This window comes from Paenibacillus konkukensis, from assembly GCF_023523925.1.
In the GTDB taxonomy this organism is placed as follows: Bacteria; Bacillota; Bacilli; order Paenibacillales; family NBRC-103111; genus Paenibacillus_S; species Paenibacillus_S doosanensis.
On record NZ_CP027059.1, the window covers coordinates 6,022,571 to 6,080,241 of the forward strand.

Below are 57,671 nucleotides of genomic sequence, written 5' to 3' on the forward strand. Positions count from 1 at the left end.
GATGCACTTGCCTTTATCAATAAGCTTTTCAGCGAGGGGCTGATCGATCCGGACTATATGCTCAATAACAGGGAAAAGCAGGATGCCAAGGTAACCGGCGGTACATCCGGGGCTTTATTCGCGGTGCAGCCAAGTAATTTTATGAGAACTATGGTTGAATCCGGACGCGATCCGAAGTTCCGTGTGGAGGGTGTTTCCTGGCCGACAGGACCGGCCGGCAAGCCTTACTCGCTGAACAGCTCCTACACGTATGAAGTGTTGGCGCCTTGTGCGGCCGTAACCAAGAAAGCCAAACATCCGGAGGAAATTGTAGCCTGGCTGGATTATGCATACGGTCAAGAAGGAAACATGCTCTTTAACCTAGGCGTAGAGAATATGACTTATGTCATGAAAGACGGGAAGGCCGAGAATACCGATCTGATCAATAAAAATAAAGACGGCTTGTCGTCTTCCGCCGCTTTGGGCAAATATACGATGGCGCTGAACGGCTGGGCGATGGCGCAGGATGTCCAGTATCACCGGCAGCTTATGATGCCTTACGGTTATCCGGCGGCCGATCATTGGCGCACCGCCGATGTAAGCTTGATTGTGCCCCGCTTGACCTTCACGGCGGAGGAAACCCAGCAGGTAGCGCGCATTAAAACGGACATCGATACGTATGCTCAGGAAATGTTCGATAAGTTTACGACCGGCAAAGAGCCTCTCGACAACTACGACAAATTTACTCAGCGCCTGAAGGATATGGGAATCGAGCAGCTGACCAAGACCTACCAAGCGGCCTTTGACCGTTATCAGAAGCGGGGAAAATAGCCTCTAAGATTCCCTGAAAGGGATATTCAATAATATAAAAAAGAAAGCGAGTGAGAAAATGAATTATCGTCTACCCGATAAACCGATATTACCGGACCCTCTGATTGGAAATAGGGGAGAGCAGATTGTATCTCCCAAGCAGTGGCGCGAGCAGCGGCGATCCGAGATTGTCGAGTTGTTCCGGCAGCATGTCTATGGAAGATGCCCGATAGGCCGTCCGCGCAGCCAAAGTTTTGAAGTGGCGGATCAAAGCGGAGGATGGATGAACGGAACAGCGGTAAGGAAGAAAATAAACATCAGATTTGACGGACCCGGGGGAACGGGAGTCATCCATCTCTATCTTTTTGTACCCATCACCGAGGGGAAGAAGGTTCCGGCTTTTTTGCTGATATGCAATCGGGAACAGGAAAATATGGACCCGGATCGGAAGGTGCAAAGCCCCTTCTGGCCGGCGGAAGACATCGTGTCGCGGGGGTATGCTGCAGCTGTGTTCCATGTTCAGGATGCGGACCCGGACTTCGATGACGGGTTCCGCAATGGGGTACACGGCATATGGGAAGCGGCGGAGGCTCCGCGGCCGGCCGATGCCTGGGGCACGATCGGCGCGTGGGCGTGGGGCGCCAGCAGGGTCATGGATTATTTCGAGGCCGATCCGGATATCGATGAAGCGCGGGTTGCCGTCGTCGGGCACTCCCGCGGGGGGAAAACCGCTCTTTGGTGCGGGGCGCAGGACGAGCGCTTCGCATTGGTAGTGAGCAACGACTCCGGCTGCACCGGGGCTGCCATTACCCGCGGCAAACAAGGCGAAACCGTGCAAGATATTAACCAGCGGTTTCCTCACTGGTTTTGCGAAAATTACAAGGGCTTTAACGGCAGAGAGCATGATTTGCCGGTGGATCAGCATATGCTGCTTGCCCTCATCGCTCCGCGGCTGCTCTACGTTGCAAGCGCGACCGAAGACATATGGGCCGATCCCGCATCGGAATTCCTTGCTTGCATGCATGCGAATCCCGTTTATAAGCTGCTGGGTTTCCTCGGATTCGAAGCAGAGGGATCTCCGCTGCCGGAAGTGCCGATACACGAAGGCAGGATCGGGTATCATTTGAGAACGGGAAAGCATGATTTGACGCGGTACGACTGGAACTGCTTTATGGATTTCGCAGACCGTCATATGTAAGGGTAATCTAATCGTCAACGCCGATTTATGCTATAGTGAGAGAAAGCGTTTTTAGTACGAGCAGGGGGAAGTGATCGGGATGGGCGGCCTATGGAAATTCATGATCCATTTTCAAAAAAGAAAACTGTTCTTGCGGTTTTTTGTGTCCTATACCCTGATCCTGATCATTCCTCTCGGTATGATTTCTTTCATCGTTTACGGAAAGCTGTTGGGCACGTTGGAGGAGGAAACCGTCAGCTCCAGCATTACGAGCATCAATCAAGCCCGCGATACGATCGATATGAACTTGAAGCAGCTGGATCAAATCGCCTTTGAACTGTCGAATAACCCCAACGTCTACGAATTTACGTCGGATCGGGAGCCGGATATCGTGGAAGCCAATATTAAACTGAAGAGCATTATCCGCGAGCTTAATATTGCGAGTACCAATGCGATCAAGAGCTTCTCCGATGAGATTATGATGTATTCTTTAAAAAACGATATTATCGTCTCCAATGTAACGAAGTACGACCCGGATTTTTTTTACGAAACGTTTATGAGAAATGCGGCCATTCCGTTCTCCGATTGGATTTCACGGCTGCGAAGCGCCAAGGAGCGTCAGCTCTGGCCAGTCGTTAATACTATGGGAGCCAACAAGTCAGGGAAGAAGCTCATCACCTATTTGCAACCGCTTACCCAGTATGGAATGAGCAATCACGCCGTGTTGATTTCCTTGCTGCCGGAGGATAGGATGTGGGATTTCTTCGGCAGGGGAGAGATGGACGGCAGAAGCTACCGCGCCATTCTCGATAGGAACAACCAGGTGATTACTGCGGCACCGGGCTCCATTGAACCGGTTCCTGTGAATTACGACGAGATTTTCAATAGCGGACAGGACCATATGTTTTTCAATTACGATGGAAAAAAGTATATTGCAATTTCTACGATTTCCAGCGCCTACGGGTGGAAATATGTAACCATTCTGCCGGTCAGCGTATTGATGGAGAAAATTTCCTATCTCCACATCCTGTTTTCCGTCGCTCTGTTCATCTGCGTTGTGCTGGGGATCACCTTGGCTTATATCTTTTCCGTTCAACATTATAAGCCGATTCGCAATACGGTTCAGTGGATTTTGACGAACAGGAAAGACCGGACGGTAAAGCAAAAAGGAGAATATGAAACGATCCTCAGCAATATTCAGGGGATGCATACCGACAATCATCTGCTGGAGAGTCAGCTGCACAAGCAGCTCCCCGTGCTGAAGGTTCACTTCCTTTTAAGACTGTTGAAGAACAATACGATAGACTTCGATGAAGTAAATGAGCTGCTGGAATTTTACGGAATCCGATTTCCCTGCGGCTGCTATACGGTAGCTGTGCTGAATATCGACGATTTCAGCGGTTTTATGCAGCGTCATTCGTCGACGGGGAAAAGCCGGCCGCGCTTTGTCGTTTGCAACATCGGCGAGGAAATGATCCGAAGTATCGGGGACGGATTTGCACTGGAAATTGAGGAGGATAAAGTAGCGCTGCTGATCAATCACGATGCGGCTGCGGAGACGGCTGGAGCGCATCCTTTGGACCATTTGCTGCAGCAGCTCAAGGAATTTTTGAATAAAAAATTTAATATCGTAATCAGCATCGGGGTAGGAAGCGGCTGCCCGAGTCTGGAGATGGTCCATCAATCCTATAATGAGGCGATAATCGCATTGAATTACGGACTGATTCGAGGAAGAAGCCGGATCAACTACTTTGAACAAACCCGCAGTAATCCTAACCATTTCTACTATCCTCCGGAAAAGGAAAATCATCTTATTGTTTGCGTAAAGACAGGAGATTTTCCTTCCGTTCAAGGTTTGCTGGACCAAATTTATGAAGTCAATTTCAGGGAACGCAAGCTTTCTCCGGAGATGGCGAATTGTCTTTTCTACGGCATGGTGAGCACTTTCTTCCGAATTTTGGAGGAAATCCAATTGGATTATCGGGATATTTGCGATGACGATACGGACGTGTTCCGGGATATTAACCACAGCAAGGACGTCGAAGCGATCTTCCTCGCCATCTTGTCTCTGTTTGACAGGCTTTGCAGCGTCATCCATGAGAAGAAAGCGAAGGGAAACCATCATTTGCGGGATAGCTGCATTCAGTATATTGCCGGGCATCTGTCCGACAAAGAACTGTCCTTGAATAAGGTTGCGGATTATTTTCAATTATCCTCCCCGTACTTGAGCACTTTTTTCAAGCAGCAGACAGGAACTAATTTCTCCGATTATTTGAACCGACTGCGTATTCAACGCTCTAAGGAACTGCTGGCCAGCGAGGATGATCCGATTCAGGAGATTGCGGATCAGGTCGGTTATAATAGCGCCAACACATTTATAAGAATTTTCAAAAAATATGAATCGGTCACTCCGGGTCAATACAAGGAAAGCCTGCGCATCGGCAAGGTATCGGACATGATCGGGGAATAATGAAAAAGCCAAGACCGTCGTAATAACGGTCCTGGCTCTTTTATTGTCTATATTTGCCGGTGTCGAACTGTCCGATCTTCGCCGTCAAGCGCGGCCAGCTTACCGTCTACAGCTTCGCCAGCCACTGCTCCAGCTGCAGCACTTCGATGCCGGCCAGCAGGACGATGCCGATGCCGTGGGTGTCGTTCAGCAGCCAGGACAAGTCGTCCTTGTAGTAGCCGGTGCTGAAGGAGTAGCCGGAGCCTCTGCATACGCCGTATACGTTGCCGAACTTGTCGATGGATACTTTGGACATGCCGGTCCAGCCTTTGTCAATCGCTTCGATATAAGGCTCCGTATTCTTGATCCAGCCGAACCGGACGCCGCGCGCGAACGCATACAGAAACATCGAGGTGCAGGAGGTTTCCTCGTACGATTCGGGATCGGTCAGCACTTGATGCCATAGCCCGTTCACGCCTTGAAGACGCAGGTATCCTTCGCACAGCTGGCCGAAGAACGCAAGCAGCTCTTCCCGAGCCGCGTGAGTTTCCGGCAGCTCGCGGAGCAGCTCGGAGAGGGAGAACAGCACCCAGCCGTTGCCGCGTCCCCATGCGACCTTGGTCGGTTTGTCGAAGGTGAAGTCGTATACATGGGACATAATTTGCAGCTCGGGAATGTAGAGCAGCTTCTTGAACTGCGCGAACTGGTTCGCGGCGTCCTCCAGATAACGAATATCTCCCGTCCGGCGGTAGTACCGGCACAGGAACGGAACGCTCATGTACAGATCGTCGCACCATAAGGTGGCGTTCGGGAAGTCGACATGCTTCGGCTTGCGGTACAGCGCGCCTTCGGGCAGCCGGTCCTGCTTGTTGCTGATATAATCGGCGATGACCTCCGCGATAGGCTCCGCCCCCTGAATCGGCCGGTCCTGCAGCGCCAGCAGCATCGTCGCTCCGAACGAGCCGCAGTCATCCAAGCTGTCGAGCGTTGCGAGCGTGTTCAGCACGCCGGACGCTCCGAATTTGTCCCTGTCCCACAAAGCGTACGGATATAACGTCGTGCATGTTTCGATATGGCTGTACACATAATCGAGCAAGTCTTTCCGTTCGAGCAGCTTGCCGGTTTGCAGCAGCCCGTACAGCGTCACGCCGAGCGGATAGTTCCATTTGCCGAACAGCGCGTTTTCCGCGAACGCGCGGACCCAAGTGTTCGGCTGATCGAGCCGCCAGAACGTGCCGCCGCTGCCGGTCTGGATCAGCGAGCGAATGAAGCCCGAGGCGACGTCCGGCCCCGCGTCTTCTTCGGCAAGCGGCCCAAGGTACAGCCAAGCGTCCTTGCTGCCCTCGACGGGATAAGGAGCGGCGAAGCGCACTCCGGCCGGAAGCTCGTCCAGCCGGAAGCCCCAGCTGTCTTGAGCTCCCTCGCAGCGGATGACGAGATCGTGCAGGCCGCAGCTAAGCCGCAGTGGAATGCGGAACTCGCCGGGAGACTCCAGCGCAAGCCGCTTCTCGCCGTCCACGTAAATTTCCGTCCGTCCCATCGCGCTGCCTGTAAGCTCCACCTCGCGAGCTTCCTGCGCGAAGGAGCGGAGCTTCGTCCAGGCGAGGTAGAAGCGGCCCGGTTCGGGCTGATCGCCGAATATGCGTGCGAGCGCTCCTGCCGCCTGCTCCTCGGCGCTCCACTCCAGCTTGGGATACCATACCGCGCCGCTGCCTGCTTCGGTCGTTCCCGCGCCGGGCAGCTCAGGCCAAGGCTCGTTCTGAGGCTCGGAATATATCCAGCCTTCGTGGCCTTCTCTCTCCGGGGACGGAGCCAGCACATGGATCGGGTTGCTCTTGTACGAGCCCGGCCCGAAGGAGCCGCCGCAGCCGCCCTCGGTCTTCATAAACTCGAATACGAGATGATTCCAGCCTTTGTTCATCGGGATAGCGACGACAGTCCGGCGCCGGTCGTTCAGCTCGTCGGCGATGTTCGTCTTGTAGATCAATTCCCCGTTGGCATACAAACGAAACGGTCCGTAGCAGTACAGAATAAAGGATAACGGAGCGGCCAGATCGCTCCAATATTTCGACCAGGCGTAGACGAGCTGACCGCCCCGTATCGCGGGAAACCGCTCGGCAAAATTAAAATGATAGCTGTAATCGTGCTTCTTAGTTATTCCGTCGGCGCAAAAGGCGCGATAGGCGATCGGATGCGGCGGATGATTGCCGACATATCTGCCGGCGATAGTAGCCAGAATCTCTCCGACCTCGCCGCCGCATTTTTTGAAGATACTTTCATTCTCGTCGATGTAACGCTCTGTCATGGTTCATTCCTCCCCGGAAAAATGGAACGGACGGGAGTGAAGTCCCGCCCGCAAAGTTAATCTTATTTGCCTCCGGCGCGCTTCTGATAAGCTTCGGTCAATTCCTGGCTCATCTTGACGATATCCGGGTCGTTTTTCATTTTGGCTGTGAAGTCGTCCCAAGCGGTGATCGGCTCGCGGCCCAGGATGATTTTTGTTTTCAAATCCTGCGCTTTTTTCTCGAATTCCGGCAGCGCTCTGACGGCCGTCGGCGAATACAAGCCGGTGCTGATGTCCGCTACGCTGGTTTTGGCCCGCTCGTCTTGAATCGACTTGAACAAATCGTTGGCGTCTTTAGGGAAGTAGACTTTGGTCGAGCTCGCGTACGGATCGGCGACATAGACGATTTGGTTGAAATCCGGCCCGTTATCCGCGGCCAATTTCTCCGTGTTGATCACTTTTTGACCGTCTTGTACCGTATAATGAGTGCCCTCGAAGCCGTACTGCTGAATGGCGAACACGTCGTCGTTCATCCAGGTGTCGACGAGCTTAAGAATTTGCTTCATCTTGGCTTCAGGCACCGATTTCGGGATGGACAGCATACCGGAGAAGCCGGGGCCTTTCGGATTAAAGCCGTTGATGCTCGTGATCGGATAGAAGTCCGTCGGCTTGAAGTTCGGATCGACCTTTTTCAGCTTCTCGTAGTAATCGTTCATCGTACCGGCTTTCTCCACGATCATGCCGGCTTTGCCTGCCTTGAACAAGTCGGAAGCCTGCGACAGCTTCATCGAAGCGAAGTCCTCCGGAATGAGCTTGTCCTTGTACATGTTGGTCATGTATTCAATCGCCGTGCGGGTTTCCGGTAAAAACGCCGTATTGACGATTTTGCCGTCCTGCAGCTTCCATTTGTCGTTTTTCACGTTGGCGCCGGTGAAGCTGTTCTCGATGGCACCGAGCGAAGCCATGTCCGAAGGCGCGTTCAAATAGGCGGCGAACGGAATCGTATCGTTCTTGCCGTTTTTGTCCGGGTCCTTCTCGGCGAACGCCTTCATGACGGTATACAGTTCATCGGTTGTCGTCGGCACCTTCAGGCCGAGATTGTCCAGCCAGTCTTTGCGGATGACCAGGAACTGGTCGGCTTCGGCAGGACGCGGACGCGGAATGCCGTAGTTTTTGCCGTCCTGCATTTTGGTCAATTCCCAGGCGGTATCGGAAATTTTGGAGCCGAGATTCGGGTATTCCTTATAGTAAGGCGTCAAATCCCAGAACGCTCCTTGCGACACCGCATTGCGAAATACCGACGAGAACGGATCGTTGATGGTCACCAAATCCGGAATATCCCCCGAAGCCAAGGTCACATTCAGCTTATCCGTATAGTTGTTGCCGGACACCCATTGAATGTTCAGCTTGGAGTTCGTCGCTTCTTCAATCGCTTTCTTGATCGGATTGTCGGCGGCCGGCGGCGATGCGCTGAGCAGAATGGTCATGACGCTGACCTCCAGCGGCCCCGACGCGCCGGCCTGATCCTTTGAGCTATTTTTACCGCAAGCCGCGAGCAGCCCCGACATAGTCAGGATGAGCGCCAGCGATCCTGCGGCCATTCTGCGTCTGTTTTTGCTTTTCATGATGATCCTCCCTCATACAATCGATAATCTTTGTTTGCAAGCCTTCACGGCTCCTGGACTGAGAGTAGTACATCCGCCGCTGATCGACAATCGTATTTTTTTGTACCTTGCCGCGACCTTGTCGGGCCTTGTCCCAGCCCGAGTTTTTCGTTAAGGCTTGGACTATATTGCTCTTTGCACATTGCTGCCGGAAGGAGGCTGGAGAAGGGATTTAACGGTTCAATTCGCGGAATTGGCTCGGCGTAATCCCTTCGTATTTTTTGAAGATGCGGTTGAAGTAGCTGTGCTGATAACCGACGCTTTCCGCCACTTCGTTAATTTTCATTTCGGTTTCTTTGAGCAAGGCTTTGGCGTTTTGAATGCGGATGTTCGTCAAATAATCGATAAAGTTCACGCCGTTAATTTGCTTAAAGGCGCGGCTTAACGTGTAAGGGCTTGTCCCGAACAGGTCCGCGCATGATTCGAGCGATAAAGCGTTCATATAATTTTCCCGCAAATAGACGACGACCTTGTCGACGATCTGCTTCAAATGAATGTTTTGCCGGCTGATCATCTCCTGCACGAAGACGCCGATGACCTTGCGCTGGAACCAGCGGAGCATTTCGTCCGGCTCTTTGATCTGCGCCAGCTGATCGAATAAATTGACGCTGCCGAATAATTGCACGGGATTCATCCCGGATTGCATCGCCGCGTACCGGATACTGCCGAGCAGCTGAAGCATGCCCTGCTGAATGACAAATTCCGTCGAGCCGCCCGTAGACAGCTCGTCCATAAACTGCTTGATCAAATCGACCGCATCGGTTTCCTGTCCGTTCCGGATGGCGGCCACGATATCTTTGTCCAATGTGAACGGGTAGTAATTGCTGGCCTCGGAAAGGTTCGACCTGAGCGTTCGTTCCGTACGAATAATTTGATTGTCCTCGCCGAGCAAATCGCGATAGGCCAGCGCCTGCTTCGCTTCCTCGAACAGATGCGGAATTTGCTTGACATTATAAATCCATCTGCTGACGGCGATGGTGACCTGCATATTCAATATTTGATTGATGGTGTGCATCAGCTCCGCGCACAGCGCGTCCAAATCGTCTTCAAGCCATGACGATGGATGCTCGCCGGGCAGGGAGAGCAGCACGCCGATCGAAAAGTTGTGGAAGTTAATGACTTCCACCTGCTCGTACTGCTTTTTCGTAAGCTCGCTAATAATATTCGCCGCGGCGAAGGTGACCAAATCCTCGTCCCCGTGCAAAAACCGGCCCTCCAAATTGGAGAATCCGGTCAATTGGAACATTAAGGCGACGAATTTGCGGTCTTCCGTTTCCCAGCCGTAGTATTTCATCCGTTCCTGAATATCCTTCTCTTGCAGCGAGAGCAGATACCCCTGCGCCAGCTGGAGGAAGAACCCTTCCTGCAAGGCCGGAAGCTGCTCCTGCAGCTTATGCTTCAATGTCTCGCTTTCTTTGGACAGATGCTTCCACTGCTTCTCGATCAGGTCGAATTCGTCGCTCACTTCAACGGTTTTATCGCCGGTCAGCAGGCCGACGAGCCGTTCCACCGGCAAGGAAATGCGGCGCGACACGAACCAGGAGAGCAGAAGAGCGAGCATCAGCCCGGTCAAGCTGACGATCAGAATCCATTTGGAGACGGCGATGACGGGAGCGGTGATCGAAGTCAGCGGCGCCGCGGAAACGTAAATCCACTTCGTGCCGAGCCGGGAAATTTGCCCGTAAGACACGGAGTATGTCGTTTGATCGTACTCATACAGGAACGAATCCGTCGTGGCGCTGTGCTTGTCGTATTCTTGCAGCAGCGATTGCTCCATCTTGGATAACGTATTCCCGTTCGTCGACAAATGCCAGCTTCCGTCGCCGGTCATCAGCAGTGTAACGCCTTCCTCATACGGATTCAGCGTTTTCAATACTTGATTCAGCTTCTCTTTGTTGACGGTGGCGATAATGACGCCGAACGGCTGGCTGCTGCCTCCGGGTATTTTAGTGACTAGCGAAATTGTATCCGCAGCTTCTCCGGGAATGTCGTTCGTCCAGAACATCGATTTGTTATTGGCCAGGAACGAGTCGTAGCTCTCGATTTTCGCAGCATCGCTAAGATAGGCGTATCCGTCCTTGGTCATCGTAAGCGGCCGCGGCGCGTCCAGATACAACTGCACCTTCTCCAGCAGAGGATGCGCTCCTTCCATGACCAGCAGCGTCCGGTACAGCTCTTGAACCTGTTCGAATTGATACGAGAAGCTGATATGTTTCAGATTATCGTCGAATTTCGGATCGAACGCCCAATGGGAGAGCGTCATCTCCAAATATGCGAGCTGCTCGTCCAGGTTGGCCGCGCGGTTGCGGATTTGATTCTGATGCTGGCGCTGCAGCGCTTCCTCCAGATTGTTCGTCGCAATACCGTAAATGCTAACGCCGATAATCAATCCGGGAATACTGGCAATAAGCAGAATAAGAACGAGAATTTTGCGGAAAAACCGACTGTTATACTTATATTTGCGGATCATTTCCAGCCATGGTTTGACAATTCCAGACAAGATGCATTCGACCTCCAGTTGTATTTCTCCCTTTTTTCGACAAACTTGAGCTGGAATCCTCCCCATGGCCTGACGGCGGCAAGCTTATCCTTTGACGGAGCCGACCATGGCCCCTTTGGCGAAATGCTTCTGCAAGAACGGATAGACGAGCAAAATCGGCACGGTGGCGATAATGACCGCGGCCATCTTCAGCGTTTCGGACGGCGGGGCGACGGCGGTCGCATCGGTCATCAGATCGGAGTTATTGGCATTGAGCAAAATGTTCTGCAGCATCACCTGAAGCGGCCATTTCTCGGCGTCGTTAATGTAAATTAACGCATTGAAGAACTGATTCCAGTAACCCACGGCGTAGAAAAGTCCGAAAGCGGCGAGCGACGGCAGCGATAACGGCAAAATAATGCGGACCCAAATGCTGAGGTCGTTGCAGCCGTCGATCGAAGCGGATTCCTCCAGCTCGGCGGGAATGCTGTCGAAGAAGCCTTTCATCAAAATGACGTTCCACCCGCTCGCCAGCGCCGGGATAATGAGCGACCACAAGCTGTTGATCAGCCCCATCTCGCGGACGAGCATGTAGTTCGGAATCATGCCGGGGTTGAACAGGACGGTAATCAAGATGCCGAGCAAAATCAGCTGTCTGCCGCGCAGCCGTTTTCTGGACAGCGCGTAAGCGAGCGCAGCGGTAACGACAAGGCTGAGGGCGGTGCCGACCAGCGTAATATAGATGCTGACGCCGACAGAGCGGGGAAAAGCTCCGGTAGACAAAAGAAATTTATAAGAATCAAGCGACCACTGCTTCGGGAACAGCACGAAATTGCTCTTCAAATATTCCGTCGCATCCGTGAACGAAACGACGAATACGTAATACAGCGGGAAAAAAGTGACTACGGTGACCACGCCGAGCAAAATAATATTGACTATATCGAATAGACGGTCTCTTATACCTAGCTTCACTTCGATTCCTCCTTAATATACGCCATCTTCGCCCAATTTTTTGGCGATCCAGTTGGATACGACGACAAGCGCCAGGCCTACGACCGATTTGAACAAGCCGGCGGCCGTGCTGTAGCTGAACTGCGCCTGCTGAATCCCGACCCGGTAGACGTACGTATCGAACACTTCGGCCACTTCCGAGACGGCGCCGTTATACATGAGAAATACTTGCTCGAAGCCGACGTCCATCATATGGCCGAGGCGCAAAATAAGCAGAATGACAATGACGCTGCGGATCGCCGGGAGGGTGATGTTCCACATTTGGCGAATCCGTCCCGCGCCGTCGATTTTGGCCGCTTCGTACACCTGAGGATCGATTCCCGCCATGGCCGCAAGAAACAGAATTGTCCCCCAGCCGCATTCTTTCCAGATGGACTGCATGGTCAGCATGCCCCAGAACAAATTGGAGTTGGTCAGAAAGTCGATGCGGCTGAGCCCGATCGCTTCCAGCATCTTGTTGACCAAGCCTTCCCCTTTGGCGAACAGCAGGAACGTCAGGCCGGAAATAATAACCCATGACAAGAAGTGCGGCATATAGACGACCGATTGCACGACCCGTTTATATAAGACGCTGCGCAGCTCGTTGAGCATAAGCGACAGCACGATCGGCAGCGGAAAGAAAAAGATCAGGCTGAGCAAATTGATCGCCATCGTATTGCGGAACAGCAGCATAAATTCAGGATTGGAGAAAAATCGTTGGAAATGCTCGAATCCGACCCAGTCGCTGTGTATAATTCCGGCAAACGGAGAGTAGTTCTGAAACGCGATCACGACTCCCCACATCGGCACGTATTTGAAAATAAGAAAAAATAAAACTCCGGGCAAAGCCAGCAAATATAAATATTTGTCCCTGGACATATCTTTGATAAGTCTGCCCAGACGGCTCTCGCCGGAGCGGGCAGGCGAAGCGGGAGCCGCTTGCTGCTGCTGTCTTAACATGGTCATTTATCTTCTTCCCCTTCCTTATAGCCTAAGCTCTATCTCAACGTAAACGATATTGCCTTTGCAAACAATCGTACAGTTTTGCCGCAGCCGAGGCCGCAACCGGCAAACGGGGCTTCGATTATTTTGCCGATTGCGACTTTTATGCGGACGAAAGCGTCAATTACCGCGCCGGAACGGGCTTTAGCTCATGCTGCGCATAGTCGAAATATTTGCCCTCCAGCAGACCGATCAGCGTATTGGTGACACGGATTTCGATTCGGTTGCTGCCTTCTTGCAGCAGCTTGGCATCCCCTAGCCAGCGGTAAGGCGACCAGGCGCACACCCCGAGCGATTGCCCGTTGACGAGTACTTCCGCGCTGTCATGGAAGGCGTCGTCGCTATGGGTCAAGCTGAGCTCGAACGAACCTCCGGCCGGGATCGACGGGAGAACGAGCTCGCGCTCGAAGGAGAACGTTCCGGCATAATAAGGGTATCCGGGGTAAGGACCTGCCGTCAGCGGCAGCTGCTGCTCCGCCGGGGCCGCAATAACGGGGCGGCGCTCTTCGTCGAACCGGACGAGAAAGTCGCCCGTCAGGTATACCGCATCGACCAAACCGTCCCAGTCATGGCGAATTTCTACGGCGGCTTCAAGCTCGTTAACCCCTTCGCATAAATACGAGGCGATGTCGCAACCGATATTCATGGGATCGTACAAAAATACCGGCTTGAACGCGTCCGTATCGACCCGGTGCCCGTTGATCCGAAAATATCCGCTGCCGCTGAGCGCGCCCTTGTCCAAGACGAGCATGGCTCGCTGCGGAAGCTTATCGACGGTAAACGCGGCCGAGTATACGGCTTGCAGCGGGTAGGACATGGCGATCTTCATCGGCGTGCCGAACAGCTGGGACATCTGTACCGGCAGAGCGCTTGCTTCCGCCAAATCCGCGCATTGGTCGATAAACGTCTTCGCCGTAACGGCCGGAGCTTCCAACGGAGCGCGCTTCGCTTCCGAGCCGGCATCGCCGACGGCGAGCCGGAACGTGTCGAAGCGCACCGCGTTCGGCTGCAGGGCCGACAGCCGCCATGGAGCGGCTGCGTCCGCTTCCAGCTGCCAAGGCTGTGCGGCGGCGGGCAGAGCGGCGGGCTTGCCGCGCTTCAGCTGTACGAGCTTCGACTCGTACGGAGCCAGCGACAGCGGCAGCAGCCAGGCCGAGCCGTCGCGGGTTCCTTGGGCGGGCGCGGCATCGCCCCGGTCGAGCGACAGCAGCTGGAACTCGGCGTCGCAGCCTTCAAGGCGCGCGTCGCCCCAAAGCCGCTCGGACGCCCGCAGCGTGATGTCTCGCGGCGTTCCTTCTTGGTTGCTGATGAACACCAGCGCCGTATCTTCGGACAGCTTGCGCGTTTGCGTCAGCAAGCCCCAATCGCCGCATGCGGGCAAAAGCTGCACGGCTTGCGGCTGCAGCTCGCCGAGCAGGGCGCTCATCCGCTTCACGGCCTGCTGCGTCTCCGAAGCTGCCGTGCAAGGCAGGAAGTATACGCTGCCGGCTCCTTTCACCCAATCGGGTTCCGTATTGCCGCCGCTCCAGAATTGTTCGCGCACGGGCTCCGTCAAACCGAACAGCCGCCGGATCGATTCCGAATCCTGCTGCCGCTGTCCGGGCTCGATTGTCTCATAAGGCAGCTGCCCGAGACTGATCACGATACCGCCTTGCTCGGCGAACAGCTGGATTTTGCGCCAGGCGGCGGACTCCAGATTCGTCATCGGGGGCATAATCAGCACCGAATAGGAGGCTTTGCCGAGCGAGAGCTTGCCGCCGGCCGCGTCGGCCTCCGCCAGCAGCTCGGGATCGAGATGATCGAAATCTCTGCCGCTTTTCGTCAGCTCGCTGCAGACGCCGCTCCACCATCGCTTCAAATCTTCGAGCTTTTGCTGTTCCTCCGGGTTCTTGCCGCCGTACTGGAAGCCGTGGAACGGGTTGCCCATCTGCGTCCACAGCGATGTGGTCGGCTGCAGCACCGCGACGGAAATGTCGGCTTCACCCGAGCTCATCACGTAGCTGATCCGGCCGGTGTAATCACCGAGCTGCCGGAAATGCCGCCAATACGGGTTTTGCAGAAACTGGGACGGCGGCGCGTCATGCTTGGTAAGCCCGTCGAGCGTATAGAAGAAGGCATGGAAGTTGAATAAGTTCGTGCCCATCGCCGCCATCCGGTCGATCATCCATTTGGCGTCCTGCAAGGTCATGGACCAGCCGACGCTGTGAAAGCATTCGATCAGATTGCGCTCCCGGTTTAATTGGCGGGCGATGGAGCTGACCATTTTCGGATCGCTGCGGAAATTGCCCGCGTTTTGATCCAAAATCCAGTCGAGCGAGCGGCCGAGCTTTTCGTGCGCGGAATCGCCTCCCGGAATATGGCTGTACAACTGCGTTGTCATCCTCACGGATGGGACTTCGGTAATGTAGTCAAGCCCGTGACGCTCGCACCAATCATGGACCTGCTTATGATAGGCTCCGAGCAGGAGCAGGTGAACCGACTGGTAGTAGTCGTAACGGATTTGCGCCGCGTTGTCCGCATCCGCATAGAGCAGGGCGTGCAGATGGTCGCACAGATCGTAGCCGTTTTGCTGCTTGAAAAATGCGGCCAGCTGCGGAGACCACGGAATGCTGCCGAGCAGCCCGATTTCATCGGTGAACATCCCTTTGATCGTGCCGCCGAAATATTCGCCCAAATGCTGCGCGTACCGGTCATGCGTCAGACGGATGAAGGTAGCCATCGCTTCGCGGTTGCACGGGTCGACGAAGGTGCCGTAATATTTGAAATCCTCGATTTCCTTCTCCTGAACGATCAGCACTTCCCACTGGCCTTCCGGAGCCGTCCATTCGAGCTTTTGCACCGTACGGTAAGTGAAAAACCGTTTCTGGTTGTACGCGGTAAGCCCCGCTTTCTGGAATATCGGCTCCGTCTGAAAGTTACCGATCGACGAACGGATGTCGACGGCTTCGTCCCACAGCTTCCGGCCCGACGGCAGCACCGGAATCGCTTTGGCGTACAAGATGCGCGCCCACGGCAGCTCGACCGACAAGCGTTCGCCGCCCTCCGCTCTTTGCGCGTGATGAGCCAGCGTGTAGTGCTTCGCTTCCGGATGCTCCAGCGTTACCTCGCCGCCGGCGATGCCGCTCGGGTACGGGTATTCGTCGTACAGCCAAATGTACAGTCCTCGCGCTTGGGCCGCCTCCACTGCAACCTTGACTTTCCGGAACCAGACGTCCGATAAATAAGGGATGTTCAGCCCTTGTCTCGCGCATACGAAGGCGCCGCCCAAACCTTTGTCGGCCATCTCGTCGATTTGACGGCGAATTTCGTCATCTTCCATATCGCCGTTCCAAAACCAGAACGGATGAATCCGGTAATCAGCCGAAGGATTTTTAAATTGCTGCATATCGAACATGTGCACAGCCTCCCGAATTAAAAATGAATGGTTTTCACAACACTATAAGGGAGGCGTTTATGGTCAACAATCGCATTTTTTTGTAAGGGGGGCGGCATGCCGGTGGAGCGGATTTCCGACATTTTTGCAGACTTGTACATTATTGCGCGATCCTCCTCTTCCGTACGCGGTGCATCAACGGCGGCGGTTCAAGAGAGAAGCGGGCAGGAGAAGAAACTTTGCCATACAGGCTGAAGTACGGTACAATAAATCATTAATTCCTTTAATTAAGAGAAATGCGCAGGTGATTAACGATGATTGAGATCAAAACTTCCAAGCTAAGCGACGGAGAGTTCAACCGGGGAGTGTTCGCTACGCGAGACATCGCCAAAGGCGAGCTCATCCACGAGGCGCCGGTCATTCCTTATCCGAATGAGCAGCACGAGTTTTTAGAGAAAACGATTTTGGCGGATTACGCCTTTGAATACGGCGCCAACCATTCGGCGATTTTGCTCGGCTACGGCATGCTGTTTAACCACTCGTATACGCCTAACGCCGACTATGAACTCAATTTTGACAATCATACGGTCGATTTTTACGCTTATACCGATATTCGCGCCGGCGAAGAGATTCTCATTAATTACAATGGGGATATCGACTGCGACGATCCTCTATGGTTTGAACGCAAGGACGAGTCTTAACGAGGCGGCGGGCTGTTCGAAAACTTCATAGTTTCTTCATAAGGAAGGAATAGGAAAAGCCCGTCTCTTAAGTCAGAGACGGGCTTTGTTTGCCGGCTGTATTAGATCCAGGCGCGGCTTACGATAACAAGCAGAATGAACAGAACCAAAATAACGCCGGTGCTTGTGAAAGCTCCGCCAATTCCGCAACCTAATCCACCCATTCGAATCTCCTCCTCAGCTTAGCTTGCATTTCATTCAGGGGTGTTTTAGCCCCCAAGTTAAGTTATGCCGCTCAGGTGCAAACGGATTGGACGGATGTACTTGCGGGATACTGGAATCAGAAAACCCACGTATGGCTGATCGTGTAAATATATGGTAAGATCGAAGGGTGCCATTCGGCCGCTTTTGTACGGCTGCGCCTTGCTACAGGGGGCGCGAATGAAAGCGCAAGCCGATGAATTTATCGAAAATATGGTGATAAGTATGCAACCGGCCGCTACATCGAACGTGATTCAAGAATCGCTGCATCGAATCGTACAGTGCAGAGACCTGCTGAAGCTGCTTTCGTCCAAACGGAATCAGGACGGGGTGTGCCATCTGTCGCTTAAGGTGTTAAGCAATTTTATGGACCTGTCTACAGAGGACGTCTCGCGTACGATCAGGAAATTGGCGCATTTCGGTCTGATCAAGAGCAACCGTGCGCAAAACGAATTTGAAATTTTGAAGCAGCATTTCGAAAGCTCTCCCCTCGCCATTACGGAGTCGCTGCTGAAGCTTCTGCAGGAAAACCCGGAACTGACCTTCCAGGAGCAGGCTGCCCGGCTGGACATTTCCGTGAAAGATTTGGAGGTCGTATACGGGCACTTCGTCTATGTGCTCACGTAAAACCCTCTGGCAGAAGCCGGGGGGTTTATTCCCGTATGGAAAGTCGCCCCCTGCGCGCGTGCGTCGGCCCGTGCCGTGGGCGGGATCGCTCAAGCGGCAGCCGTAAGGCCGGCAAGGTTGAAGCATAAAAGCAGCGGATCACGGATGAATAAAAGGGGATGCAAGGAACGGCATAATAATGCCGGAAACAAGGAAGGAATGCGCAGCAGGAGGAGAACTTAAATCAATTCATGCGGACGATACATTCAGCCGGCGGCATGCAGGCTGCTTCAGGTCGGGCGTATGAAGCTTTTGATCCGGAACAGCAGGTCCAGTACGGCGCCCCCAATGAGAAAATAACTAATAATGAAACTGAGCACGACGAGAGACACATTTTTGAAAATTTTAACGATAATTTCAACTCAACTCCCCAATTTAATCTATAAATCTATTTATCTACTATTTGTGCGATTATGCACTTTGTATAAGTTACATTATTTAGGAGGATAACGCAAGTTTTGCGTAAGCCGCGCTTTTCACTGCCCGTATTAAAGCAATGACATGGACTTTGCGCCGGCAAGATGGTTAAATAAATAGGGCGGCAGCGATAAAAAGCCGGCCTCCGTCATTCTCGCGAATAGGATGGGAATTTGAGATGAAGCATAAATTCGAGATCGATTCCGCTTGTCTCCTGCTAGGGCTGCAGCTGGAGCGGGTGCTGGAGCATTTCGCCCGCGAGCGGCTGGCATGCGTTAAGCTGGACGGCAATTATTACACCGACGAATCGGGGATTGAAGAGCTGGAGAAGCTGGCTCCATCATGACGAAAGAGGGTTCTTCATGCTGTTTTATATTACGGCGGCTATCGTAACGGCCATTGATCAATGGGCCAAAATATGGATACGCAATTCCATGGAGGTCGGGCAATCCGTCCCGTTCTGGGACCCCGTCCTGCATTTTACCTATTATGAGAACAGCGGCATGGCGCACAGTCTGTTTCCGGGATACGGCCGATTGTTCGCTTTGTTTGCCGTACTGTTTATTGCAGGAGTGCTCTATTACCGGGCCAAGGGCGAGATCAAGGGCAGATGGATGGATCTTAGCATGGGGTTTCTGGTCGGAGGCGCGGCAGGCAACGCAATTGACCGGATTTTGTTCGGAAAAGTGACGGATTTCCTGGAATTCACATCGGGTCACGGCATTCTCAATTTGGCGGATGTGGCCATTAACATCGGAGTGCTGCTCGTCATCGTCAGTGCGGTGATCGGCATTGTCAAAAAAACAGGCTCATCCTAAAAACAAATGTAAACAAAAAAAGGAGCGCAAACGATGGATAAACAAATACAGGCACGGCTCGTACTTGCAGAAAATCCGGACATGGTTTTCAATGAGGTGGTTCGGATTACGATTGAACGCGGCGATTTGGCATTTTGGCTGAAGTTTACCTCCGAATGGGGAGGGGCGTTATATTTCCTAGACGAAAAAAATACAAAGCAGCGGGAGCAGGGGGCTATCTCTGAAGAGGAATACGAATTTTCCCGAAGAACTTACCGTCTCGGTCTTATTACATTGAGCGGGCTTTACGACAAGCTTAAGGTATGGTCGGAACGGGAAGCGGGGGATTACGCGTTCTCGATGGATATGCTGGAATGTTATTTTATTCCCGCCTATCTCCAAGATTACAGCGAGATGAACGCGGTAGCGAAGAAGCAGGGGCGGCAGTACGTTCAGCTCGTGCTTCAAGCGCTTGAGAACCAAGGGAAGCCGGAGGAGAAGCTGGAGTCGATCCGGCAGCTTGTGCACGAATATATTAAAAACATGCATACGTATGTAAAATAGAAGAAAGGGGTTCTGCACCCCCGACGAGTTATCCGGAAATCAGCCGGTTGTGAGGGATTTCGAGAAAACTGTAGGCTTGAGCCAACAGCTCCGCCTCGTTTTCCTCATAGAAATGGCGGGAGATGCCGTTCATTCCCGTACGCTGGCTGAGCCGGTCCAATTGATTTTTCATCAGCTTGGAGTTGCAAAGCACCGCCACCTTCTGGCAGTGGGGCAGCATCCATTTCTGCAGCTCCTCGATTTTCTCATTGGCTTCCGGCGTGAACACGAACGGATGGCCATCCGCCATCATGCCCCGGTTATCGATCAGCAGCTTGATTCTCCCTTTGGACAAATACGTGCAGGCGATTTTCAAGTCAAACGAAGTTTTGACAATGTCCTCGGCGCTCAGCACGCCCTTGACCTGCCAGGAGATGACCTCTTCTTCAAAATCGATGTTGTACACGAAACGCTCGCTTAACGCTTTGCGAAATTCGCTTTTCATATAAGCGGAGTGCAGCTCGAACCGTTCATTGTCGAAAAAATAGCTCATGTCGACATCAAGCGCTTCCGTCAGCTTCGCGATGTTCTCCAAGGAAACGTTCCTCTCTCCCCGCTCCACGCCTCCTATGTACGAACGATCCAAACCGGCCCGGGCGGCCAATGCCTCCTGCGACATGCCGGATTTAAGCCGAAGCTCTCTCACCCTTTGGCCAAAGTTGGATAAAATACTCACTCTCGAACCTCCCTCCGGATCGGGCCTCAAATTAAAAATGCGAAAACGGCAGCATGCGGAAGCCTCGGACTATAAGTACCATTATAAACGTAATTTTGCACGAAAAACATAGAAATATAAAATTTTTTGATGAAAAATAGGCTTTAAGCGAAGACGGCCAAGCCTGCGCCGCTTTGCTCAAAGCCTTCATGTAAAAGGAGTTCCGGATGCTGCCGCGCCTGCAGCGGCATAAGCCGTTACAGCTTAAAGGTGCGGATCGTATTCTGAAGGTCGTCCGCCAGCTTCGAGAGATGCGCGGCCGAACCGGAGATTTCCTCCATTGAGGCAAGCTGATCTCCGGAAGCCTGGGCGACGCTTCGGGTGTTCTCGCTCGCGCTGCGCGCGATCATCGCCGTCGAGGCGATAGAAGCGGTGATTTGCTCCGTAGCGGCGGCCATCTGCTCCGAAGTAGCCGATACTTCCTGAATCTCATGGTTGATCCGTTGAATGTCCTGGAGAATGCGGCCGAACATCGATTGCGTCGTTTCGGCGACCGCTATGCCCTCGCTCACTTCATGCGTTACGGTATTCACCGCCTCTACGGCGAGTCTCGTCTCGGAGCGGATTTCGTCGATCAATCCGGATATTTGCTCCGCGGATGCGCTCGATTGGGCCGCCAGCTTCTTCACTTCCGCAGCGACGACGGCAAAGCCTTTGCCTTCCTCGCCCGCTCGGGCCGCTTCGATGGAAGCGTTAAGCGCAAGAAGATTCGTCTGATTTGCGATGCCGGCGATCATCGTCAAAATGTTGCCGATCTCCTCCGACCGTTCGCCAAGCCGCTGGATAAAATCCGCGGTCTGTCCGGCCGACGTTTGAATCGAGCCCATCTGGCGGACGACCCGTTCGATCGCGTCGCTGCCGTTCTCCGCATGATGCGACGTTTCTACCGTCCGTTCCGATACGGCGGAGGATGTTTCGGCAATCCGCCCGATCCCCGCAGCCATCTCCTCCATCGCATTGGCCGTTTCCTCCGTGCTGGCGAGCTGCTCGTTCGAGCCGCCGGATACTTCCTGGATCGCGGCGGCGACTTGCCTCGACGCGTTCGCGGCCTGATCGGCTCCGGCCGCAAGCTCTTCCGACAAGGCGGCGACCTGGGACGATGCGTCGCGCGTTTGCTCGACGGTCAGCCGCAGATTGACGACCATCGCAGCGGCGGCTCCCGCCAAATCGCCCAGCTCGTCCTTGCTGCGCACCTTGGCCGGCTGAACGGACAGATTCCCCTCCGCTACTTGCATAATCTGAGCAGTCACTTTGCGCAATACGACGACGACGCGCACGTGCATGATCCAGAGCACGAAGACAGTGGCCAGCACGCTGACCGCCATAAGCGCATAGATGAACACTCTGCCGCCTTTATAGGAACTGGCGACCATCGTCTCCAGCCGCAATGGCGCCGTCATGATTCAGCTTCTTCAGATCGTTGAAGCTCGTCTGCATATCGTCGAACAGCTTCTGCCCGTCGTTAAGCAGCTCCATAGCTTTGTCCCGGTTGTTGCTGCGGCTCGCTTCAAGCGCCAGCTTATTGTTATCCTTGAATTGTTTCCAAGAAGCTTTTAACTGCTCGAACTGGACCTTTTCGCCATCCGAGTGCAGCGTCGTTTCATAAACGGCGAGGTTTGTGTCAAACTTGTCGTACAGCTGGGCGATGCTATTGCTGAGTACGTCCATAGTAGACGCATCAGTTTCGTCCTTATGCCTGTAGGTCAAATTGAGTACATGTTCCGCTTCAAAATTCAATTCGTTGATCGATTCGACGCCAGGCACCCAAACGGCGGTGATGCTGTCGACTCGGCCTTTCATATAGTCCATCGTCTTGACGGACAAATAACCTAACGCAAACAATAATAACAATACAATACCGAATCCCAGCAGCAATTTTTTGCCTACAGTAAACCGCATGACGTCACCTCATAATATAGTAAGTAGGTACTATGTATATCTTCGACAAATCTCCGGCAAATGTTTATAACATCCTGCTTGCATCGCTCTCTTAATTTTCATATAATACAGTGTAAAGTTGCATATTGTTTAAATGCGTTGACGGAGAAAAGTACGCAGTACTTCTATACAGGGAGGAGCCGCCGGAGATTGAGAGCGGTTCTACAGAAACAGGCTGTCGAAGTTCGCTCCTGAGCAGTCTTCTGAAACTGCGGCCCATGCCGGCTGCGAGCAAGTAGGAAGAAACCGGCGAGAACGTCTATGTTCGGAACCGTTACATTCAATGAGTGAGAAGGAACGCTTTGTTCTCGGTTTATCCGGCATTTGCGCCGGAAGCTGCGAGGCAAGCGGTCTTCTAACAAGGGTGGTACCACGGCTTTTTCGTCCCTTATACGGGAGAAAAAGCCTTTTTTTGTTGTCCGGAGCATGGTTTCGGCTCGGGGAAAACGCGGCAGCAAAAGGACGATTCAGCACATTTCATAAGGAGGATGAACGATGAAAGAGCGGTTGGAAGCTTTGAAGGCCGAAGCGCTGCAGGAGCTGGCGCAAGTTACGAGCCAACAGCAGCTGGCTGAAATGAGAATCAAATATTTGGGCAAAAAGGGGCCGTTGACCGAAATTTTGCGCGGTATGGGCTCGCTTAGCGCGGAGGAGCGCCCGATCATCGGCCAAGTGGCCAACGAGGTGCGCGGCGCGATCGAAGCGGTGATCGAAAGCAAGCAGGAGGAGTACCAGAAGGCCGAGACGGAGGCGCGTCTGCGCGCGGAGACGATCGACGTTACGCTGCCGGGCAGACCGTCCCCAATCGGTGCGACGCATCCGATCAATAAGGTCATTCAGCAGATCGAGGATATTTTCATCGGCATGGGTTACACCGTCGCGGAAGGGCCGGAGGTCGAGCAGGATTATTATAATTTCGAAGCGCTCAATTTGCCGAAAAACCACCCGGCGCGGGATATGCAGGATTCCTTCTACATTACCGAAGAAATTTTGATGCGGACGCAAACTTCTCCGGTGCAGGTGCGCACGATGGAGAAGATGAAAGGCGAGGTGCCGGTCAAAATCATCTGTCCGGGCAAAGTATACCGCCGCGACGACGACGATGCGACCCACTCCCATATGTTTACGCAAATCGAAGGCTTGGTGATCGACCGCAATATTCGGATGAGCGATCTGAAAGGGACGCTGCTGCAATTTGTGCGCGAGCTGTTCGGGCATCATACGCAAATTCGTCTGCGTCCCAGCTTCTTCCCGTTCACGGAGCCGAGCGTCGAGGTCGACGTGACTTGCGCCATGTGCAAGGGTTCGGGCTGCCGCGTATGCAAGCAATCCGGCTGGCTGGAAATTCTCGGCGCGGGCATGGTTCATCCGAACGTGCTGGAAAAAGGCGGCTACGATCCCGAGGAATACAGCGGCTTCGCTTTCGGTATGGGCGTGGAGCGCGTAGCGATGCTGAAGTACGATATTGAAGATATTCGCCATTTTTATACGAACGACCTTCGTTTCTTGAAGCAGTTCGCCCATTTGTAATCGAGAGGAGCGATCAGAACGACATGAAAGTATCATATCAATGGCTGTCCCAATATGTGGACGTGAACGGATATACGGCCGACGAGCTGGCGGAGAAGCTGACGCGAAGCGGCATTGAAGTGGACATTGTGGAGAAGCGCAATAAAGGGGTCGAGAAAGTATTCGTCGGCTTCGTCAAATCCCGCGAGAAGCATCCCGATGCGGATAAATTGAGCGTTTGCACGGTGGATGTCGGCCAAGGGGAAGACCTGCAAATCGTATGCGGGGCCAAAAACGTAGCCGCAGGGCAAAAGGTGCCCGTAGCGGTCGTCGGCGCGAAGCTGCCGGACGGCTTGGTCATCAAGCGGGCGAAGCTGCGCGGCGTAGAGTCGCAAGGGATGATCTGCTCGGCGAAGGAGCTCGGTCTTAACGACAAGCTGCTGCCGAAGGAAATTCAGGAAGGCATTCTGGTGCTTCCGGAGGAAACGCCCGTCGGAGAAAGCATTCTGGATGTGCTCGCCATTAACGACGAGGTGCTCGATTTCGATCTGACGCCTAACCGTTCCGACTGCTTGAGCATGCTCGGCGCCGCCTATGAGATCGCCGCCATTCTCGGGCGTCCGGTGCGGCTGCCGGATGCGGAGCAGGGGCTGGACGGTTCGGGGACGCAGGCCGCGGACCACATCTCCGTAGAGATTGCCGCAAAGGAACAATGCTCGCATTATGCAGCGCGCTATATCGAGAATGTGAAGATCGGGCCGTCTCCGCTCTGGATGCAGAACCGGCTGATGGCGGCAGGCGTTCGGCCGATCAACAATATCGTCGACATCACCAATTTCGTTATGCTGGAATACGGCCAGCCGCTGCATGCCTTCGACGCCGACAAGCTGGAAGGTGGCCATATCGAGGTGCGGATGGCGAAGCAGGGCGAGAAGCTCGTTACGCTGGACGGCGCCGAGCGCGCGCTCGAACCGCATATGTTGCTGATTACCGACGGCGTGAAGCCGGTCGGACTGGCAGGCGTGATGGGCGGAGAAAACTCCGAAGTGACGGACGGCACCGTGCGGATTTTGCTCGAATCGGCCAAGTTCGACGGCGGTACCGTAAGGAAAACATCCCGCCAGCTCGGGTTGCGCTCGGAAGCTTCGCTTCGCTTCGAGAAGGAAGTCAATCCCGAGGCGGTCATTCCCGCTCTGAACCGCGCCGCTTCGCTGATGGCGCAGTACGCCGGAGGTCAGGTGGCGTCAGGCATCGTGGAGGCGGTGACGGAGCGTCACGCTCCGGTGCAGATCGATCTGAGCGTCGGCCGGATCAATCAGTATTTGGGCACGGCGCTGTCGCTGGAAGAGGTGCAGGCGATTTTTGACCGGCTGCACTTCTCCGCCGATGTGCAGGGAGACGTCCTGACCGTCCATGTGCCGAGCCGCCGCGGAGATATTACGCGCACGGTCGATCTGATCGAGGAAGTCGCCAGACTGTACGGCTACGACAACATTCCGACGACGCTGATGAGCGGCGTAACGACGCCGGGATCGCTGACCCGGGAACAGGCGATTCGCCGCATCGCCCGCAATGTGCTGTCGGGCAAAGGACTTCACGAAACGATCACCTACACGTTCACTCATCCCGATCAAATCGGCCAGCTGCCCGGCTCTTATACGGAAGCCAAGCCGATCGCGCTGTCGATGCCGATGAGCGAAGAGCGCAGCACGCTGCGCACGAGCCTCCTGCCGCATTTGCTGGACGTGGCGGTGTATAACCGCAACCGCAATACGGACGATGTGGCGATCTTCGAGATCGGCAAAGCGTTCGTTACAGACGAAGCGACGCTGACCAAGCTGCCGGAAGAGAAGCTGCTGCTGTCCGCCCTGATGACCGGCAAACGCCATGAAACGCATTGGTCGGGCAAATCCGGAGACGTCGACTTTTATGATCTGAAGGGCGTGTTCGAAAGCCTTGTCGCCTATCTGGGCATCGATGGCATCGGCTATCAATCGGCGCAGCCGGAAGGCTTCCATCCGGGGCGTACGGCGAGCATTACGCTGCAAACGGCGGAAGGAACTTCCATTATCGGTTACCTGGGACAACTGCATCCGGCGCTTCAGCAGCAGAAGGATTTGGCCGACACGTATGTGTTGGAAGTGGATTTCGAAGCGCTGACGTCTCAAGCCGACGAGTCGATCACCCATAAGCTGCTGCCGCGTTACCCTGCCATCGGGCGCGATATCGCCGTTGTAGTGGGCCGGGAGGTGCCTGTCGGCGATCTGATCGCGCAAGTGCGAGAAGTGGCCGGAGCTCTGCTTGAGTCGATTCAAGTGTTCGACATCTATACGGGAGAGCGTCTCGGAGCGGATAAGAAGAGCGTTGCGCTGGCGCTCGTATACCGCACTGCGCAGCGGACGCTGACGGACGAAGAAGTAAGCGAATTGCACGCCAAGGTCGTCTCGGCGCTCGAACAATCGTTCGGAGCCGAACTGAGAAAATAGATTTTCGGGGGAAACTCGGAAATTGTCATAAAGTCGCCTGCTACAGCAGGAAAAAGGCTTCCTCGTATCGAACTGTTTATGGAGATACGGGGAAGTCTTTTTTACTTCCAGGAAATGATGCGCGGCAGTTTCCTGCGGTACGTTTCGCGAGCGCAATTTCAAGCCGAGAAGCGCCGTATCGGAAGCTGCCGGCGAGGTTCCGGATTCTGTCCAAGTTTCACTCGTTGCGACACATCGTATCTCGAATCGGAACATGAAAACCGCTTCTGATAAGGTTCGAAAGGAGAGCTTGCTTGTGACCCAAGAAGATAAAATCCGGATGACGGTGGACATATTCGGCAACCAGTACAAGCTGGTGGCCAAAACCAGCGCCACGAATATGAAACGAGTAATCGCGCAAGTCAACGAACAGATGCATAAAATCGCTGCGGGCTCCCCGCGTTTGGATACACCGAAAATTGCCGTATTGGCGGCTGTACATATCGCAGATGACTATTTCAAGATTCAAGACGACATGGAGGCGCTGCGCGAGAAGCAGAAACAGCTCGACAAGACGAAGGAAGAGTTCTCCCAGCTGAAAGAACGCCATGCGGTGCTGCTGCAGGAGCTTGAAGTCGAGAGGGAGATGCTGAAGGAACTGGAGGCGAGCAGCCAAAGAGCCGAGGAGGAACGGAATCAGGCGCAGGCCCGGATCGCCGAGCTGCAGACGGAAGCGGAGCAGTCGGAGCTGAAGCGGAGCGAATTGGAAGGCTTGATTCGCAGCGAGCGAGAGCGCCGTTCCGAGCTGGAGCAGGAGCTGGCGGCCCAGCGCCTTACCGTGGCGGAGCTTGAGGAGCTGAGCCGGATGCAAGAGACCGAGCTGACGGAGAAAGCGCAGCAGGCGGAAGCCGAAGCCGAGCGGCTGCAAGAAGAGGCCGAGAGGCTGAAGCAGGAGCATGCGCAGCTCGAAGAGCGGATGAAGCAGGAACAGGAGCGATCCGGAAATCTGGAGCGCGAGCTCGGGAGCGGCGCGAAGCCGCAGCCGAGTTTGAAGAGCTGAGCCGGATGCAGGAGATGGAGCTGACGGCGAGAGCGGAGCAGGCGGAGAAGGAAGCGTCTGCATTGAAGTCGGCTCTTGATAAGCTGAATGAAGAGCGCGACCGGCTTGGCGAGCAAATCAAGGGCGAGCAGGAACGTGCAAGCGGCCTGGAACAGCAGCTTGAAGAGCAGCGTGCGGCGGCGTCCGAGCTTGAAGAGCTGCAGCGGCTGCAAGAGGAACAATTTGCGGCGCAGGCGGAGCAGGCACGCAAGGAAGCGGCCCGGCTTCAGACGGAATTGGAACAATCGAAGCAGGAACGGGAGCGGCTGCAGACGGAGCTGAGCAGCGAGCAGGAGCGCAGCTTCGATCTGGAGCAAGAGCTGGTTGCGCAGCGCAACGCGACAGCCGAAGCGGAGGAATTGATCCGCTTGCAGGAGGAGGAATTTGCGGCCAAAGCGGAGCAAGCGCAGAATGAGGCGGCGGAGCTTCGCGCGGGGCTGGAGCTTCGGAAGCAAGAGGCGGATCGTCAGCACCAAGAATTGGAACGGCTGCAGGAGCAGGCGGCACAGGCCGAGACGTTGGGAGCCGGATTGCAGGCGGAGCTGGAGCGGATGCAATCCGAGCGCGTCCGGCTGGAAGCGGAGGCGGAACAGGCGCGGACGCAAAGGAGCGAACAGCAGGAGCAGATCGCGCAGTTGGAAGTCCGCGTAAGCGAAGCGGCTGAGCGGATCGCTCAGCTTATGCAAGAGCTTGCGTCGCAGCGTGAATCGGCGGCGGAGTTCGAGGAGCTGAGCCGTATGCAGGAAGCCGAGCTGACGGAGAAGCTGGAGCGGTATGCAGCGGGCGAAGCGGAACTGCAGGCCGAGCTGGAGCGCCGGAAGCAAGAGGCTGATCGTCAGCAGGAACGGTTGGAACGGCTGCAAGAGCAGGCGGCGCAGGCCGAATCGCGCGGAGCCGAGCTGCAATCGGAGCTGGAACGCGAGCAAGCGAAGCGTTCCGGGTTAGAGGCGGAAGCGGAGCAGGTACGGACGCAAGATGCCGAGCGGCAGGAGCGGATCGCGCAGCTGGAGGCCCGCGTAAGCGAAGCGGCCGAGCGGATCGCTCAGCTCACGCAAGAGCTTGCGTCGCAGCGTGAATCGGCGGCGGAGTTCGAGGAGCTGAGCCGTATGCAGGAAGCCGAGCTGACGGAGAAGCTGGAGCGGTACGCGGCGGGCGAAGCGGAGCTGCAAGCCGAGCTGGAGCGTCAGCGGCAAGAGGCTGATCGTCAGCAGGAACGGCTGCAAGAGCAGGCGGCGCAGGCTGAAGCGCGCGGAGCCGAGCTGCAATCGGAGCTGGAACGCGAGCAAGCGAAGCGTTCCGGGCTGGAGGCGGAAGCGGAGCAGGCTCGGACGCGAGATGCCGAGCGGCAGGAGCAAATCGCGGAGCTGGAGGCCCGTGTGAGCGAAGCGGCCGAGCGGATCGCTCAGCTCACGCAAGAGCTTACGTCGCAGCGCGAGTCGGCAGCGGAGTTTGAAGAACTGAGCCGTATGCAAGAGGCTGAGCTGACCGAGAAGCTGGAGCAATACGCGGCGGGCGAAGCGGAGCTGCAAGCCGAGCTGGAGCGCCGGAAGCAAGAACTGGATCGTCAGCGGCAAGAGGCGGATCGACAGCAGGAACAGTTGGAACGGCTGCAGGAGCAGGCGGCACAGGCCGAAGCGCGCGGAGCCGAGCTGCAGGCGGAGCTGGATCGTCAGCGGCAAGAGGCGGATCGACAGCAGGAACAGTTGGAACGGCTGCAGGAGCAGGCGGCGCAGGCCGAATCGCGCGGAGCCGAGCTGCGGGCGGAGCTGGAGCGCGAGCAAGCAGAACGCGCCCGGTTGGAAGCGGAAGCGGAGCAGGCGCGGACGGAAGGGGCCGAGCAGCGCGAGCGGATCACGCAGCTGGAGACACGCGTGAGCGGAGCAGCGGAACGTATCGCGGCACTGGAGCGGGAGCTTGCGTCGCAGCGCGAATCGGCAGCGGAGTTCGAGGAGCTTAGCCGTATGCAAGAGGCCGAGCTGACCGAGAAGCTGGAGCGCTATGCGGCGGGCGAAGCGGAGTTGCAAGCCGAGCTGGAGCGCCGGAAGCAAGAGACGGACCGTCAGCGGCAAGAGACGGATCGCCAGAGGGAACAGCTGGAACGGCTGCAGGAGCAGGCGGCGCAGGCCGAATCGCGCGAAGCAGAGCTGCGGGCAGAGCTGGAGCGCGAGCAAGCAGAACGCGCCCGGCTGGAAGCGGAAGCGGAGCAGGCGCGGACGGAAGGGGCCGAGCAGCGCGAGCGGATCACGCAGCTGGAGGCACGCGTGAGCGGAGCAGCGGAACGTATCGCGGCACTGGAGCGGGAGCTTGCAGCTCAGCGCGAATCGGCGGCGGAGTTCGAGGAGCTGAGCCGTATGCAGGAGGCTGAGCTGACGGAGAAGCTGGAGCAATACGCGGCGGGCGAAGCGGAGCTGCGGGCCGAGCTTGAGCGCGAGAAGCAGGAACGCGAACGGCTGGAGCTCGAGGCCGGGCTAGTACAGGCGCATGCGGCCGAGCTGAGGGAACAGGCCGCACAGCTGGAGCTGCGAATCAGCAGCGAAGGCGAGCGTATCCGCGGACTGGAGCAGGAGCTCGCGCAGAGCCAGGACGAGCTGCAGGCGCTGCGGTCGCAGCTTGAAACGCAGCAAGGCGACGCGGCCCGGCAGCAGCAGCGCTATGAGGAGCTTAGCGTCCTGACAGAGCAATTGAATGAGCAAATCCGGCTGCAGCAAAAAGAATACGAACTGCAGCTGGAGCATAAGCAGGAGCTGACCAGACAGCATCGCGCCGCACAGCGCGAAGCGGAGGCGCTGGAGGAGCAATTGAAGCAGCTGCTGCAGGAGCAGTTGGAGCAGAAGCTTCAGCTCGAAGCCGAGCTCGGGCTTCAAGTCGAGGCCAGCCGCGAGCTGGAAGAGCGAATCGCCCGCCAGCATGAGCAGAGCGGCGCCTTAACGGCGGAGCTGGATGCCGCGCGAGCGCTCGGCGCCGATCTGCAGAGCAAGCTGAGCGAACGGCTTGAGGAGGCTGCGCTGCAGCAGGAGCTGTACGACGAGCTGCAAGCGCGGCAGAGCGAGCTGGAACGGCAGCTGCAGGAGCAGGAAGCGCGCAGCCGGGAGGCGCTGCTCCGCCAAGAGGAGCAGAGCGCCGCGCTGCGCGAGCAGCTCGGTCAGCGCGAAGCGCAGCTCGCGGAGCGGCAGCAGCAGCTTTCGCAGCTGCAAGAGGAGCAGCGCGCGCTGCTGGCGCAGTTCCGCGAGCAGCAGGCTTACCAGCTGCAGCTGCAGGAGACGGCGAGCCAATGGCAGCGCCGCTGCGACGAGCTGGCCACGCTGGGGGACGAGCTGCGCAAGCAAAGCGCGCAGCAGCTCGAGGAGATCCAGCTGCAGGAAGAGCTGTACAGCGAGCTGGAAGGGCAGTATGCCGAACTGCAGGCCAAGCTAAAGCAGCAGGAGAGCGACAGCCTGGAGGAAATGAGAAGGCTGGAGGAGCGCGCTCACGCTATGCAGGAGCAGCTTCAGGGACAAGCCGAGGCGGCATCCGCTTTGGAGGCGCAGCTTCTTGGCGAAGCCTCTAAGCTGGCGGAGCTGGAGCGGCGGTATGAGGAGCAGTTGGGGCGCAACCACAATCTAATCGCCGAGCAAGCCGAGCGGGCGCGGCTTCTGGAGCAGCTGGAACGCGAGAAGCAAGACGGACAGCAGCTTGCCGGACAATTGTCGGGTCAACTGGAGCAAATTCGCCTGCAGTTCGCAGCCCAGCAGGAAGAATTGCAGCTGCAGGTCGAGCTGTATAACGAGCTGCAGGAGCAGTTCAAAGAGCATTCCGAGCAGCACAAAGCGCTTCAAGAGGAATACGGCGAGCATCGCGAGAAAGCGCAGCGGATATATACGGAGCTTCAGGAACTGAAGTCCGAATACGAAAAGCTGCAAATCGAGTACAACGAATGGATCGAGCTGGTAGTCGAAAATGAATAACTGCAAGCGGACGGAACCATGAATGGGCTGGACTGGACTGCCGTCGTCGTGATCGCGGCGGGCATCGTGCTCGGATATTATCGGGGACTGGTCAGTCAAGTTGTGTCGGTCGCGGGCTTGATCATTGCGTATGTAGTGGCGTTTGCTTTTTATAAGGAAGTGTCGCCCTGGATCGCCGGGGCGCTTTCTTTGCCCGCATACGAATCGTACCGGAATTTTGAGTTTCTGATTAAAGGAATGCATCTGGACACCTACATGTACAACGCGATTGCATTTGCTTTGCTGCTTTTTGGAGTCAAATTTGCGCTCGGTATCGTGGGCAGGGTGCTCAATTGGATCGCTCTGACGCCGGGGCTGAAGTCGATGAACCAATGGAGCGGGGCTTTGCTCGGTATGGCCGAAGCTTCCGTGCTGCTGGTCATCGCCGTCCAAGTGATGACGGTCATCCCTAACGATACGGTGCAAGATTTATTGAAGGGCTCGCAATCGGCCCCTTATATATTGAATGCACTGCCTGCCGTATCGGATAAGCTTCATGAATTATGGCAGCAGCAAACGAAGTCGGTTTGAAGCCAAAGCGAAACGACCGGTTCCCTTGAAACAGCAGGGAATCCGGTCGTTTTATTTTTGTTTAGGAAATGATGCGCGGCAATTTCCTGTGGATATCCGGGGGCTCCCCCGAAAGTCACTTTTGGGGATTTGTTCATACGGTATATACGGGATGAAGATTTTCTTTTTACGATTCGACGATCAGCTTGGATTTCATGCTCATATGACCGGACCCGCACGGTACGGAGCATACAATATCGTAAGTGCCTTCTTTATCCGCTTTGAAGGTCGCCGATTTTTTGCTTCCATCCAGCGAAACGTTGAACTCTTTGATCTGCACGCCGTGCATGCCTTGTTTATTTTCCAGCGTTACGGTGATATTCTCGCCTTTTTTCACTTTATATTCCGCTTGGTCGAACTGATAGTTGCTTGCGACAATTTTTACTTCTTGGCCTGCCGCCGCGGAAGTCGCCTGGGATGCCCCGTTCGACGCAGGAGCCTGCGCTTCTTCTTTCTTCGCGCCGCAAGCGGATAGAGCGAATACAAGGCAAGCCGCCAGGGCGAGTGCGATCATTCTTTTCATAGTGATACCCCTCCGTTAAACCGTTATGGTCTTTACACAGACCATATTACACGATCGCCGCAGCGAATGCAGTGACAAACCGGTGAATAATGGAAGGCGAATTTGTAACATATTCTAGGAAAAGTGACTGCTTTCACAGCCGATGCAGCCGTTATGCTTCAAAAAAAATCAGCCGTACGGAAATTCCGCAGACTGATTTTCCCGGCTTGCCGCTTACTGGCGGAAGCTGCGGTCAACGCTTGTTCTCGCGGCCGCTAATACCTTGTTCAAACGGCGTTTTGACCGGTATGAACAAGTCGATAATCCCGATGACAAGGGCTGCCAGGATCGCACCGATAAAGCTTGTCGAGACGCCGCTTACCACGAATTGGGCGAGCCAGATAATGACCGCGCTCGTAAGAAATCCTACGATGCCCCGCCCGAACGGAGTAATCTTCTTGCCGAAGATTCCTTCGATAATCCAAGCGACGAGCGCAATGACCAGAGCCAGGAAGAAGGCGCTCCAGAAACCGCCGACTTTGAAGGCCGGCACAATAAAGCTGACAAACATCAGTACCAAAGCGGATACGATAAACCTGACGATATGTCCAAGCAAATGCATCGGCTGATACCTCCCTTTGGAATGGCGATTCCATGCGTTTTAAGCTTTTTGCTACATACTTACGATGCGGCCTGTCAACGGGTTTAACTCGGTGCACATCATAGTATGGCTTCCGCCGGCGGGATTATGTGAGCCATATTTTAGGCTTGGGGCAAAACGGATATAACCGAAAATTAGCTTATCCCCGGGGCTTCGGATATAATATAATGGATGTGGTTTGTAACGGAAACGAAAGGTAGGATAGTAAATTGAACAGCAAAATATTGAAAACATTGGATTATGCCTCCATTTTATATAAATGCGCCCATCATGCGGCGACCGGCCTCGGCAAAGAACGCGTCGAGCGGCTTGAGCCGAGCGGAGATTTTGAGGAAGTGAAACAAAGACTCAAGGCGACGGACGAAGCGGTCAACGTAAACCGGCTTAAGGGCGGCGCCCCTTTCGGCGGCATTCGCGACATCAAGACGGCGGTGCATCGCGCGCGAATCGGGGGGATGCTGAATCCGGGCGAGCTTTTCGACGTAGCGGGGACCATTCACGGCGGAAGGCGACTGAAACGTTTTTTGCACGATGTGCATGAGGATTATTCCATTCCTTCCTTAATTATGCTGACGGAGCAGATTGAAGAACTGAAGCCGACCGAGGATAAAATCAGGCTGTGCATTGACGATAACGCCCAGGTGGTCGACTCGGCGAGCCCAGAGCTGGCGCGCATCCGCCAGGAGCTGAGAACGAGCGAAACCCGCGCCCGCGACAGGCTGGAGCAGATGGTGCGCACGCCGTCGATCCAGAAGATGCTTCAGGAAAACCTCGTAACGATCCGCAACGATCGTTATGTCATCCCGGTCAAACAAGAATACCGCGGCCATTTCGGCGGCATGATTCACGATCAGTCCGCTTCCGGGGCGACCTTGTTCATCGAGCCGGAGGCGGTTGTGCAGCTGAATAACCGCGTGCGCGAGCTGAAGCTGAAGGAAGAGGCCGAAATTGAGAAAATATTGCGCATGCTGACCGCACTCGTAGCGGAGGTGGCCGACTTGCTGCTCGGCAATATCGACGCCTTGACGGAGCTTGATTTTACCTTCGCCAAAGCGGGACTCGCTCACGAAATGAAAGCGACGCTGCCGATATTGAACGATCGCGGCTTTATTAAAATCAAGCGCGGACGCCACCCGCTCATTCCGGCCGATTCGGTCGTGCCGCTGGATATCGAGCTCGGCAACCGGTATACGACGATTATCGTAACGGGGCCGAATACGGGGGGCAAAACGGTATCGCTAAAAACGATCGGCCTGTTGTCCCTGATGGCGATGTCGGGGTTATTCGTTCCCGCGGAGGAAGGAAGCCAGCTATGCGTATTCGACGCGATCTATGCAGATATCGGGGATGAGCAGAGCATTGAGCAAAGCCTCAGTACGTTCTCCAGCCATATGACCAACATCATCCGCATTCTCCGCGAAATGACGCCGAAGAGTCTGGTGCTTCTCGACGAGCTGGGCGCCGGCACCGACCCGGCCGAGGGCTCCGCGCTTGCGATTTCGCTGCTGGAGTACATTCATAAGATGGGCTGCCGCATCGTGGCGACTACGCATTACAGCGAGCTGAAGGCTTACGCTTTCGACCGCCAAGGCATCATTAACGCCAGCATGGAGTTCGACGTGCAGACGCTCAGCCCGACCTACCGGCTGCTGGTCGGCGTACCGGGGCGAAGCAACGCCTTTGCCATCGCCGAGCGCCTCGGGCTCGCCAAGTCGATTATCGATCACGCCCGCGGGCAGGTGGGTGAGGAGGATCAGCGCGTCGAATCGATGATTGCGACGCTGGAGGAAAACCGTCTGACCGCCGAAGCGGAACGGCAGACGGCGGAACAGCTGCGCCGCGAGGTCGAAAGCTTGCGCAAGAACCTTGCCGCGCAGCAGCAAAAATTCGAGGAGCAGCGCGACAAGCTGTTCGAGAAGGCCGAACGCGAAGCGCAGGAAGCGGTCGCCAAGGCGCGGCGCGAGGCGGACGAGGTTATCGCCGATCTGCGGCGGATGCAGCGCGAAGCCGGCGAGGTGAAGGACCATCACCTGAGCAATGCGAAGCGAAGGCTGAACGAAGCGGTGCCGGAGCTGCGCAAAAAGAAGCTCGGCGGCCAGCCGGCCAAGAAGAAGCCGGAGAAGCTCGGCGCCGGCGACGAGGTGCTCGTGACCAATCTCGGGCAAAAAGGCCACATTGTAGAGATCGTGAGCGATTCGGAGGCTACGGTACAGCTCGGCATCATGAAGATGAAGGTGCAGCTAAACGCTCTGGAGCTGGTCAAGGCGGCTGCGACCGAAGTCAAGAAGCCGCAGCAAGCGGCAGCCAGCCTGAAGCGGACGCGCGACGACAACGCCCGGATGGAACTCGACCTGCGCGGGTCGAATTTGGAGGACTCGCTTATCGAAGTCGACCGTTTTCTGGACGAATCGTATCTTGCCAATTTCGGGCAGGTTTACATTATTCATGGCAAAGGTACCGGAGTGCTGCGCACGGGGATTCAGGAATTTTTGCGCAAACATAAGCATGTCAAAAGCTATCGCATCGGCAATTACAATGAGGGCGGTACCGGGGTGACCGTCGCCGAACTGAAATGACAAATTTTTTTTCATGCGGAATGAAACTCTCGAGAGGGTTGCTCCGTATGTATAAGTGTAAACATCGATGTTACTGTAATCCGATAGCAAAGCTTGTCAAAATAAAACGAACGATTCATGGGAGGAATTTAGTATGGGAATCTTTAAAAGGCTGCGCGACCTGACGATGGCTTCGATCAACGATTTGCTCGACAAAGCGGAAGATCCGGTTAAAATGCTGAATCAGTTCCTGCGCGATATGGAAGAGGATATTAACGAGGCGGAAGTGGCGGTAGCCAAACAGATCGCCGTCGAGAAAAAATTCAAGCAGCAGTACGAAGAAGCGCAAGAGATGGTGCAAAAGCGCGAGGATCAGGCGCTCAAAGCGTTGGAGCAAGGCAACGAAGACTTGGCGCGCCGCGCCCTTCAGGATAAGAAAGAGCATCAAACTCGTTACGATGAGATGAAGAAGCAGTACGACGTTGCCAAAGGCAATGCAGACCGCCTCCGCGATCAGCTGTCGGAAATGAAAGACGAGTTCACCAAGCTGAAGAATAAAAAGGATCTGCTTATCGCTCGCGCCGAAGCGGCTAAAGCACAAAAACAGATCAATCAGGCGATGTCCGGCTTCGGTTCGGATAACGCGGCCAAAGGCTTCGACAGGATGTCCGAGAAAGTGCTGCAAATGGAGGCGGAAGCGGAAGCCAGCAACGAGCTTCGTTCCAAGAGCCGCAGCTTGGACGACGAGCTGGATCAGCTTGGCAAAAACGACGGCGTCGACGACGAGCTGGCTGCGCTGAGAGCCAAACTGGCGGCGAAGAAGCAATCTTAAATTTCGCAATAACTGCAAATGGAACCCCGAGAGACTGCGGCGCTAAGCCACAGTCTCTTCCGGTGTTAACGGCAGCTATCGACGGGGCGTTTTCCCCCTGCCGTAACTTGAAAGGCCTTACATGCAATGGGAGGTGTCGATGAATGAACGACAAGGTGGATATTTTATTAGGTAATCCTTATATTGAAACGCTTGCTTTTTTCTCGGTAGCTATTGTAGCATTGATCGTGTTTCTGGCGATATTCGAAGCGGTGACCAAGTATAAGGATTGGGAAGAGATCAAGAACGGCAATTTATCGGTCGCAATGGCGACGGGAGGCAAAATATTCGGAATTTGCAATTTGTTCCGCTTTGCGATTTTGAATAACGATTCCGTGCTGCATTCGCTGATTTGGGCGGGATACGGATTCATACTGCTGCTGGCGGCGTATTTTATTTTTGAATTTTTGACTCCGTATTTCAAAATCGACGAGCAAATTGCCCGGGATAACAAAGCCGTAGGCTTTTTATCGATGGTTATTTCCGTATCCATTTCTTATGTCATCGGCGCCTGCGTCATTTAAAAAAATGCAGCGTTTGCGGTAATGAATCGGGAGGCTTGCTATGAAATATTTATGGGGCAGTTTGCTTGCCTTGGCGCTTGTGTTTTTCGCCTGGGGCACTTATTATTTTATTAAACATGGCTAGATACATGGTGAATAGCGGCCGTAAACCGCACATAAAAAACGCCGTGCTACTAGAGATCCGAAGCGGAGGAATGTAAGGTGACGCAATCGCATGACCAAGTGTGCCCTTGGTGTCAAACCGAGATTGTGTGGGACCCCGAAATCGGACCGGAGGAAACTTGTCCGCATTGCTTTAACGAGCTCGGAGATTACCGCAGCATCAACTTGACTGTTGAAGACGAGGATTTAGACGAAGAAGCGGAAGAGGATGACGAAGGCGAAGACGAGGGATTCGAGGGCTTTGAAGAAGAATATGAGGATTTTGACGGAATGAACGAATACGAGGAAGGCGTCCAGCGGGTGCTCGATCATCAGGAGGTTACGCCGGAGTGCCCGACCTGCCACAGCTACATGCTGCTGGCGGGAAGCCGTAAAGCGGCTTCCGATTATGCTCCGAACGCTGCGCCGGGCCTGGGGCAGCCGCTGCTGCAGGCGGGATACGGCACCCAGGTATTCGTCTGCCCGTCCTGCTTCAAGGTCGAGCATGTGCTATCCGAGGCTGATCGTATGGCCATGATCGAGCTTTTGAAGCGGCACGGCATGGATGAATAACGATATGCGGCAATGAGAAAAAGGGAATTTCGCAAAGTAGGCGGAATTTCCTTTTTTTGCATTCCCTCATGATTTTCAAGCTAAGGGGAAGCTTAACAAGGACGTCAACATCCTACATAACAGGTGAGTACTTATGCAATCGGGAATCAAGAATTTTCCGCAGAAATGGCTGAGAAGCAAAGAGGAACGGCCGAGCTGGCACTACGGAGGAGAACGTGGCAAGCCGCGGGACGGAGGCAAGCAAGAAGGCCGTCTTCTGGGACAATCCCGGCTCCTGCTGACGGTTCAAGGACTCGTTGCGGCGGCTAACGCCTTGTCGGGTACGTTTGTGAACGTCTATTTATGGAAAGCGAAGCAGGACTTCTCCCTCATCGGCTGGTTCACGCTGATTAATCATGTGGCGATGGCGCTGACCTTTTGGCTTGCCGGCAAATGGGTGAAGGAGCATAACAAAATGAACTGCCTGAGGGCGGGGGTCGCCGTGTCGGCGCTGTTTTATTTGCTTGTGTTGTGGTTCGGCGCCTCGGCGGTGAACTATTATGTGCTTCTGGGCGTCATTCAGGGCATGTCGGCGGGATTTTTCTGGCTTGCCTTCAACGTAGTTTATTTTGAAGTAACCGATCCCGGCAACCGGGACCGCTTTAACGGCTGGGCGGGGCTGCTCGGTTCGGGGGCGGGGATGATCGCTCCATGGATATCCGGTTTTCTGATCGTTCACTTGAAGCAGACGAACGGGTACCGCGTTATTTTTACGATCTCGCTGATCGTATTTGTGATTGGGGTTATTTTTAGCTTTTTTCTAAAAAAAAGAAAATCCGAAGGGAATTACGAGTGGATGCTGACCGTCCGCTGTTTGAGGCAAAAGGAAACGATGTGGCGCACGGTTTCGCTCGGGCTGATCGCTCAAGGCTTTCGCGAAGGCGTCTTCGGCTTCATGATTGCGCTGCTCGTCTACGTTCACACGGGAAACGAGATGAAGCTGGGCAATTTCTCGCTGGTGACCTCCGCCGTTTCCTTGGTCAGCTTCATGATCGCCGGACGGCTGCTGAAGCCGCGATACCGCAAAGCCGCTATGCTGATCGGAGCCGTTATGATAGTGCTGGTTATTGTCCCTTTTTTCTGGAAGGTTAATTTCATGACGCTGCTTATATTCGGAATAGGCGTAGGGCTGTTCTTCCCGCTGTACTCGATTCCGATGACGTCGTCGGTATTCGATTTGATCGGCGGCAATGCCGACAGCGTGCAGCATCGCGAGGAGTACATCGTCATGAGGGAGCTGGCGCTGAACGTCGGACGCATATCGGGGACGGCGGTGTTTATCGTTGTCGTCGCTTTCACCTCGGCGCCGCAGGCGATGAATTGGCTGCTGCTCGGCATCGGCAGCACGCCGCTGGCAGCATGGTTTTTTATGCGCAAAGTCGCGTCCGCCAAGCAGGCTAAAGCAGCCGGAGGAGCTTGACGCTCAGGCTCATGAGGAGCGAAGATCGGGAACCGCCCGCCTTGACAAAACGAGCCATGCCGTTACAATTAAGGACGATAAGTGTGCGGCCAAAGGTGTCGGTACTGCACACGGCGCGGAAGGGAGCGGCAGAAGAGGATGAAGAACAATCGTCTGATGGTAAGCAGCATTACGGAATTGATTGGGGAGACGCCGGCGGTCCGGCTCGGCAGAATGACAGGGGAAAACGACGCCGATGTATACGTAAAGCTCGAATATTTCAACCCGAGCGGCAGCGTCAAGGATCGCGCGGCGTATAACTTGATCCTGCAAGCGGAGAAGGACGGGCTGCTGAAGCCGGGCTCGACGATTATCGAGCCGACCAGCGGCAATACGGGCATCGGACTGGCGATGAATGCCGCCGCCAAAGGCTACAAGGCAATTCTCGTGATGCCGGACAATATGACCAAAGAGCGCATTAACATATTGAAAGCTTACGGGGCGCATGTCGAGCTGACCCCTGCAGAAGAACGGATGCCGGGAGCGATCCGCAGAGCGCTGGAGATGAGAAACGAAATTCCGGACAGCTTCATCCCTCAGCAGTTTGAGAATAAAGCGAACCCGGACATTCACCGGACGACGACGGCGCTCGAAATTATCGAGCAAATGGAAGGCAAGCTCGACGCGTTCGTGGCGACCTCGGGCACGGGAGGGACGATTACCGGCACCGGCGAGGTGCTACGCGAGAAGCTACCCGGCATTCAAATCTACGTAGTGGAGCCGAAGGGTTCGCCCGTTCTGTCGGGAGGCAAGCCGGGCCCGCACAAGCTGGTCGGGACAAGCCCCGGTTTCATTCCGGAAATTCTCAACACGGGCGTATACGATGAAATCATCCAGGTAGCCGATGAGGATGCGATTAGAACGACGCGGGAGCTCGGGAAAATGGAAGGCATTCTTGTAGGCCCTTCCTCCGGCGCTTCGGTATGGACGGCGCTGCAGGTAGCCAAGAAGCTCGGCAAGGGCAAGCGCGTGCTGTGCATTGCTCCGGATACGGGGGAGCGTTATCTGAGCATGGGGATTTTTTCGTAATCGCTTCGTTTCCGCTTGCGGCCATAAGGCATCTCTCTTACGAGGGATGCTTTTTTTCTTAGAAGACGAGCGTGAGCGAAAATAGGTTGAATAAAAATACAAATACATGTATAATTATAGGTAACAAGAATTCAGTGGGAAGGTGATTGGTGTGATTATTGCATTGGAAAATGAACCTCCTGCACAAGGACAATTTGAGGAGCTGTTGGCCACTGTCACGGAGGACGGCATGAATGCCGGTTTATTGTATGAAACGTACTGCCAAAGCCGCTATGTCGTCGCCGCATACGATCAGGGACGGCTTGTCGGGCTTGGCAGGGTAACGGACGAATCGGGGACCTGCGGCGAATATCAAATTACGGTGCTGCAGGATTATCAAAGCCGCGATATCGAAACTTATATGCGCAAACTGTTATCGATGCATCGGCTGTAACGGTGTTAATCATTCATCATATGACGGAAAGCCTGGGAACTTGAAGCGGTTCTCGCAGGCTTTTTTTTGTTCCTGCTTGCCGAGCACCCTTAATTTTATTTTGCAAAAAGTCTGCCATTGGGTGTAATATGAAATAATAAATTGATTGTGTAAGCGGCGCTTGAAAAGACAAGTTTTGCTACGGCAAAACAAAGCTTATGCTTACGAAGATAGTTTTGCTACAGCAAAACTTAAAGCTCATGCTTACGATGACAGTTTTGCCAAAGGCAAAACAAAGCTTATGCTTACGAAGACAGTTTTGCTACAGCAAAACTTAAAGCTCATGCTTACGATGACAGTTTTGCCAAAGGCAAAACTTTTAGGAGGGTTAACCACCGATGGAACAGTTTAAGGTACGAATTATTGAGCTGCTTAAGGAAGATGCGAGAAGGACTCCGGCGCTTATAGCGACGATGCTCGGTTCCTCCGAAGCGGAAGTGACGGAAGCGATCAAACAGCTGGAGGATTCGCATGTCATTATCAAATATGCGCCTATCGTCAATTGGGCGAAGGTGGATAACGAGAAAGTGACCGCTTTGATCGAAGTGCAGATTACGCCGGAGCGCGGCCGCGGATTCGATGCGATTGCGGAGCGCATTTACTTATATCCAGAAGTGAAATCCGTCTACTTAATGTCCGGAGCTTACGATCTTCTCGTGGAAATTGAAGGGAAAACGTTGAAGGAAGTCGCCTCTTTCGTTTCGAATAAACTATCGCCGATCGACCGCGTGCTTTCGACCAAAACGCATTTCATACTTAAGAAATACAAGCAGGACGGCATCACTTTTGAAGACCATGAAGACGATCGCCGTATGTTAATCTCTCCGTGAAGGTGATAAGCGATGATCAAACAACAACAAGGGCAGGATCAAGGAGCTTCCTCCAAATCGATGTCGGGCTATTTGGCCCCTCTTGTAAGAGAGATACCTCCTTCGGGCATCCGCAAATTTTTTGATCTGGTAAGCGCAAGTAAAGATATTATTTCGCTCGGCGTAGGCGAGCCGGATTTTTGCACGCCTTGGCATGTGCGCGAAGCATGCGTCTATTCCCTTGAGCGCGGCAATACGAAGTATACGCCGAACGCCGGCATGCCGGAGCTTCGCGAAGCGATCGGCGAGTACTTGTACGATTCGTTCCAAGTTCCGTACGATCCGGCCGATGAAATATTGGTAACGGTCGGCGGCAGCGAAGCGATCGATCTGGCTCTGCGCGCATTGGTCGTGCCGGGGGATGAGGTGCTCGTTCCCGAGCCTTGCTATATTTCATACTCTCCGATTACCCGGATCGGCGGCGGCATCCCGGTCGGGATAGAGACGTTCGCCAAAGATAATTTTAAGCTGACGCCGGAGGCGCTCAAAGCGAGCATTACGCCGAAATCGAAAGTGCTCATTCTTTGTTACCCAAGCAATCCGACGGGCGGCATTATGACCTATGAGGACTGGCTGCCGATCGCCAAAATTGTGGAAGAGCATGATCTGATCGTCATTTCCGACGAAATTTACGCCGAGCTTACGTATGAGCAAAAACATGTCAGCTTCGCCTCGATTCCCGGTATGCGGGACCGCACGATTTTGGTCAGCGGTTTTTCCAAGGCGTTTGCGATGACCGGTTGGCGAATGGGCTATGCATGCGGACATCGCGATCTGATTTCCGCCATGCTCAAAATCCATCAATATACGGTCATGTGCGCGCCGGCGATGGGGCAGGTGGCTGCGCTTGAAGCTTTGAAAAACGGCATGGAAGAAAAAAATCGCATGGTAGAGTCCTATAACCAGCGGCGCCGCCTTGTGGTGCAGGGCTTTAGAGACATCGGCTTGGAATGCCATGAGCCGCAAGGAGCATTTTACGCCTTCCCATCGGTTGCGTCTACAGGCCTAAGCTCGGAGGAATTCGCGCAGCGTTTGCTCTATGAAGCCAAGGTTGCCGCGGTGCCGGGACAGGTGTTCGGCCTAGGCGGAGAAGGCTTTGTACGCTGCTCCTATGCGACTTCGGTCAATCAGCTGCTTGAAGCAATCGACAGAATAGGGAATTTTATACGAAAATTGTAAATTCGACAAAAAAAGTCATTTCCATCCCAACTAAAAACTGGTATCTTTAATAGTATAGAAGTTTCATATCGTTGATCATTTATGAGACTTCCGAATCTAGAGATAGGCGTTAGGGGGGATGAAGAATGGCCTTTCCGGAATATCAGCTAAGACAGTACATCAATATCGGTTGGATTCGCGAGAATAACCAGCAGCCGAAGTGGATTTTTGGAAGAAAGAAACAGTCTTCTTCTACCGCTTCTTTAGAAGAAGAGATTTATAACCTGCGTCTGAAATTGGAGCAGCTGGTCCAGACCGAGAAGAGTTTGACCTCACCGAATGTTGTGGAGATCAGCATGCTGTTAGATCAAAAAATTAACGAATATATGAACCGTAGCAAGAGGGGCCGTTAGTCGGCTCCTTTTTTGTTTAGGAAATGAAGCGCAGCCATATCCTGTGGAAATCCGGGGTCTCCCCCGAAAGTAAAGTCTACCCATAGAACGATCCCAGAGGAAGGGTTAGACGCCGATCCAGCCTAGGCTGGATGCGGACGGAATAAGCTTCAGAGCATCACGTCACTACCCTGGAAATTACTCTTGGTACCCCATTTCCATTGTCTGTGGTGCCGCGTCGGCGGCATGGATGGCTTTTGGGGGATTTGTTCTTCGTCTTTTTGATAGACCGTCGGCATTTATGATATGATGGAGGGTAGTAACTGCAGAAGCGCGAGGCGTACCGTATGATGACTGTAAGGAGAGGGAACATGAGAGGAAAATTCATGCTAATCATGCTGTTGCTGCTGGTGCTGGCCGGCTGCGGCGGCGGACCGAAGTCGGATGTGCCGATCTTTATGATGGGCGCCAACGGGATTCCGACGGAGGTGGGAGATAAGCTGCAGACTGCGCTGCAGGCGAAGCTCGGACAAGCTCCGACCGTTAACGTGCAGACGGTTCCGATATTTTCGATGGAGAAGCTGATCGTGGAAATTGCTGCCGGAGACAACGGGATCATTGTTGTTCCTATGGAGCAGTTCAAGGCGATAGGGCAGCAGGGCGGATACGTCAGTCTGGACGATGCGGCCAAAGGCGAGGACTACCCGGAGGGCGTGCTCGACCTGCCGGTGGACGGCAAGGAAAGCGGAAAAACCGAGAAGCATCTGTACGGCATTCCGCTAGAGAAAACCAAATGGTTCACGGAGCAGAAATTGAATGGCAAAGACTTGGTCGCCTTCGTGCCGGCCAATGCGAAGAATCAGGATAAAGTGATGCAAGTGATCAAAGTGATTGCCGAGAAGTAAGGATCTAAGGCATAAACATCTTTATAGTATGTATCGAACAGGTGCCTGCCAAGGCCGAGAGCTTTGCAGGTTAAAAGGGAAGCCGGTGCAAGTCCGGCACGGTCCCGCCACTGTATATGGGAGCAAGCGCCTCCGCATGCCACTGTTCTTGGATGCAAGAATGGGAAGGCGAGGCGCTCCATCATGCCCATAAGTCAGGAAACCTGCCTGTTCGATGGAAGACCGGCCTTTCGAGGAAAAAGGGGTGTCGAGCGCATACGGTTCTCGCCTTTCAGGAGAGCCTGATTGCCGTTTGATCAATCGTGAGCCCTCTGGTTTCTCCGGCCGCCCCCGGAGCTCAGAGGGATTTTTCTTGTACGGAAGCAGGAAGCGAGCGCGCGGTAAGCGCGTGAAAATAAATTTGAGGAGCTAACACCGATAATGAAGAAAATCGTACAACGCATATCATCGAAACGTTGGCTGGCGGCAGCTTTGGGACTTGCTTTGCTGCTCGGCGCAGCCGGCTGCGGCGGAACGAACGAGGCGAAACAACCAGCTAAGGGCGAGCTCGTCGACCCTCCCAAGGCGGGGTCAGGGACGCAAGCATCGCCGGCTCCTACCGCCGCTCCGGCGGGCGGGGAGAAGAAGGCGACGGTTTATCCGCTGAAGGTCAAGGATGCGACCGGCAAAGAGTTTACGTTTGAAAAGGCGCCTTCCAAAATTGTTTCCGTTTCCCCGAGCGAGACGGAAACGCTGTTTGCCCTTGGGCTGGGCGACAAGATCGCCGGCGTGTCGGACTTCTGCGACTATCCCGAGGAGGCTAAGCAGAAGCCGAAAATGGGCAGTATCGTGAAGCCGAACGAGGAGGCGCTGATCGCCGCCAACGCCGACCTTGTGCTCTCCGGCGTATCGCTCAAGACGGCGGCCGTGGAGCAGCTGCGCGGGCTAAATATCAATATGTTCAAGGTCGAACCGAAGACGATCGACGATGTGATGAACAATATTTTGATGTTCGGGCAAATTTTCGATAAGCAGGAGCAGGCGGAGAAAGTGGTCGCTTCGATGAAAGCCGAGCGCCAAAAAGTAACGGATGCGGTCAAAGACTTAAAGCCGGAGCAAAAGAAGCGGGTGCTTATGGAGTTTTCCCCGGGCTGGACGGTCGGCAAGGGCGAGTTTCTCGACGAGCTGATCACGCTGGCCGGGGGCATCAACGTCTCCGCGGATATAACCGGTTATGCGCAGCTGAATGAGGAGAAGGTCATAGCGGATAATCCGCAGGTCATTCTGTACCCGAAAAATTTGATCGACGAAAATTCGAAGAAATCGCTGGATCAAATTATTAAGGAGCGCAGCAGCTGGGCTTCAGTGGATGCGATCAAAAACAATCGGCTGGCCGGAGTGGATAAGGACACGACAAGCCGCCCGGGTCCCCGCATTACCGCGGGATTGGTGGAGATAGCCAAAGGCATATATCCGGAATTGGTGAAGTAGTATGAAGCGGAAGCTGACGATGTGGGGAGGAGCGGGCATTCTGCTCCTTTTTCTTTCCGTAACGATAAGCTTGTCCATCGGGACGGTGCATGTGCCGCTGCGGGACGTCTGGGGGATACTCGCTCATCATCTGCCGGTGATCGGCGGTTCGGTGCAGGCGGATTGGCAGCCGGCGGCCGAGCAAATCATCTGGAAGGTGCGGCTTCCGCGCGTTCTGCTCGGCATGCTGGTCGGGGCCGCGCTGGGCATTGCCGGCGCTGCGTTCCAAGGGGTGCTGCGCAATCCGCTCGCCGACCCGTATACGCTGGGAGTATCTTCCGGGGCTTCCGTCGGCGCGGCCTTTCTCATTTTGTTCGGGCTGCAGTTTGCGCTATTCGGCGCCTGGACGGTGCCTGTCGTCGCTTTTGTCACGGGAACGCTTTCGCTCGTCACGGTCATTATATTGGCAAGAACGGACGGGAAGCTCCGAACGGAGACGCTCGTGCTGGCTGGGGTCGTGATGCAGGCGTTTCTGGGGGCGTTCGTCTCACTGATGGTGGCGATGTCCAAGCAGGTCATCAATGAAATCGTATTTTGGCTGATGGGCAGCCTTGCTATGCGGAACTGGTCGTATTCGCTGATTTTGCTGCCGTATTTGACTGCCGGCGCGCTGGTGCTGCTCGGCTTCGGCCGGGCAATGAATTTGTTTGCGCTCGGCGAGCGGCAAGCTTCTTATCTCGGCGTTCACGTGGAGCGGACCAAGCTCATCGCGCTTGCGGCGGCAACGCTAATTACCGCCGCGGCGGTATCTGTATCGGGAGTCGTCGCGTTCGTCGGCCTTATCGTGCCTCATCTGCTGAGGCTTCTGGTCGGTCCGGATTATCGCCTGCTGCTGCCGTTATCTTTGATCGGCGGCGCGTTCTATGTGCTGTGGGCGGATACATTGGCGCGGACGCTGCTTAGTCCAACGGAAATTCCGCTGGGCGTGGTGACGGCGTTTATGGGCGCTCCGTTTTTCGCGTATTTGCTGAAGCGCGGCAAGCGGATGTCCAATTCTTAGTGTACATCGGCATACTTCGATCACAAGGAGGCTAACGAATGGAGACGGGAGCTCGGCAAGAGCTGATTCGGGTGCAGCATGCGGCCATCGCTTATCATGAGCGGCCTGTGCTGGAAGATATCAGCTTCGCGGTTCACACAGGGGAGTGCTTCGGCGTTATCGGGCCGAACGGCAGCGGCAAGTCGACCTTGCTGAAGCTGATCTCCGGCGTGGAGAAGCCCGGTGCGGGCAGCGTGCTGCTGCAGGGCCAAGAGGCGCATACTTACCCGCGCAAGCCGCTGGCGCGCTGGACGGCGGTGCTGCAGCAGGATGCGCTTCCGGCTCTCGGCTTTACGGTGCGGGAGATTATCGCCATGGGGCGCTATCCGTTCCAAAATTGGCTCGGCGACGAAGCCGCGGGAGACGATTCGGAACGGCTGATCGATGCCGTCATCGAGCGGCTGGAGCTTGCGCATTTGCAGCATCGCAGCCTTGACGCGCTAAGCGGCGGGGAGAGGCAGCGGGTGGCGCTCGGCAAGGTGATGGCCCAGCAGCCGAAGCTGCTGCTGCTTGACGAGCCGACGACGTATCTGGATATCGGCTATCAGGTGCAGATGATGGAATGGATTCGGTCATGGCAGCAGGAGAGCGGACTTACCGTCGTCGCCGTGCTGCATGAATTGAACTTGGCGGCGCAATATTGCGACAGGCTTCTTCTGCTGCAGGAAGGGCGCGCGGCCGGGATCGGAAGGCCGGAGGAAGTGATCCGCAGCGAGCTGCTGGAGCAGGTGTACCGGACGCAGCCGATCGTGCTTAAGCATCCGGTAACCGGAGCGCCGCAAATATTGCTGCAGGGAGGCCGGATGCGCGAGCGGGAATGAAGCTTGCAGGCAAGCCCGTTAGTCGGGTGATGCAGCGGCCGGTTGGAGAGCCGGTCAGAAGCCTGTCGGAAGCTGAACAGCGTCAGAGCGGAACACATTCGTGAAAAGGCGCCGACTGACGTTTTACTTAATATGCAAACCATCGGAGAGGGGACAAAAAGCAATGTCCGTATCGTACATAGAACAAATAGCCGGCGAAATTCAGCCGCTGAACCGGAAGGCCGTCGAGGCGGCCGCCCGCCATCTCGATCAGCTGACGAAGCCGCCGGGCAGTTTGGGGCGGCTGGAGGAGGTCGCCAAGCAGCTGGCCGGCATTACGGGAGAGATCGCCCCGGAGCTCGGCAAGAAGGCCGTCGTCGTGATGGCCGGGGATCATGGGGTTTGCGAGGAAGGTGTCAGCGCCTTCCCGGCGGAGGTGACGCCGCAGATGGTACTCAATTTCTTGAACGGAGGAGCAGCGGTCAATGTGCTGTCCCGCCATACCGGGGCCGATGTCGTCTGCGTCGATATCGGCGTCAACAGCGATCTGGAGCATCCGCTGCTGTACTCGCGCAAAGTGCGCAAGGGGACGCGCAATATGGCCAAGGAAGCGGCCATGACGCCGGAGGAGACGGTGCAGGCGATCCGAACCGGCGTGGAGCTGGTGAAGGAACTGGCCGGCAGCGGCTACACGATGTTTGCGACCGGCGAGATGGGAATCGGCAATACGACGGCAAGCTCGGCGCTGCTGGCCGTGCTGACGGGAACCGATATCGGAGTCAGCGTAGGACGCGGAACGGGGATCGACGATGCGAAGCTGCTCCACAAGCAGGCGGTGATCGAGCGGGCTATTGCGGTTAACAAGCCGGATGCGGATAATCCGCTCGATGTGCTCGCGAAGGTGGGAGGACTTGAAATCGCCGGTTTGACAGGGGTTATACTTGGAGCGGCGCTGTACCGCTGTCCGATTGTGATCGACGGCTTTATCTCTTCGGCGGCTGCGCTCGTTGCAAGCCGGATCGCTCCGCTCAGCGCTTCATATATGATCGCCTCGCATTTATCTCAGGAGCAGGGGCATGCCCGCCTGCTGGAAGCGGTGGGACTGTCTCCGATGCTGCGGATGGATATGCGCCTCGGCGAAGGTACGGGAGCCGTTCTGGCCTTCCCGCTGATCGAAGCGGCCGTGAAGATTATGAAGGAAATGGCCACCTTCGCTTCGGCCGGCGTTTCCTCTGCGGATAATCACTAACGGAGGGACGGATAGGGCTATGCTCATAGTAGTGACAGGCGGCGCGCGCAGCGGCAAGAGCTCCTTTGCCGAGGCCCATGCTGCCGGACTGGCCGGCAAAGGCGTATATGTCGCCACGGCGCAAGCGTACGATGAGGAGATGAAAGCAAGGATCGGCCTGCATCGGCGGCAGCGGGAGGCTGCAGGCTTTCCTTGGACGACCGTAGAAGAGTCCTTCGAGCTGGCGGAGCTGCTGCTTCGCCGGAGCGGTAGTGAGGATATGCCGGACGGGAGGCATCCAGAGACTTCTTCGCGGCAGGAGGAGCCTTCGGCTTGCGCGCAAACGCGGCAGTTGGCGGCATGCGGGAGCGGCCCTGTTGCAGACGATTCCGTCATTCTGGTCGATTGCCTCACGCTTTGGCTGTCCAATTGGCTGCTGCGTTATGAGCGGGAGCCGGATGCCGAGGAACGCCTGCAGGCTAAGATCGATGAGCTGGTTCAGTCCGGTCTGCGGTATGCCGGGAGCGAAAGACATTTGGTGCTTGTCACTAACGAGGTCGGCTACGGTCTGGTGCCGGAGTATAAGCTCGGCAGACAATTCCGCGATTTGTCCGGCATCATGAACCAGCGGCTGGCCCGGGTCGCGGATCAGGTTTTTCTGGTGACGGCGGGAATCCCGCTCGAACTGAAAAGCTTGCAGTATCGCCCGGATAAATAGATGGCCGGTATGTTTGAAGAAGACGAGTTAAACGTGGTGAAAAGCGAACGGAGAGCCGTTAAAGATTTGAAGCAGTACTAGCGATTGCCTTTGTAGACGGATGTTCTCCATAGAAAAAAGGAAACAACCATCCAAAAATCCGATTTCAACAGCGATCGGAAGATCAAATGGGCACCGCAGCGGACTTGTTCACCACACTTCCGAAACCAGCAAGTTTGAAGGCAGGCGGTGACATAGGTTGTTGTTTTATTCTTGGCAGGAAACGGCGGTTATGCTGATAGCGGCCATTCTCGTAGATTGGTGGATCGGCGATCCCCGCTGGCCGACGCATCCGGTTATCTGGATCGGACGATGGATCGGGTACATGGAGTCTAGGCTGCATCCGCCGGAAGCGGCTCCGCTTCCACCGGCTTCGCAGCGGCTGCGCGGCGTTGCGTTGACGATATCTACCTTAGCGCTGGCTTTTCTCGCCATGGGGCTGATCCTATGGCTCTCCAGACTCATTCATCCTTGGCTCGGTTATGCCGTCAACACGTGGTTTATTTCGACGACGATAGCCGTCAAAGGGTTGAAGGACGCCGCTATGCAAGTGTACGATCCGCTGCGCTCGGGGCGTCTGGAGGAAGCGCGCAAGTATACGGGGTATATCGTCGGAAGGGATACGTCGCGGCTCGACGAATCGGAGATGACTCGCGCGACCGTCGAAACGGTAGCGGAAAATACGGTCGATGCGTTCGTATCGCCGATCTTCTATGCGCTCATCGGAGCGGCGCCGCTGGCGATGCTGTACCGCGCGGCCAATACGCTGGATTCGATGGTCGGCTATAAGAGCGACCGGTATTTGCATTTCGGCTGGGCATCGGCTCGCTGGGACGATGTCATGAACTGGATTCCGGCGCGCTTGACCGGCATCCTGCTCATATTGACGGCTGCCATCAGACGGGGCTGCTCCGCCGTCAGGGCCGCCAAGGCGGTCTGTTCGTTCGCTTCGCTGCACCCGAGCCCTAACAGCGGCATTCCCGAATCGGCGGTAGCCGGCGCGCTCGGCATCGAGCTTGGAGGAGTCAATGTGTACCACGGACGGACGAGCGAACGGGCTCGAATGGGCTGGCCGCTCAGGGAGCGACGAATGGACGATATACTGCAAAGCGTCAAGATGCTGTATGGCGTCAGTTATTTTATTGTCGGAGGGCTGCTGTGCGCACTATGCTGGACTTTATGGTAAAAGGGTTGTCGGCATGCGCCGCGGCCTTTCAGTTTTTAACGAGGCTGCCCGTGCCGGTAAGCCTGCAATATAACGATGCGCTGTTCCGCCGCAGCGTGCTCTTTTACCCGCTGGTCGGCGCGGTGCTCGGGCTGCTGCTCGCCGCCGCAGGTTGGGCGCTGCAGGGCTGGCTCGCACCGGGCGTAACGTCGGCGCTGCTGCTCTCGCTCTGGGCGGCGATGACCGGCGGACTGCATCTGGACGGGCTGATGGATACCGCCGACGGTATTCTCAGCCATCGCTCCCGGGAGCGGATGCTGGAGATTATGAAGGACAGCAGGGTAGGGGCGATGGGCGTCATCGCCTGTTCGCTTCTGCTGCTGTGCAAGTGGACGCTGCTGCAGCAATGGCTGCCGCTGTCGTGGAACGGCACCGCGTTCCTGCTGCCGCTCGTTCCGCTCTGGAGCCGCTGGTACATGGTCGTAGCCATCGCCTGCTGGCCGTATGCCCGCGAAGGACAGAGCGGCGGAGGGCTGGGCGGCTTTTTTCGCGGGCTTGGAGCGAGGCATCTTGCGGTTCATACTGCCCTGGCGCTGCTGCTGTCCGCGGCATTGGTCAGTCTGGGCGGATATTCGCCTCTCTCGTCGCGCGGCCTGCTGCTTATCGGGGCCGCCGCTGCCGCTAGCGGGCTGGCCGGCGTGGCGTTCAGCCGCTGGATCGCCCGGAAGCTCGGGGGGCTGACCGGCGATACCTATGGCGCCCTGAACGAGCTGCTGGAGACGCTGCTGCTGCTTGTCGTCTTCAGCTGCATAGGATAGCAGTTACGGAGGAATGTCTCGGATTCCATTTTTTTGGGGGGGTTAGATGCCCGGTGAAAAACGAGCGGAGAGGCCATTTGAATCTGGAAAAGCGATAGCGTTCGCCTTTGTTCCTTCAAGAAATCCGGGACGGGCTGCGATCGGAAGATGCTTTCGCATGCGCAGTGGGCGTTTGTCACCACTCCGTTAGAGAAATCCGATGATAAGCAAACATCACGAAATAGCGATCATTACATAGTGGATCGACCGATGAACGAAATTTTATAGAAACGTAAATGACATCAAAGGCATGGTAAGTACGGGAGGGAAGCGATATGCTGGAGCGATATGGGCATGGGGGCGATTTGTGGACGGCGGCGGAGACGTTCAGCAGGAGCAAGGACGATTTTCTTGATTTTAGCTCGAATATGAATCCGCTCGGGCCTCCAGCAGCGGTGGAAACGATATTGCGCGAGCGCTGGCGCGAGGTGACAGCTTACCCGGACCCGGCGGTGCGCGGCTTGAGGAAGGCGCTGGCCGCCAAATACCGGATTCCGGAGGAATCGATATTGGTCGGCAACGGGGCGGCGGAGCTGATCGATCTGGCGGTGCGCGTGCTGAAGCCGGAGGTGACGGCCTTGGCGCGTCCCGCCTTCTCGGAGTACGAGGAAGCGGTGGATAAAGCGGGTGGGCGTGTCTATGAGCTACCTCTTCGGGAGGAGCACGGTTTCGTGATGCAGCTGGACGACGTGCAGCGGGCTGTCGCCGCTTCCGATCTGCTGTTCTTCGGCAGCCCGAACAATCCGACGGGAAGGCGGCTGCCGCCCGAGGCGCTTGCGCTGCTGGACGAAGCGAAGAAGACGGTCATTCTCGATGAGGCTTTTATCGATTTTTGCCCGGATGAGGAGCAGGCAACGATGATTCGCCGGGCGGCTTCTTCGCCGCACTGGATGGTCATCCGCTCGATGACCAAATTTTACTCGATTCCGGGGCTTCGACTTGGATTTATTGTGGCTCATCCGGATCGGATTGTCCGGATGCGCAGCCAGCAGGTGCAGTGGAGCGTGAACACGCTGGCGCAGCTGGTCGGCGAGGCCGTGCTGGAGGATGCGGATTTCGAACGGCGCACCCGCGGCTGGCTGGCCGAAGAGCGGCCGCGGCTTGCCGGAAAGCTCGCGGCGCTGGGGCTGCAAGTGACGCCGAGCGATACCAATTATTTGCTCTTCTCCTTGCGTCCGCTGGGTCTTAACGTGAAGCGGCTGCAAGCGGAGATGGGCCGGCGCGGCGTGCTGATCCGCGACGCATCGCTTTTTCCGGGTCTCGATGAGACGTATGCCCGAGTCGCGATCCGGCTGCGTGAGGACAACGAGCAGCTCGTCGCCGAGCTGGCGGCGTCGATCGCCGTTCTGCAGGAGCGGGGGCGGCCGCAGGCCGCGCCGTCAGCCGCTGCTGACGCGCCTTTAGCGAGTGTGCCTTCATCGGCTGCGGCAGCCGGAGCGAACGGGGCTGCGCCGCAGTCGGAAGGGCGCGCTTCGCGTATGTTGCCAAGCGGAGCCGGAGCGGGCGCGACCTTGATGGTTCAAGGGACGTCCTCCGATGCGGGCAAGAGCCTGATTACGACCGCGCTCTGCCGCATTCTGCTGCAGGACGGGCTGCGCGTCGCGCCGTTCAAATCGCAAAATATGTCGCTCAACTCTTATGTGACGCCCGACGGCAAAGAGATCGGCCGCGCGCAGGGCATGCAAGCCGACGCCTGCCGGATACCGGCTACGACGGATATGAACCCGATTTTGCTGAAGCCGAAGAAGGATATGGTGTCCCAGGTCGTCGTTCACGGCAAGCCTTACCGCGACCTGGATGCGCGCACGTACCGCGAACGCTATTTATCCGAAGCAGAGGAGGTCGTCAAGGCTTCACTGAACCGGCTGAGAGCGGCCTATGACGCCGTAGTGCTCGAAGGGGCGGGCAGTCCGGCGGAAGTCAATTTGAAGGACAGGGATATCGTCAATATGAGAATGGCCGGGTGGGCCGATGCTCCTGTGGTGCTTGTCGCCGATATCGACCGCGGAGGCGTCTTTGCCTCGCTCGTCGGCACGCTGGATATTTTTACACAGGAGGAGAGGGACCGGGTCGGCGGTTTTATTATCAACAAGTTTCGCGGCGATGTGACGCTGCTGCAGCCGGGGCTCGACTGGCTGGAGCGGCGCACAGGCAAGCCGGTGCTCGGCGTGATCCCGTACTTGCCGGATCTTGAGCTGGAGGATGAGGACTCGGCTTCGCTCGACCGCAAGCTTGCGACGGGGATCATAGCGGGCGCCAATACCGCCGCGGCTGCGGGCGACTCCATCGATATCGCGGTGATTCGTCTGCCGCGGCTGTCCAATTTTACCGATATCGATCCGCTGCTGTACGAGAAGGACGTGCGTCTGCGCTTTGTCGGCTCGGCGGAGGAGCTGGGCAGTCCGGACGCCGTTATTTTGCCCGGCAGCAAAAACACGGTGGACGATCTCCTGTTCCTGAAGCAGACGGGACTGGAGGCCGCTCTGCTTAGGCATGCGGAGCAGGGCGGCTGGATGGCGGGCATCTGTGCCGGGTATCAGATGATGGGCCGGACGCTGCGCGATCCCGAGCTTATAGAGTCGGACCGCAAGGAAACGGCGGGGCTTGGCATATTCCCGGCGGAAACCGTATTTACTGCCGAGAAGCGGACGGTGCGCGCCTCGGGAGCGTCCCGATTGTACAGCGACCTTGTCGGGAAAGTGTCGAGCCAATTCCCTATTTATGGATATGAAATCCATATGGGCCGGACGCATTTTTTGCAGCAGGTTCGTCATCCGTTCTGGCTGCATGCGGAGCAGGAAGGCTCGCAAGGGCATCCGGACGGCGCCGTCTCCGAGGACGGACGGATATGGGGGACTTATGTGCACGGCATTTTGCATAATGACGATTTTCGTCGGGCATGGCTGAATTCGATTCGCGCCGCCCGTGGGCTTCAGCCGCTTGCGGCCGAGCTGCGGTTCCAGGAGCGCCGGGAAGCGGCGTTTGACAGGCTGGCGGACCATGTAAGAAGCCACTTGGATATGGCTCGGGTGTATGAGATGATGGGGATACAATATCAAGAGGAGGCGAGTCTATGAGGATTTATACGCGTACTGGAGATGCGGGGCAGACCGGGGTGATCGGCGGCCGGGTCGATAAAGACGACGTGAGGGTCGAAGCTTACGGAACGGTTGACGAGCTGAACTGCTTTGTCGGGCAGGCGATGGGATTTCTGGATGAGGAGAAGTTCGCCGATCTGCTCGCCGATTTGCTGGAAATTCAGCATGAGCTGTTCGATTGCGGCTCCGATCTGGCGCTGCTCAAGCAGGAGCTTCGTCCGTATAAGGTAACGGCCGAAATGGTCGACAGACTGGAGACGTTAATCGATAAATACGATGCGGAGACGCCGGATATTAAGAAGTTCATTTTGCCAGGCGGAGTTCAGGCCTCCTCTGCGCTGCACGTATGCCGGACGGTATGCCGCAGAGCCGAACGCAGAGTCGTGACGCTGGCCCGCACGCAGCCGATCAATGAACAAGTGCGCCGGTATTTGAACCGGCTGTCCGATCTGTTCTTCACCGTCGCCCGGCTGGCTAACGCCCGCAGCGGCAGGCAGGACGTGGAATACGCCCGCAGCGCCGAGGTGTTCCGCCGCAAATGAGCCTGTACTACGAACCGCTGACGTATCACGTCTCCCAAGAGGAAGACGGAATTCTTCTCAAAACGATACTGCAAAGCCGAATGCATTTGTCGCGCAAGCTACTGTCCCGATTGAAGCTGACCGAGCAGGGCATTACCGTCAACGGGGAGCGGCAGTATATTAGCGTCCGTGTCCGCGAAGGCGATCTCGTGGAAGTTCGCATGCTGAAGGAGGAGTCGGACGACATTCTGCCTCAGCCGCTGCCGCTCGATATATTGCATGAGGATGAGCAGCTGCTTGTGCTGAACAAGGCGGCCGGGATGATCGTTCACCCGACGCACGGCCATTACGTGAACACGCTCGCTAACGGCGTCGTCCACTATTGGCAGCAGCAGGGCAAAAGCTACCGGTTCCGCCCGATTCACCGGCTCGATCAGGAGACGTCGGGGACGCTGGCCGTCGCCAAAAATCCGTTCGTCCACCAGCAGGTGTCCGAGCAGATGCAGGCGCATCAGGTGAAAAAGGAATATATCGCGCTCGTCCACGGTGTGATGGAGGACGATCAAGGCACGGTGAACGAGCCGATCGACCGCGATCCCGATCAGCCGCATATCCGCATCGTAACGCCTTCAGGCTATGCGGCCGTCACGCACTACCGCGTCGAGCGACGGTTTCGCGAGGCGACGATGGTGCGGCTGTGGCTCGAAACCGGCCGCACGCATCAAATCCGCGTGCATATGAAGCATCTGGGGCATCCGCTGCTGGGCGATAAGCTGTACCTTCTGGGGGAGCCTACTGCAGCGGTACAGACGGATGCTGATACGGAGACGGCCCGGTCCGAAGGCTCGGCCGTTTCGGGCGGACTTGGCGGCGCCGGAGCTTCGGCCTGGGGGCTTGACCGGCACGCTCTGCATGCCTGTACGCTGGGCTTCGTTCATCCCGGAACGAAGCGGTGGATCGAGTTCGAAGCGCCTTTGCCGGACGATTTGACGCGATGCGTCGAACGTTTGGAGGAGTTCGGCTAAAAAAGACTTTGCGGGCCGCCGCAAAGTCTTTTTTTCATAGGAAAATGGTTGTTCGTGCATTTCGGTCCGGGCTGTGGTATAGTACGAAAGGAAAAAATGAAAGAAGATACCGGGGCAGACCGTGCCGTCCCGGGAGAGGTTCGCGAACTCCCTCTATAAAAAACTACAGAGACAGTTCCACTTAATCTCGTTCTTCTTTTCGTTGACGGCGCCCGAAAGGAGCCGGAACAGAACAAGGAGGAGATCGTTTCGCATGTCCGCAGGAAGAACGAATGAAGAATTAAAAGACATTACACTGCTTGGAAATCAAGGCACCCGTTATATTTTCGATTACGACCCCAAACTGCTGGAGGCGTTCGATAACAAGCACCCGGACCGGGCTTACTTCGTAAAATTCAATTGTCCCGAATTTACCAGCTTGTGCCCGATGACCGGCCAGCCCGACTTCGCCACGCTGTACATCTCTTACGTTCCCGACCGCAAAATGGTCGAGAGCAAGTCACTCAAGCTGTATTTGTTCAGCTTCCGCAATCATGGCGATTTCCATGAAGATTGCGTCAATATTATGATGAACGATCTTATCGACCTGATGAATCCTTGGTATATCGAGGTGTGGGGCAAATTTACCCCGCGCGGCGGCATTTCCATCGATCCTTATTGCAACTGGGGGCGTCCGGGTACGAAATATGAAGCGATGGCCGAGCATCGCCTGATCAACCATGATATGTATCCCGAGAAGGTGGATAATCGCTAGGAGTGTGGATAAAAAGTCCGCTGCGGTGCCCATTTGATCTTACAATCGCTGTTGAAGCCGGATTTTTGGCTGGTTGTTTCCTTTTTCTATGGAGCAAATCCGTTTTCAAAGGCGAACGCTAACGCTTTTCCAGATTCAAATGGCCCCTCCGCTCTCTTTTTACCGGACTTCTAGAGGCCGGCAGATAATACGAAGCACGAAGAAGACCCTTTTACGAAAGGGTCTTTTTGGCGTATCGGCCCGGTAAACCGGCGCTGGCCCGGGAGGGCCGTTTGCATCTCGGTCATCGTCAGCGTCCGCCGATGAAGACGGGCGTTTTTTTTTTTCTCGGCGGCTTTCTCCTTCTCCGGTTTGTTGTAATCGCGCGAAATGCTCAGCAAAATGCCGAGACTCATCAGAGTGACGACGATCGACGTGCCGCCATAGCTGATCAGCGGTAGGGTTACGCCGGTCATCGGGATCGTGTTCGTTACGCCGCCCATATTAATAAATGCCTGAATGCCGATCAGGCTGATAATGCCGACCCCCGTCAGCATGCCGAACGTCTCTTTGCTGCGCAGCGCTATAATCAGACCGCGCCACAGAAAGGCAAGGTAGACGAGCAAAAAGATCGAAGTACCGATAAATCCGAGCTCTTCTCCGATAACCGGGAATATGAAATCATTGTAAGGCAAAGGCAAATAATGGAGCTTCTGTATGCTCTGCCCGAAGCCGGCTCCGAAGGTTCCTCCGTGCCCGAACGCGTACAAGGCTTGTACGATTTGGTAGCCTTTATCGTTGGCATCGGAGAACGGATCGAGAAACGTCGTAAACCGGTCGATACGGTAATTGCCCTCTCCCCCGATAAGCAAGTAGACG

At 55.6% G+C, this 57,671-nt stretch carries 51 protein-coding genes and 2 riboswitches (2 of these 53 running past the window's edge); of the genes, 37 read left to right on the top strand and 14 right to left on the bottom strand.

The features are described from left to right. From SK3146_RS26205 to SK3146_RS26215, 3 genes are all read left to right on the top strand, one after another. Positions 1-810: the 3' portion of an extracellular solute-binding protein gene (locus tag SK3146_RS26205; RefSeq protein ID WP_249861527.1), read on the top strand. Its footprint begins 789 nt before the window's first position; the window shows 810 of its 1,599 coding nt (coding positions 790-1,599); its start codon lies off the left edge, out of view; the stop codon is at positions 808-810. A gap of 58 nt (positions 811-868) precedes the next feature. Then, positions 869-1,987, top strand: coding sequence for a glucuronyl esterase domain-containing protein (locus tag SK3146_RS26210; RefSeq protein ID WP_249861528.1), 1,119 nt, complete (start codon positions 869-871; stop codon positions 1,985-1,987). A 130-nt stretch (positions 1,988-2,117) separates the two neighbouring features. Continuing rightward, on the top strand, positions 2,118-4,436 hold the full coding sequence (locus tag SK3146_RS26215) for a helix-turn-helix domain-containing protein (protein ID WP_249861529.1): 2,319 nt from the start codon (positions 2,118-2,120) through the stop codon (positions 4,434-4,436). A gap of 106 nt (positions 4,437-4,542) precedes the next feature. Here the strand turns inward: SK3146_RS26215 and SK3146_RS26220 are convergent, their stop codons facing one another. The 7 genes from SK3146_RS26220 to SK3146_RS35055 all read right to left on the bottom strand — a co-directional run bounded on the left by SK3146_RS26220 (position 4,543) and on the right by SK3146_RS35055 (position 16,368). Next, the gene (locus SK3146_RS26220) at positions 4,543-6,720 is read right to left on the bottom strand and encodes a glycoside hydrolase family 88/105 protein (protein WP_249861530.1); all 2,178 of its coding nucleotides are present in this window, start codon (positions 6,718-6,720) and stop codon (positions 4,543-4,545) included. Between the two features lie 62 nt (positions 6,721-6,782). After that, a complete protein-coding gene (locus SK3146_RS26225) occupies positions 6,783-8,324 on the bottom strand; it encodes a type 2 periplasmic-binding domain-containing protein (protein WP_249861531.1) in 1,542 nt (513 codons plus the stop codon). Between the two features lie 211 nt (positions 8,325-8,535). Next, a complete protein-coding gene (locus SK3146_RS26230; RefSeq protein WP_249861532.1) occupies positions 8,536-10,863 on the bottom strand; it encodes a helix-turn-helix domain-containing protein in 2,328 nt (775 codons plus the stop codon). A gap of 84 nt (positions 10,864-10,947) precedes the next feature. Continuing rightward, positions 10,948-11,814, bottom strand: coding sequence for a carbohydrate ABC transporter permease (locus SK3146_RS26235; protein WP_249861533.1), 867 nt, complete (start codon positions 11,812-11,814; stop codon positions 10,948-10,950). A gap of 12 nt (positions 11,815-11,826) precedes the next feature. Next, positions 11,827-12,798: an ABC transporter permease gene (locus SK3146_RS26240; RefSeq protein ID WP_249861534.1), complete on the bottom strand. Its 972-nt coding sequence runs from the start codon at positions 12,796-12,798 to the stop codon at positions 11,827-11,829. Positions 12,799-12,958: 160 nt separating this feature from the next. Further along, entirely contained in the window at positions 12,959-16,228 is a 3,270-nt protein-coding gene (locus SK3146_RS26245) for a glycosyl hydrolase (RefSeq protein WP_249861535.1), read from the bottom strand. Between the two features lie 17 nt (positions 16,229-16,245). Next, entirely contained in the window at positions 16,246-16,368 is a 123-nt protein-coding gene (locus tag SK3146_RS35055) for a hypothetical protein (RefSeq protein WP_259617945.1), read from the bottom strand. Positions 16,369-16,521: 153 nt separating this feature from the next. Here SK3146_RS35055 and SK3146_RS26250 point away from each other — a divergent pair, with 153 nt between their 5' ends. Further along, complete coding sequence (locus SK3146_RS26250; protein ID WP_249861536.1) at positions 16,522-16,908, top strand: SET domain-containing protein; 387 nt, start codon at positions 16,522-16,524, stop codon at positions 16,906-16,908. Between the two features lie 101 nt (positions 16,909-17,009). On the opposite strand, the gene SK3146_RS26255 is transcribed toward SK3146_RS26250, so the two are convergent. Beyond that, positions 17,010-17,111, bottom strand: coding sequence for a YjcZ family sporulation protein (locus SK3146_RS26255; protein WP_249861537.1), 102 nt, complete (start codon positions 17,109-17,111; stop codon positions 17,010-17,012). A 217-nt stretch (positions 17,112-17,328) separates the two neighbouring features. On the opposite strand from SK3146_RS26255, the gene SK3146_RS26260 reads away from it, so the two are divergent. From SK3146_RS26260 to SK3146_RS26280, 5 genes are all read left to right on the top strand, one after another. Beyond that, positions 17,329-17,775 carry a hypothetical protein gene (locus SK3146_RS26260; protein ID WP_249861538.1) on the top strand — a complete coding sequence of 149 codons (447 nt, stop codon included), beginning with the start codon at positions 17,329-17,331 and terminating at the stop codon, positions 17,773-17,775. 230 nt (positions 17,776-18,005) lie between these two features. Beyond that, positions 18,006-18,200, top strand: a complete 195-nt coding sequence (locus SK3146_RS26265; RefSeq protein WP_249861539.1) for a hypothetical protein — start codon at positions 18,006-18,008, stop codon at positions 18,198-18,200. Positions 18,201-18,409: 209 nt separating this feature from the next. Then, positions 18,410-18,577, top strand: a complete 168-nt coding sequence (locus tag SK3146_RS26270) for a hypothetical protein (protein ID WP_249861540.1) — start codon at positions 18,410-18,412, stop codon at positions 18,575-18,577. Between the two features lie 16 nt (positions 18,578-18,593). After that, positions 18,594-19,049: a signal peptidase II gene (gene lspA / locus SK3146_RS26275; protein WP_249861541.1), complete on the top strand. Its 456-nt coding sequence runs from the start codon at positions 18,594-18,596 to the stop codon at positions 19,047-19,049. Positions 19,050-19,082: 33 nt separating this feature from the next. Further along, a complete protein-coding gene (locus SK3146_RS26280; RefSeq protein WP_249861542.1) occupies positions 19,083-19,592 on the top strand; it encodes a hypothetical protein in 510 nt (169 codons plus the stop codon). A 28-nt stretch (positions 19,593-19,620) separates the two neighbouring features. Here the strand turns inward: SK3146_RS26280 and SK3146_RS26285 are convergent, their stop codons facing one another. From SK3146_RS26285 to SK3146_RS26295, 3 genes are all read right to left on the bottom strand, one after another. Then, complete coding sequence (locus tag SK3146_RS26285) at positions 19,621-20,307, bottom strand: helix-turn-helix domain-containing protein (RefSeq protein WP_249861543.1); 687 nt, start codon at positions 20,305-20,307, stop codon at positions 19,621-19,623. Between the two features lie 236 nt (positions 20,308-20,543). Beyond that, positions 20,544-21,746: a methyl-accepting chemotaxis protein gene (locus SK3146_RS26290; RefSeq protein WP_249861544.1), complete on the bottom strand. Its 1,203-nt coding sequence runs from the start codon at positions 21,744-21,746 to the stop codon at positions 20,544-20,546. Further along, positions 21,700-22,245 carry an MCP four helix bundle domain-containing protein gene (locus tag SK3146_RS26295; RefSeq protein ID WP_249861545.1) on the bottom strand — a complete coding sequence of 182 codons (546 nt, stop codon included), beginning with the start codon at positions 22,243-22,245 and terminating at the stop codon, positions 21,700-21,702. Before SK3146_RS26295 ends, SK3146_RS26290 begins: the two co-directional genes overlap by 47 nt. Positions 22,246-22,779: 534 nt before the next feature. On the opposite strand from SK3146_RS26295, the gene pheS reads away from it, so the two are divergent. The 5 genes from pheS to SK3146_RS26320 all read left to right on the top strand — a co-directional run bounded on the left by pheS (position 22,780) and on the right by SK3146_RS26320 (position 31,871). Further along, positions 22,780-23,814: a phenylalanine--tRNA ligase subunit alpha gene (gene pheS, locus SK3146_RS26300; RefSeq protein ID WP_249861546.1), complete on the top strand. Its 1,035-nt coding sequence runs from the start codon at positions 22,780-22,782 to the stop codon at positions 23,812-23,814. 23 nt (positions 23,815-23,837) lie between these two features. Then, positions 23,838-26,279, top strand: a complete 2,442-nt coding sequence (pheT, locus tag SK3146_RS26305; RefSeq protein ID WP_249861547.1) for a phenylalanine--tRNA ligase subunit beta — start codon at positions 23,838-23,840, stop codon at positions 26,277-26,279. 295 nt (positions 26,280-26,574) lie between these two features. Next, entirely contained in the window at positions 26,575-27,318 is a 744-nt protein-coding gene (gene zapA / locus SK3146_RS26310; protein ID WP_249861548.1) for a cell division protein ZapA, read from the top strand. Between the two features lie 5 nt (positions 27,319-27,323). Beyond that, positions 27,324-31,301 (top strand): hypothetical protein, encoded by a 3,978-nt coding sequence (locus SK3146_RS26315; protein ID WP_249861549.1) that lies wholly within the window; start codon positions 27,324-27,326, stop codon positions 31,299-31,301. 18 nt (positions 31,302-31,319) lie between these two features. Then, on the top strand, positions 31,320-31,871 hold the full coding sequence (locus SK3146_RS26320; RefSeq protein WP_249861550.1) for a CvpA family protein: 552 nt from the start codon (positions 31,320-31,322) through the stop codon (positions 31,869-31,871). Between the two features lie 166 nt (positions 31,872-32,037). On the opposite strand, the gene SK3146_RS26325 is transcribed toward SK3146_RS26320, so the two are convergent. Continuing rightward, positions 32,038-32,433, bottom strand: coding sequence for a cupredoxin domain-containing protein (locus SK3146_RS26325; protein WP_249861551.1), 396 nt, complete (start codon positions 32,431-32,433; stop codon positions 32,038-32,040). A gap of 232 nt (positions 32,434-32,665) precedes the next feature. Next, positions 32,666-33,034 (bottom strand): phage holin family protein, encoded by a 369-nt coding sequence (locus SK3146_RS26330; RefSeq protein WP_249861552.1) that lies wholly within the window; start codon positions 33,032-33,034, stop codon positions 32,666-32,668. A gap of 248 nt (positions 33,035-33,282) precedes the next feature. Between SK3146_RS26330 and SK3146_RS26335 the strand changes: the two genes are divergently transcribed. The 23 genes from SK3146_RS26335 to queF all read left to right on the top strand — a co-directional run bounded on the left by SK3146_RS26335 (position 33,283) and on the right by queF (position 56,813). After that, entirely contained in the window at positions 33,283-35,649 is a 2,367-nt protein-coding gene (locus SK3146_RS26335; protein WP_249861553.1) for an endonuclease MutS2, read from the top strand. Between the two features lie 133 nt (positions 35,650-35,782). Then, entirely contained in the window at positions 35,783-36,460 is a 678-nt protein-coding gene (locus tag SK3146_RS26340) for a PspA/IM30 family protein (RefSeq protein ID WP_249861554.1), read from the top strand. A 143-nt stretch (positions 36,461-36,603) separates the two neighbouring features. Further along, positions 36,604-37,023, top strand: coding sequence for a DUF350 domain-containing protein (locus SK3146_RS26345; protein ID WP_249861555.1), 420 nt, complete (start codon positions 36,604-36,606; stop codon positions 37,021-37,023). A 201-nt stretch (positions 37,024-37,224) separates the two neighbouring features. Continuing rightward, complete coding sequence (locus SK3146_RS26350) at positions 37,225-37,737, top strand: hypothetical protein (RefSeq protein ID WP_249861556.1); 513 nt, start codon at positions 37,225-37,227, stop codon at positions 37,735-37,737. A 133-nt stretch (positions 37,738-37,870) separates the two neighbouring features. Next, the gene (locus tag SK3146_RS26355; protein WP_249861557.1) at positions 37,871-39,196 is read left to right on the top strand and encodes an MFS transporter; all 1,326 of its coding nucleotides are present in this window, start codon (positions 37,871-37,873) and stop codon (positions 39,194-39,196) included. A 138-nt stretch (positions 39,197-39,334) separates the two neighbouring features. Then, the gene (gene cysK / locus SK3146_RS26360; RefSeq protein ID WP_249861558.1) at positions 39,335-40,264 is read left to right on the top strand and encodes a cysteine synthase A; all 930 of its coding nucleotides are present in this window, start codon (positions 39,335-39,337) and stop codon (positions 40,262-40,264) included. 151 nt (positions 40,265-40,415) lie between these two features. Next, positions 40,416-40,697, top strand: a complete 282-nt coding sequence (locus tag SK3146_RS26365) for a hypothetical protein (protein WP_249861559.1) — start codon at positions 40,416-40,418, stop codon at positions 40,695-40,697. Positions 40,698-40,857: 160 nt separating this feature from the next. After that, a complete protein-coding gene (locus tag SK3146_RS26370; RefSeq protein WP_249861560.1) occupies positions 40,858-41,088 on the top strand; it encodes a hypothetical protein in 231 nt (76 codons plus the stop codon). Further along, complete coding sequence (locus SK3146_RS26375; protein ID WP_249861561.1) at positions 41,075-41,566, top strand: Lrp/AsnC family transcriptional regulator; 492 nt, start codon at positions 41,075-41,077, stop codon at positions 41,564-41,566. Before SK3146_RS26370 ends, SK3146_RS26375 begins: the two co-directional genes overlap by 14 nt. Before the next feature lie 12 nt (positions 41,567-41,578). After that, the gene (locus SK3146_RS26380) at positions 41,579-42,784 is read left to right on the top strand and encodes an aminotransferase class I/II-fold pyridoxal phosphate-dependent enzyme (RefSeq protein ID WP_283942785.1); all 1,206 of its coding nucleotides are present in this window, start codon (positions 41,579-41,581) and stop codon (positions 42,782-42,784) included. A gap of 125 nt (positions 42,785-42,909) precedes the next feature. Beyond that, a complete protein-coding gene (locus tag SK3146_RS26385) occupies positions 42,910-43,176 on the top strand; it encodes an aspartyl-phosphate phosphatase Spo0E family protein (RefSeq protein ID WP_249861562.1) in 267 nt (88 codons plus the stop codon). Positions 43,177-43,541: 365 nt separating this feature from the next. Further along, positions 43,542-44,060, top strand: coding sequence for a hypothetical protein (locus tag SK3146_RS26390; RefSeq protein WP_249861563.1), 519 nt, complete (start codon positions 43,542-43,544; stop codon positions 44,058-44,060). A gap of 22 nt (positions 44,061-44,082) precedes the next feature. Continuing rightward, positions 44,083-44,285: riboswitch (cobalamin riboswitch) on the top strand. A gap of 195 nt (positions 44,286-44,480) precedes the next feature. Further along, the gene (locus tag SK3146_RS26395; protein WP_249861564.1) at positions 44,481-45,530 is read left to right on the top strand and encodes an ABC transporter substrate-binding protein; all 1,050 of its coding nucleotides are present in this window, start codon (positions 44,481-44,483) and stop codon (positions 45,528-45,530) included. A 1-nt stretch (position 45,531) separates the two neighbouring features. Next, positions 45,532-46,569 carry a FecCD family ABC transporter permease gene (locus tag SK3146_RS26400; protein ID WP_249861565.1) on the top strand — a complete coding sequence of 346 codons (1,038 nt, stop codon included), beginning with the start codon at positions 45,532-45,534 and terminating at the stop codon, positions 46,567-46,569. A 38-nt stretch (positions 46,570-46,607) separates the two neighbouring features. Next, on the top strand, positions 46,608-47,429 hold the full coding sequence (locus SK3146_RS26405) for an ABC transporter ATP-binding protein (protein WP_249861566.1): 822 nt from the start codon (positions 46,608-46,610) through the stop codon (positions 47,427-47,429). A gap of 163 nt (positions 47,430-47,592) precedes the next feature. Then, positions 47,593-48,657 (top strand): nicotinate-nucleotide--dimethylbenzimidazole phosphoribosyltransferase, encoded by a 1,065-nt coding sequence (cobT, locus tag SK3146_RS26410; RefSeq protein WP_249861567.1) that lies wholly within the window; start codon positions 47,593-47,595, stop codon positions 48,655-48,657. Positions 48,658-48,676: 19 nt separating this feature from the next. Continuing rightward, complete coding sequence (locus tag SK3146_RS26415; RefSeq protein WP_249861568.1) at positions 48,677-49,354, top strand: bifunctional adenosylcobinamide kinase/adenosylcobinamide-phosphate guanylyltransferase; 678 nt, start codon at positions 48,677-48,679, stop codon at positions 49,352-49,354. Positions 49,355-49,592: 238 nt separating this feature from the next. Continuing rightward, positions 49,593-50,579 carry an adenosylcobinamide-phosphate synthase CbiB gene (gene cbiB / locus SK3146_RS26420; protein ID WP_249861569.1) on the top strand — a complete coding sequence of 329 codons (987 nt, stop codon included), beginning with the start codon at positions 49,593-49,595 and terminating at the stop codon, positions 50,577-50,579. Beyond that, complete coding sequence (gene cobS, locus SK3146_RS26425) at positions 50,561-51,376, top strand: adenosylcobinamide-GDP ribazoletransferase (RefSeq protein ID WP_249866448.1); 816 nt, start codon at positions 50,561-50,563, stop codon at positions 51,374-51,376. The genes cbiB and cobS overlap by 19 nt, the downstream gene beginning before the upstream one ends. Positions 51,377-51,690: 314 nt before the next feature. Beyond that, the gene (locus tag SK3146_RS35165) at positions 51,691-54,492 is read left to right on the top strand and encodes a cobyric acid synthase (protein ID WP_349655165.1); all 2,802 of its coding nucleotides are present in this window, start codon (positions 51,691-51,693) and stop codon (positions 54,490-54,492) included. Further along, on the top strand, positions 54,489-55,055 hold the full coding sequence (locus SK3146_RS26440) for a cob(I)yrinic acid a,c-diamide adenosyltransferase (RefSeq protein ID WP_249861570.1): 567 nt from the start codon (positions 54,489-54,491) through the stop codon (positions 55,053-55,055). The genes SK3146_RS35165 and SK3146_RS26440 overlap by 4 nt, the downstream gene beginning before the upstream one ends. Beyond that, positions 55,052-56,059 (top strand): RluA family pseudouridine synthase, encoded by a 1,008-nt coding sequence (locus tag SK3146_RS26445; RefSeq protein WP_249861571.1) that lies wholly within the window; start codon positions 55,052-55,054, stop codon positions 56,057-56,059. Before SK3146_RS26440 ends, SK3146_RS26445 begins: the two co-directional genes overlap by 4 nt. 129 nt (positions 56,060-56,188) lie before the next feature. Next, a riboswitch (PreQ1 riboswitch) is annotated at positions 56,189-56,232 on the top strand. Positions 56,233-56,312: 80 nt separating this feature from the next. Beyond that, positions 56,313-56,813, top strand: a complete 501-nt coding sequence (gene queF / locus SK3146_RS26450; protein ID WP_249861572.1) for a preQ(1) synthase — start codon at positions 56,313-56,315, stop codon at positions 56,811-56,813. A 170-nt stretch (positions 56,814-56,983) separates the two neighbouring features. On the opposite strand, the gene ftsW is transcribed toward queF, so the two are convergent. Continuing rightward, a protein-coding gene (ftsW, locus tag SK3146_RS26455) for a putative lipid II flippase FtsW (protein ID WP_249861573.1) crosses the window boundary here: on the bottom strand, positions 56,984-57,671 show its 3' portion. It continues 644 nt past the right edge of the window; the window shows 688 of its 1,332 coding nt (coding positions 645-1,332); its start codon lies beyond the right edge, outside the window — the gene reads right to left on this strand; the stop codon is at positions 56,984-56,986.

Coding starts and splice junctions, on each gene's coding strand:
- SK3146_RS26210 (WP_249861528.1), top strand. CDS start 869: ATGAATTATCGTCTACCCGATAAACCGATATTACCGGACCCTCTGATT.
- SK3146_RS26220 (WP_249861530.1), bottom strand. CDS start 6,720: ATGACAGAGCGTTACATCGACGAGAATGAAAGTATCTTCAAAAAATGC.
- SK3146_RS26225 (WP_249861531.1), bottom strand. CDS start 8,324: ATGAAAAGCAAAAACAGACGCAGAATGGCCGCAGGATCGCTGGCGCTC.
- SK3146_RS26240 (WP_249861534.1), bottom strand. CDS start 12,798: ATGACCATGTTAAGACAGCAGCAGCAAGCGGCTCCCGCTTCGCCTGCC.
- SK3146_RS26245 (WP_249861535.1), bottom strand. CDS start 16,228: ATGTTCGATATGCAGCAATTTAAAAATCCTTCGGCTGATTACCGGATT.
- SK3146_RS35055 (WP_259617945.1), bottom strand. CDS start 16,368: ATGTACAAGTCTGCAAAAATGTCGGAAATCCGCTCCACCGGCATGCCG.
- SK3146_RS26250 (WP_249861536.1), top strand. CDS start 16,522: ATGATTGAGATCAAAACTTCCAAGCTAAGCGACGGAGAGTTCAACCGG.
- SK3146_RS26255 (WP_249861537.1), bottom strand. CDS start 17,111: ATGGGTGGATTAGGTTGCGGAATTGGCGGAGCTTTCACAAGCACCGGC.
- SK3146_RS26260 (WP_249861538.1), top strand. CDS start 17,329: ATGAAAGCGCAAGCCGATGAATTTATCGAAAATATGGTGATAAGTATG.
- SK3146_RS26265 (WP_249861539.1), top strand. CDS start 18,006: ATGCGGACGATACATTCAGCCGGCGGCATGCAGGCTGCTTCAGGTCGG.
- SK3146_RS26270 (WP_249861540.1), top strand. CDS start 18,410: ATGAAGCATAAATTCGAGATCGATTCCGCTTGTCTCCTGCTAGGGCTG.
- lspA (WP_249861541.1), top strand. CDS start 18,594: ATGCTGTTTTATATTACGGCGGCTATCGTAACGGCCATTGATCAATGG.
- SK3146_RS26280 (WP_249861542.1), top strand. CDS start 19,083: ATGGATAAACAAATACAGGCACGGCTCGTACTTGCAGAAAATCCGGAC.
- SK3146_RS26290 (WP_249861544.1), bottom strand. CDS start 21,746: ATGACGGCGCCATTGCGGCTGGAGACGATGGTCGCCAGTTCCTATAAA.
- SK3146_RS26295 (WP_249861545.1), bottom strand. CDS start 22,245: ATGCGGTTTACTGTAGGCAAAAAATTGCTGCTGGGATTCGGTATTGTA.
- pheS (WP_249861546.1), top strand. CDS start 22,780: ATGAAAGAGCGGTTGGAAGCTTTGAAGGCCGAAGCGCTGCAGGAGCTG.
- pheT (WP_249861547.1), top strand. CDS start 23,838: ATGAAAGTATCATATCAATGGCTGTCCCAATATGTGGACGTGAACGGA.
- SK3146_RS26315 (WP_249861549.1), top strand. CDS start 27,324: ATGCAGGAGATGGAGCTGACGGCGAGAGCGGAGCAGGCGGAGAAGGAA.
- SK3146_RS26320 (WP_249861550.1), top strand. CDS start 31,320: ATGAATGGGCTGGACTGGACTGCCGTCGTCGTGATCGCGGCGGGCATC.
- SK3146_RS26325 (WP_249861551.1), bottom strand. CDS start 32,433: ATGAAAAGAATGATCGCACTCGCCCTGGCGGCTTGCCTTGTATTCGCT.
- SK3146_RS26330 (WP_249861552.1), bottom strand. CDS start 33,034: ATGCATTTGCTTGGACATATCGTCAGGTTTATCGTATCCGCTTTGGTA.
- SK3146_RS26340 (WP_249861554.1), top strand. CDS start 35,783: ATGGGAATCTTTAAAAGGCTGCGCGACCTGACGATGGCTTCGATCAAC.
- SK3146_RS26345 (WP_249861555.1), top strand. CDS start 36,604: ATGAACGACAAGGTGGATATTTTATTAGGTAATCCTTATATTGAAACG.
- SK3146_RS26355 (WP_249861557.1), top strand. CDS start 37,871: ATGCAATCGGGAATCAAGAATTTTCCGCAGAAATGGCTGAGAAGCAAA.
- cysK (WP_249861558.1), top strand. CDS start 39,335: ATGAAGAACAATCGTCTGATGGTAAGCAGCATTACGGAATTGATTGGG.
- SK3146_RS26375 (WP_249861561.1), top strand. CDS start 41,075: ATGGAACAGTTTAAGGTACGAATTATTGAGCTGCTTAAGGAAGATGCG.
- SK3146_RS26380 (WP_283942785.1), top strand. CDS start 41,579: ATGATCAAACAACAACAAGGGCAGGATCAAGGAGCTTCCTCCAAATCG.
- SK3146_RS26385 (WP_249861562.1), top strand. CDS start 42,910: ATGGCCTTTCCGGAATATCAGCTAAGACAGTACATCAATATCGGTTGG.
- SK3146_RS26390 (WP_249861563.1), top strand. CDS start 43,542: ATGCTAATCATGCTGTTGCTGCTGGTGCTGGCCGGCTGCGGCGGCGGA.
- SK3146_RS26395 (WP_249861564.1), top strand. CDS start 44,481: ATGAAGAAAATCGTACAACGCATATCATCGAAACGTTGGCTGGCGGCA.
- SK3146_RS26400 (WP_249861565.1), top strand. CDS start 45,532: ATGAAGCGGAAGCTGACGATGTGGGGAGGAGCGGGCATTCTGCTCCTT.
- SK3146_RS26405 (WP_249861566.1), top strand. CDS start 46,608: ATGGAGACGGGAGCTCGGCAAGAGCTGATTCGGGTGCAGCATGCGGCC.
- cobT (WP_249861567.1), top strand. CDS start 47,593: ATGTCCGTATCGTACATAGAACAAATAGCCGGCGAAATTCAGCCGCTG.
- SK3146_RS26415 (WP_249861568.1), top strand. CDS start 48,677: ATGCTCATAGTAGTGACAGGCGGCGCGCGCAGCGGCAAGAGCTCCTTT.
- cobS (WP_249866448.1), top strand. CDS start 50,561: ATGCTGGACTTTATGGTAAAAGGGTTGTCGGCATGCGCCGCGGCCTTT.
- SK3146_RS35165 (WP_349655165.1), top strand. CDS start 51,691: ATGCTGGAGCGATATGGGCATGGGGGCGATTTGTGGACGGCGGCGGAG.
- SK3146_RS26440 (WP_249861570.1), top strand. CDS start 54,489: ATGAGGATTTATACGCGTACTGGAGATGCGGGGCAGACCGGGGTGATC.
- SK3146_RS26445 (WP_249861571.1), top strand. CDS start 55,052: ATGAGCCTGTACTACGAACCGCTGACGTATCACGTCTCCCAAGAGGAA.
- queF (WP_249861572.1), top strand. CDS start 56,313: ATGTCCGCAGGAAGAACGAATGAAGAATTAAAAGACATTACACTGCTT.